This is a genomic window from Caballeronia sp. AZ1_KS37, from assembly GCF_023631165.1.
Classification (GTDB): domain Bacteria; phylum Pseudomonadota; class Gammaproteobacteria; order Burkholderiales; family Burkholderiaceae; genus Caballeronia; species Caballeronia zhejiangensis.
Window position 1 is genome coordinate 1 of sequence record NZ_JALQDP010000048.1, and the last position, 53,684, is coordinate 53,684.

The following is a 53,684-nucleotide window of genomic DNA, read 5'->3' on the forward strand; positions in this document are numbered from 1 at the left end:
GCGCACGGGCGCGATCATCGGCGGCGCGCTCGGCGGCGGTGCGGGCACGGCGGCAGGCAACGCCATGGGCGGCCGCGGCGGCGGTCTGATCGGCGCGGCGCTCGGCGGCGGCGCGGGCGCGGCATTGGGCGGCAATGTTTCGCGCTCGAATTCGTACGCGGACGACTACAGCCGCGGCTATAACGGCCATCGCGGCAAGCATCACAAGCATCATCGCCACGACTGACGTTCACGCGTCGGCATGCTGTCTGCGCGCGCCTTTCATCGCATCGAGCACGGTCCTTGAATGCGATGGATGCGCGCAATGATCACGCACGTCGCAGAGGCGCCGCTTTCGGCGTCCGCGCGCTCGCGCGCCGCTTCGCCGGCCCGAGCGCGCATCCAAACGCAAAGCGACGCGTCCTCACCCTGCGCGGGTGCGTCGACTAAGGCTTCAAAACCACCTTGATGCACCCGTCTTGCTTATCGCGGAAGGTTTCGTACATCTGCGGCCCGTCCGCCAGATTCATCCGGTGCGTGATGACGAAGGACGGATCGATCTGTCCTTCTTCGATGCGCTTGAGCAAGTCGTCGCTCCATCGATTGACGTGCGTTTGTCCCATGCGCCAGGTGAGACCTTTGTTCATCGCCGCGCCGAACGGAATCTTGTCGATCAGTCCGCCATACACGCCCGGCACCGAGAGCACGCCCGCCGGACGACACACGTAGATCATCTCGCGCAGCACATGCGGCCGGTCGGATTCGAGCATGACGGCCTGCTTGATTCGATCGTAGATGCCGTCGAACGAGCGCGTCGCGTGCGACTCCATGCCGACGGCATCGATACACTTCTCGGGGCCTTTACCTTGTGTCAGATCGCGCAAGCGGTCGAGCACGCTTTCGTCCTTGAAGTTGATCGGGATCGCGCCCGCCGCCTGCGCCATCGCAAGCCGCTCGGGAACGTGATCGATGACGATGACCTGTCGCGCCCCCAGCAATATCGCGCTGCGGATCGCCATCTGTCCGACGGGGCCCGCGCCCCAGATCGCGACGGTGTCGGTCGGTTCGATTTCGCAATTGACCGCGGCCTGCCATCCAGTCGGGAAGATGTCGCCGAGAAAGAGCACCTGTTCGTCGGAAAGGCCATCGGGAATCTTGATATGGGTCTTGTCCGCGAACGGCACGCGTACGTATTCGGCCTGTCCGCCCGCATAGCCGCCTGTCAGATGCGTGTATCCGAAGAGGCCGGCCGTCGTATGACCGAAGAGTTTGTCGGCGGCGTCCTTGTTCCGGTTCGAGCGTTCGCAAACGGAGAAATTGCCCCGCTTGCATTGATCGCATTCGCCGCAGATGATCGTGAACGGCACCACGACACGATCGCCCACTTTGAGGGCGGTGTTATCACGGCCGACTTCGACCACTTCGCCCATGAATTCGTGACCCATCACATCGCCCGATTCCATGCCGGGCATGAAGCCATCGAACAGATGGAGGTCCGAGCCGCAGATCGCGCAAGTCGATACCTTGATGATCGCATCGCGGCCGTGCTCGATCACGGGGTCCGGAACGGTGTCGTAACGGATGTCTTTCTTGCCATGCCAGATGAGTGCCTTCAAGGTCGCCTCCTGCGGATTGATCCGATCGTCGGATAGGTGCGTCGTCGCTGCCATTCGACTTGCGCAACGCGTATTCCCGCCGAGGCATGGCACATGCACATGCACGCTTGAACGATTCCTCCGACATCAAGGATAAAGCGCGATGACAAACGGTATGGCCGACCTCTTCCGGCGTCTGACGGCAGGCGTCCATGTGATCGGCGTGGCGGACGGCGCGACGAAGAACGCGTTTACGGCGAGCTCCGTCATGCAGGTCTCGTTCGACCCGCTGCTCGTTGCGATCGCAATCAATCCGGCGCATGCGTCCTATCGGATACTGCAACGCGGACGCGCGTTCTCCATCAACGTGCTGCGTTCGGATCAGCAGACGTTGGCCGCGCACTTCGGGACACAATCGGGCCGCACGATCGACAAGCTGTCGTCGACGCCTTGGAAAACCGGCCGAAGCGGCGCGCCGATACTGCCCGATGCGCTGGCGTATTTCGACTGTCAGGCTATCGGCGATATCGAAGCCGGGGATCATCGCCTCGTGACAGGCAGCGTGATCGACGGTGCGGTGCTTTCTCCCGAAGCGCAGCCGTTGATCTATGCCGCGACGGAAGATCTGGACCGGAGCGCGCAGCTCTACGCCGAGTCGTTCAACGAATCGAAGTAGAAGTTACGGTTGCGGCGGCTGTACGTTGGAGGCGCTCAGGCCGCCGTCTACCGGCGCATCGCGCCGGTGACGAAGCGCGTCGCATGCTGGGTCGAGATTCGTTCATGGATCGATCAGGGAAAGCGGGTTCTCATTTCAGATCGGCCGGCACCTTGCCGCCGTTCTCCGCGAGCTTCGTCATGACCTGCTTGTGCAGCCAGATGTTCATCGTGGCGGAGTCGTCGGTGTTGCCGGTGTAGTGCAGTTCTTGCGCCAGCGCCTTGCGCGATTCGAGACTGCTATCGAGATCGAGCAGCTTCAGCAGATCGACGATGGACGATCGCCAGTTCAGCGCCGCGCCGTTTTGCTGCTGCTTTTGCGTGAGGATCGCAATGACGTCCACTTCGGGCAATGGCGTGACCGGTGGCCGTGCAGGCTCGACGCCGGGCGTTGCGGGCGTGCCGGCGGCGCCGCTCGCCGAACCCAGAGGCGTGCTGGTCGGATTGCCCGATGACGTCGTGCTCGATGGCGGCGCCGCATTGGGTGCCGCAGGCGGCACGGTCCCGCCGGAAGCGGTCGCCGCCGGATGGTCGTGCGGAAAGATCTTGTTCAATATGTTCGAGAAGATGCTCATGTTTTCCTCTGTGCGTCAGTGATGTCGATGTTCCGCGCATCGCGCATCGAGCGTGCCGCGCGTCTCGTCATGCGACGGGCCCGTGCACGAAGTAACGAAGCAACGGCGCGAAGGTCATCGCGTCGGTCGGCTTCGCGCAAAACGCGTCGAATCCCGCTTGCTTCGCGCGTTGCAGATCGGCCTCGCTTGCTGCCGCCGAATGGGCGATAAGAATGGTCCCGGACGTGTTCGCGTCCGCGCGAAGGCGGGCGGCGACTTCGAGCCCGGACATGTCGGGCATCCAGATATCCAGCAGGACGACTTCCGGTTTGCATCGCGTGGTCGCGTCGATTGCGCCGAGGCCGCCGTAGACGGCATCGGCATCGAATCCGCACACGGCCAGAACCATGCTGATGGCGTCGGCCGTGTCCACATAGTCGTCGACGACGAGCACGCGCGGCGTGCCGGGCGCGGTTTTCGTTCTACGTGTCCAGATCGCGCATTTCGGTACCAGGTATTCGCTCACGGCACTCATGATTCGTTGGCGCATCGATAACGCTCGAACGGCGCTGCCCCGAGCCGGAGCAGCGCCGCGGGTCTTACACTTCGTTCGCCTTTCCAGCGCCCAGGTCGGCGCCGGTGGTCGGATCGGCGGACGGATCCGAAGCCGTGCGCGATGCCATCGCCTGCAGCACTTCGACATCGCGTTCGGTCACGGTCACGGTGGCCGCTCCGTCGCCGCCATCGACGGCCGGTTGCGGATCTTCGACGAACTTCCAGTCGCCGCCTTCGTTCCACGGCCCGCGCGCGTCATTGCCCTTCGACATGTTGAAGTACACGCTCGTGAACTCCGGCTCGCCCGGCAGCTTGCCTTGCGGGAAGTTCGGCTGAATCGAATGAAGCGCCTTTTCAAACGACTTCTGATGCGCGATTTCGCGCGTCATCAAAAAGCCCAGCGCTTCCTTGATGCCCGGATCGTCCGTCACGTTGATGAGACGCTCATAGACGATCTTCGCGCGTGCCTCAGCGGCGATATTCGAGCGCAGGTCGGCCGTCGGTTCGCCGATGGTGTCGATATAGGCAGCGGTCCAGGGCACGCCCGCGGAGTTGGTGAGGGCAGGGCCGCCGCCATAGAGCAGCGCGGTGGTGTGCGAATCGTTGCCGCCGCCCGTGAGCGAGCGATACAGCTCGGCTTCCGATTCCACTGCTTCCGCGAGCTGGCCCTTTGCGCCCTTGTTCAGCATCGCGACGATCGAGCCGATCACTTCGAGATGGCTCAGTTCTTCGGTGGCGATATCGAACAACAGGTCCTTGCGGCCCGGATCGTCTTCGCCGACAGCTTGCGTGAAGTACCGGCACGCGGCAGCCAGTTCGCCCTGCGGCCCGCCGAACTGCTCGAGCATCAGATTGGCGAGACCCGGATTGGGCGCGCTCACGCGGACGGTGTATTGCAGACGCTTGTTATGCACGAACATTGCATGGCTCCTTTTAGGGCGCACGAAACCCTTCACGGTCCCGGCGCGAATCATCAAGGTTGGACGGTTATGCTCGCAGCGACCAAGAGGACGTCGAAGGCGTCGGTTACGGTCATGCTGCTGCAAGCCTCAGCGCGATGCATCGCGCTGGCGTATCGCGGGGGAAAGCCGCGTCGTGGAATGGAAGGCCGGCTGTCCGGATCGAGTCCGCGGCATCGGCCTGAATGGGACTCAGCAACGCGTATGCCACGCGATTCAACTGACTTCGAAGGAGCGGGCATCGACGATGCTTGATGCCGAACGGATGAATCAACGGAGACAACCATGAACGTCAAGTCGCTTATGGGACGAACCTTCGCGTGGCCCGCACGCACGTTCAAACGTTTCAGCGCGGATCGTGCTGCGCCGATGGCCGCGAGCATCGCGTTCTATTCAGCGTTCTCGCTCGCGCCGACGCTCGTCATGGTGATCGCCGTCGCCGGCATCGTGTTCGGCGCGGAGGCCGCTCGCGGTCAGCTCTTTCATCAGATCAACGGCATGCTCGGCAAGGATGCCGCCGCGAGCGTGCAGGCGATCGTCGAGCACGCGCATCAGAGCGGCGGAAGCGGCATTGCCGCGGTGATCTCGTTCGTACTGCTGGCCGTGGGCGCATCGGCGACGTTTTCATCGTTGAACACGGCGCTATCGATCATCTGGCCGAAAAGCGGCAGAGAAAAATCGGGCGTCGCCACGCTCGTCAAGGTTCGGCTGATCTCCTTCGGTCTCGTGATGGGCGTCGCGTTCCTGCTGATCGTGTCGCTCGTGCTGGACACCGCCGTGCAGGCCGCGGGCAAATGGGTGTTCGGGGAATCGCCGCTCGTCGTCATCGGCGACATCGTGCAGTTCGTGCTCGGTCTCGCGATCCTTTCGTGCGCTTTCGCCGCGCTGTTGAAGTATCTGCCCGATGGTCACGTACCGTGGCGCGATGCGCTCGTAGGCGGCGTTATCTCCGCGGTGCTGTTCTCGGTCGGCAAGAAGCTGTTCGCGCTCTATCTCACGCATGCCGGGACCGCGAGCGCATTCGGCGCGGCCGGCTCGCTCGCCGTGCTCCTGATGTGGCTGTATTTCGCGGCAGCCGTCATGCTGCTGGGCGCGGAAGCCGCTGCAACGCGAGTCGAGGCGCGCGAAGGCAAGACCGACGAATCGAACGAGAAGCGCGAGCCTCATGCAGCGCCGGCGACGAACGTGCCCGCCACGACACGTCCGCAAACCGCGCCCGCGATGCAAACGCGCCCGAGCGTCGCGCCGAACGGTTCGCCGGTGATCGCGAAGGTAATCGGTGCGGTAAAAGCGAACCCGAGTCGATTCGCAATCGCCGCGGCAGGCGCGACGCTCTTCGTGTTCGCGAGGGGCGGACATCGACATCACACGGAAAGACGTTACTGAGCAACTTCGGCACGGCGGATGCTGCGAAACGCGTGAGCGTTCGGCAAGGAGCCACACATGCAAGGGCATTTCGACGACCTGATGAAGCGGGCCATCTATTCAGGCTCCGCTGCGGGACTGGCTTCGGCTTGCGCCGCGTCGACCGCGGCCGTTCGCGCGGGACACGAGCCATACGCGGCGATCAACGCCGTATCCCATTGCTTATGGCCGAGAGCAATCTGGCATGAAGAACCGAGCTTCAGATACAGCGCGTTCGGCGCAACCATTCACATGGGAAGCGCGGCTTTCTGGGGCGTGTTGTTCGAGTCGTTATGCGGACCGCGTTCCCGGCCGGCGACGATCGTCGCCGCCGCCGCGACGACCGCGCTCGTCGCCTATGTCGTCGATTACCACGCCGTGCCCAAACGAGTCACGCCCGGCTTCGAAGCTCATCTGTCGAAGCGCTCGCTCGCGATGACCTACGTCGCGCTCGGCGCGGGCTTCGCGATCGCGGCGCTGATTCGCGGACGCGCGGCGCGCTGAAGGCATCGGCTGTCATCGCCATTTGTCCATCACACAGGAGCACACGATGAACAAGGATCAAAGGGAAGGGATCAAGGAACAGATCAAAGGCTGGACCGATACGGCCATCGGCACCGTGACGGGCAATGAAGATCGCAAGGTGAAAGGCGATGTCGAAATCACCAACGGCGCCAATCGCAAGGACTATGGCGATCAGAAGGACAACATCGAAAAGGGCGTGGAAGACCCGGGCGATCCGACCAACGAGTAATCGATAGCGCGCAAGCGTTGAAACAAGAGTGGCCGTATGGTGCGGCCGCCGTAACCGTAAGGAGCATCGAACATGAGCACGCCATCCCAGCAAAGCGGACGGGACCAGAAGCCCTCCGACGACGAAACCTTCACCACCGATGTCTCCGAAACGGACGACGAAGGCACGACCGTGCGCGAAGCCGAAGTGCGGAAGGACGACCTTTCCGAAGTCAAGCCGAACGAGGGCGCGGGCACGCCGGAGTAACGTACGTCATTTGTGGATGGTCGCGCGAAACGATCCCACGTCGTTGGCCGTGACCGGGCGCGCGTCGTTGCCCCACGACGCGCGCACATACGTGAGCACTTGCGCGATCTGTACGTCGGTGAGGCGTCCGGCGAAGGGCGGCATCGCCTGACGTGGCGGGCCGTGGATCGTCGCGGGGCTGTTGCCGCCTTCGACGAGCAGCCGGATCAGCGAGGTCGTATCTTCGCTGATGACCGAGGGATTGCCCGCCAGCGCGGGAAACGCATTCGGCACGCCCTTGCCATCGCTTCGATGACACTGTGCGCAAAACCCCGCATAGACCGCCGCGCCCTGTTCGGGCGCAACGTCGGGCGCGCGCGTCTTGAGACGTCCCGGCGACGCAAGCGACGGATCGAACACGCCGTCCGCCGCGCCGGTCGCGGGCAGCGTCTTCAGATAGACGGCGATCGAGCGCAGATCGTCATCGGTCAGGTATTGGGTGCTGTCCTCGATCGTTTCGACCATGCTGCCGAATGCGGCCATGCCCGCGCCGTGGCCCGTCTTGAGAAACGCGGCGATATCGTCCTGCGCGATGCGCCCGAGCCCCGAGCCGGAATCTCCGCGCAAATTCGGCGCGAACCAGTTGTCGTTGACGCCGCCGGAGAGGAACGTTTTCGATGACTCGTCGTATCCGCGTTCCTGATATGCGATCCCGCGCGGCGTGTGGCACGAGCCGCAATGCCCGAGCGACTGCACGAGATAGGCGCCGCGATTCCAGCTCGCATCGCGATTGGCGTGCGGTTCAAACCGCTGCTTCGGCGCGAACGCCATGCGCCACAGAGGCAACGCCCAGCGCTGGTTGAACGGAAAGGGTACTTTCGTTTCCGGCGGCCGGTGATTCACGGGCGGCACGCCATGCATCATGTAGGCGTAGAGCGCGCGCAGATCGTCGTCGCTGATCTTCACGAACGCCGGATACGGCATCGCGGGATAAAGCCCCTTGCCGCCCGGCGCGACGCCCTCGCGCAACGCCTTCGCAAAGTCCTCGTAGCTGTATGTGCCGATGCCCGTCTCGCGATCCGGCGTGATGTTGCTGCTGACGATGGTGCCGAACGGCGACGTCATCTCGAGCCCGCCCGCATACGGCGCGCCGTTCGAGGGCGCGGTATGGCATCCGGCGCAATCGGCGGCTTTGGCGAGATACGCGCCGCGCGCAATCAGTTCGGGCGATGGCGACGCCCTGTCGTCCGCCATGACGGCGAGCGGCCACAGAAGCAGAACGGAGAGGAAGCGGGATACGTTCATCGTTATTGGTGATACAGGTATGCGGCGATGTCACGCGCATCGATTTCGCCGACGCCGAGATCGGGCATCGCGCTCTGCGGTGAAATGCGCTGCGGAAAGCGGATCCATGTCTGCAGATTCTCCGGTGTGTTCGGCAGCTTGCCCGCGACATAAGCCCGCTCGCCGATGTTTTGCAGCGTCGGTCCGACCTTGCCGTAAGCGCCCGGCACGCCGTCGATCCGGTGACACGCGCCGCAGCCGTAACGCTGGATCGCATCGAGGCCGTGTCGCGGATTGCCGCCGGTGATCGCGTCGGCCGAAGGCGGCTTGTCCTGGCAAGCGGCGAGCGTAGCGATCAGAAGGAGCGCGATTGGAGTCGTGTGCATGTGCTCATCCTTCGCTGGCCACGTCGGCGACGGCGCGCGGCGGCGGCCGCCGCATCAGCCAGCGCGCGCCGACGAGCAATCCGCCGATCAGATACGCAAGCCCGCCCGGAACCCACATCACCAGACCGCCGAGTTGCTGATCCTGTAAGGGATCGAAGCCGAGGGCGCGCGTCGTCTCGATGCACGACGGATACCAGACACCCGGCGCGAGCGTCAGCAGCGCACCGAGCGCGCCGGTGTGGACCATCGTCGTGAAGAGGGAAAGCATCGCGTGGGCATTGGATGCGCCCTGCGCTTCCGATGCGCGGCCGAACACCGTCCACCAGAACAGCAGCGCGCTCGCCAGAAAACTGGCGTGCTGAAGCGTGTGGATGCCGGGGCGCGCGAGCGCCGCCTCGAAGAAGCGCGGCGCGTGCCAGCACCACAGCGCGGCGGCGTGCAACGTCCACGCGACGACGGGCAAGGTCAGGAAGCGCCATGGCAGTTTGATCCAGCGTGAACGCGTCGCCGCGCCGATGCGCGCTCTCGCGTTCGCGGGAAACGCCCAGAGCCACACGGCGAGCGGCCGGCCGATGACGAGCAGCGGCGCGGCCACGAGCATGAAGAGCTCGTGCTGCAGCATGTGCGCGGAGAAGAGCCATTCGCTCAATGCGTGCAGCGGCGAAACCAGCGCGACGACGAGCGTCGACCATCCGGCGGCGAACGCGATCAGCTTCGCGGTCCGCTCGCGACGGCCTTGCGCGCCGCGCTTGTGCAGCTTCAGATAGCCGGCGAGATAGAGCGTCAGGCTCGCCGCCAGCACGGCGACGATCCACGGCTCGAACGTCCACGCGAGCGGCGATGCCTCCGTCGCTGCGACGTGGGCATACGCATCGGCGGACGACAGGAGCACGCAAGGCAGCGCGCATTTCAGCAGGCGGACAGTAGCCATTGCGGTATCGAAATCGCGATCACGGAAAGCACCGACAGCGCGCCCACACCGGCCGCCACCGCCGCGATGAAACCGGCGCGTGCCGGACGGTCGCCGGTATCGGGCGTCGGCAGGGCGAGCTTACGCCGCGCGTCGCGCCAGCGCTGCCATGCGAGCAGCGTCGCGGCCACGCAGACGATCGCGCTCGCGCCGCTCACGCCGTCGAGCAACGCATGGCCTCCGAGCCGGCACGCGGGCGTCACCAGCGCGTAGTTCAAGCTGAGACAGGCGAGAACGATGAACGGAGCGCCGAGCAGCGCGAGCCAGGTTTTCATAGCCGCGCCGCCCAATAGATGACGCCGTAGATCGGCAGCCAGCTCAACACGACGAAGTACCAATAGAGCGCGTTTTCGCTGACATCGACGAGCCGCTTGCCCTCGAACGGCCCCGCAAAGAGCAGCACCGTGAGCACGGCCGTATCGACGGTATCGGTGATGAGGTGAGTCGTGTGCAGACCGAGCAGCAGCCAGATGACCGAGCCATACGCGTTCGCGTACCAGCTCACGTTGAGCGATGCGAATTCGAATCCGCGTATCACGAGGAAAATCACCGATGCGACCAGGCACAGCGCGAGCCAGATCGCCGCTTTCCGGCGATCGCCACGTTCCGCCGCGTTCTTCGCGAGCTGGTTCGGCCACAGGCTGGCGAGCAGCACGACCGTGTTGAGCGTGCCCCAGAAAAGACGCGGCGGCTCGGCCGCCATCGGCCAGGCGGGGGCGCGCGTGCGCAGATAGAAGACCATCATCACCGCGATGGCGAACACCGTGCCTTCGATCAGCATCAGGCCGGCCGTGCTCCACCACATGAGGCTGCGGTGACTGAAGGCGAAGGTCGGCAACGCGCGCACGTCGAGCACGAGCTCGCCGGTGCCGTGCGCTTCGCGGCGCGTTTCGGCGTTCATGGCCGGCGCTCCCGCGCGACCGCGAGCCGGTTCTCGCCGCGACTCGGCCAGAACCAGCCGATCATCGCCACGGCGACCGGCAGCGACGCCCATACGATCGCCCACGGCGTGTAGATCGAGCCGATGAACAGAATCGTCGTGGCGACGGCGCTTGCGAACGGCCACAGAGAGGGCGTCGGAAACATCGGCCGATGATCGGGCTGCGCATCGAGCACGCTCGTCACGAGCACTTCGCGCGCATCGGCGGCGAGACCCGCGACGAAGGCCGGTTGCGCGGACGGCTCCCACAGCGGATCGCGTCCGTGCACGACCGGAATCGCATCGAAGTTATGCGGCGGCGGCGGCGACGGCACGCTCCATTCGAGCGTGCTCGCGCCCCACGGATCGGCGGCGGCGCGTTCGTCGCTGCGCATCGTCTTCACGACATTGACGATGAAAAGCAGTACGCTCAACGCGATCATGTAAGCGCCGATCGTCGCCGTGAAATTCATGCCGTCCCAGCCCATGCCGTGCGGATACGTCCACACGCGCCGCGGCATGCCTTCGAGTCCGAGCAGATGCATCGGAAAGAAGGTCACATTGAAGCCGATGAAGAACAGCCAGAATTGCCATTTGCCGAGCCGCTCGTCGAGCAAGCGTCCCGCGAATTTCGGAAACCAGTAGAAGAACGCGCCGAAGAGCGGAAACACCGCGCCGCCGAGCAGCACGTAATGCAGATGCGCGACGACGAAGTACGTATCGTGAACCTGGAGGTCGAGCGGCACCGACGCGACCATGATGCCGGTCATGCCGCCCATCACGAGAATGAAGAAGAACGCGAGGACGAACAATAGCGGCACGCGCAGATTGAGCTTGCCGGTCCATAGCGTGCCGATCCAGCAGAAGATCTGTATCGCCGATGGAATCGCGATCATCAGGCTCGCCGCCGTGAAAAAGCTCTTGCCGAGCTCGGGAATGTTCGTCGCGAACATGTGATGCACCCACAGCCCGAAGGCGAGGAACGCCGTGGCGATGAGCGAAAGCACCATCGCCGGATAGCCGAATATCGGGCGGCGCGCGAACGTCGGAATGATCGACGAGATGAAGCCGAGCGGCGGAATGAAGATCAGATACACCTCGGGATGGCCGAAGAACCAGAAGAGGTGTTGCCACAGCAAAACGTCGCCGCCCTTCGCCGGGTTATAGAAATGCGTGCCGACGAGGCGGTCGAGAATCAGCGCTGTGCTGCACAGCATGACGGCGGGCATCGCGAAGATCACCATGAACTGCGTGACGAGCGTCGCCCAAACGAAGAGCGGCATGCGGTTGAGCGACATGCCGGGCGCGCGCAGCTTGAAGATCGTCGTGATGAGAACCACCGCTTCGAGCAGGCCGGAAAGCTCGGTGAAGGTAATCATCTGCGCCCAGATGTCCGTGCCCTTGTTCGGCGAGTAGTCGGGACCGGCGAGCGGCACGTAGCTGAACCAGCCGGTGTTCGGCGCGGTGTTCACGGCGAGCGCGGCGAACAGCAGCAAGCCGCCGAACAGGAACACCCAATACGCATACGCGTTCATGCGCGGAAATGCGATGCTGCGCGCGCCGATCATCAAAGGCACGAGGTACGCGGCGACGGCCTGCATCACCGGCACGGCGAAGAGGAACATCATCGTCGTGCCGTGCATCGTGAAGAGTTCGTTGTAGAGGTTCGGGCCGATCAGCCGCTGATCCGGACGCGCGAGCTGCGTGCGCATCGCGAGTGCGAGCAAGCCTGCGAGCACGAAGAACACGAAGGTCGTCACGATGAAGCGTCGCGCAATCGTCTTGTGATTGACCGCGCTCAACATGCCGATGAAGCCCGGCGGATCGCTCCAGGTTTTCGCGAGCGCATCGCGCACTTCGGGCGATGCGTGCGGACCGTCTGTCAGCGGTGCTTCACTCATTTGAGCGTCTCCATCCAGACGAGCAGCGCTTGCAGATCGGCGGGCGGCAGGCGCGTCGGCGGCATGACGGTGCCGGGCTTGAGCGCGCGCGGATCGACGATCCATCCGGCGAGATTGCCGCGATTGTTGGAAAGCGTCCCGGCCGCGATGAACTGCCTGCTCGCGACATGCGTGAGATCGGGGCCGATCGTGCCTTGCGCTTCGGTGCCGCGCACGGTGTGACAGCGCGCGCAGTCCTGGCTCATGAACACGTCGCGGCCGCGCACGGCGATGTCGTCCGATGGCGCGATGGACGGCTGGCGCTGACGGGCCGCCCACGCTTCATACTGCGCAGGCGGATCGGCGATGACCTGAAACGCCATCAACGCGTGTTCGTAACCGCAGAACTCGGCGCATTGTCCGCGATACACGCCCGCCCTGTCCGCGCGAAACTCGATGGTCGCATCGCGGCCGGGAATCATGTCTTTCTTGCCATGAAGATTCGGCACCCAGAACGTGTGGATCACATCGGCGGCTTTCAGCGACACGACCACCGGCCGTCCGACCGGCACATGGAGTTCGTTGGCGAGCGTGAAGCCGGGCGCGTCGCCATCGTTCGCGTAGCGCACTTGCCACCACCATTGATAACCCGTCATCTCGATGCGCAACGCGTTGTCGACGGGCAGGCGCGAGAGCGCGCGGTCCGTGAGGACATCGGCGAGAACGAGACCGAAGAGCAGAAACGTGGACACGCCCGTCGCGGCGACGACCCAGAAGCGCACGCGCGGCTCGCGATGCCCGACGGCGGAGAGATCCGCAGGCGTTGCGCGATTCGCGCGAGGCGCGCGCATCATCGCGATGAGACACGCGAGCAGAATCGCCGCGAACACAACGCAGCAGACGGCCAGCGTCAGATGCCACAGGTCGAGAATGCGGCTGGCTTGAATGCCTGCGGGCGTCAATGCGCTTTGCATGGGTGCATCGTCTCTATGGACAGAAAGCGGACGTGCGACCTGATTAGCAATCGCCGTGCCGCACGCTGACGCGAGACGAGGGCATGACGGATGCTGTTTCTCTCATCGCGAGAACAGCGTGATTCAGACGGGAGAATGTCATGACCAAGGTAGCCGATGTAATGACACGAGACGTGCAGGCGATCGCGTCGGGCGACACGATTCGCCGCGCGGCCGAGCTGATGGACGAATTGAACGTGGGCGCGCTGCCGGTATGCGACGGCACGCGGCTCAAGGGCGTCGTGACGGATCGCGATATCGTGGTTCGCGCGGTATCGGCGGGCAAGGATGCTTCGTGCGCCGTGCAGGAAGTGGCGAGCGAGCCGGTGGAATGGTGCTTCGAGAGCGACGATATCGAAGACGCGATGCGCCGGATGGAACGGTTGCAGATACGCCGTATGCCCGTCGTGAACGGAGAAAAGCAACTCGTCGGGATGCTTGCGCTGGGAGATATCGCGACATGGTCGGACGGCGAAGTTGCGTCGACGCTCGGCGCGATATCGACGCCGTCCGTGCCGAGTCGCGATGAACCGAAATAGCGTCGTGTCGAAGTCCGTCCGAGCGGTACGGGATTTGCTCGCGTTGCGACAGGATGCGCGTCCCTTCAAACACCGGGAGCCGGCCGCAATCGGCCGGAATCGACAATGCTGTTTCTGTTCGTCGAAGATGATGCAAACGTCGCCGCGGCTTTCGCCGAACTGGCCGCCTCGCTCGGCCATCACGCGGACGTCGCGCGTACCGGCGGCGAGGCGCTGCGCATGACAGGCCAGACTCGCTACGACTCCGTGTTCATGGATATCGGCTTGCCGGATATCGACGGACGCAAGCTCTGCGAATTCGTGCGCTGCGCGGGCGCATCGACGGAGGCGTGCATCGTCGCGGTGACCGGTACGCGCGGATTCGACATGGATTCATCGCGTCAATTCGACGGCTATCTGCGCAAGCCCGTTACCGCATCGGAACTCACGGATGTCATCCGAAGCTGCTGAGGCGCCGTGCGTGCGACGTTGCGCGGATCGCGCGGCTACGTATCCTGCATAACATTCGCTTGAGGTGAGCGACGCTACGATCGCAGCACGACAACGCACGTGCGCCTTCATGAACCGATACTTCACCAACACGCAGGGCGCCATCCGCCGCATCATCGATCTGAAGCGCAACGGGCCCGAGGCGAGCCGCGCGAACGTCGTCGGCCAGCAGAAGGACGGCAGGGAAGTCCAAGGACTCGAGCAAGTGCTTCTTCACTTGCGCATCGGACGCATCGCCCATTTCACTTGCAGCAGTTCATATGTTCAGGAGATCGTCTTCGTCAGCTAGCGACGAAGACGGCATTCGTTAGCGTCCCCTGATCGCATAGAGCCGCGTCGGTAACGCGACGGGGCTTTGCGGATCGAACCAGTTCATGTCGGGAATGCGCGAATCCGTGACGTAGATCGTGCCGTCCGCGCCTTCCGAGAACGTGTCGGGCCAGACGAGACGCTTGTCGCGCAGCAGCGTCGTGAAGCGATCGCCGTCACGCACGCGGATCGCGTGATGTTCGACCGACGACACGTAAAGCCGTCCGCGCTCGTCGAACCAGAGACCGTCGGCGGGACCGTCGATGCCGACCGCTTCGACGCGCGACGAAACCTGCTGCGCGCTCAACTGCGCGTTCTGAAGCGCGTCGGTCGCGATGCGATACAGCGTCTTGCCCTTCACCGCCTGCCAGTACAGATAGCGCCCATCGGGCGTCAGCGCGATGCCGTCGGCGGAAAAGCTCACGCGCCGTCCGTCGGTCTGCTGCAGCGGCTTGCCGTCGACCATCACGGTCACGCTCTTGTCGGCCTGCGTGCTCGGGTCGCCGTCGAGCACGCGGCGCGCCGAGCCGGACGCCGTATCGACAACGACGATCGCGCCGCGTACGCCCGAATCGGTGATATAGACGAAGCGGCCGTCCGGGCTGATGCGGACATCGTTGAGATAGCTGCCTTGCGGCGCGATCGTTTCATCGAACGAATAGACATGCGCGACGCGGTTCGATGCCAGATCGATCTGCACGAGCTTCGGCGCGCCCGGCACGACGAGCGACTGCGCCGGCGCACCCGGATCGATGACCCACAGATTGCCGCGCTTGTCCGCGACGACGGACTGAACGCAGACCCAGTGATCCTGCGGCGTGACTTCATCGCGACGTGAATTGCGCCAGCTATTCCAATCGGCATCGGGATAGGGGCGCAGGTCGCCGGTGCTGCCGAGCTCGGCGACGGATATCGGCGCGTCTTCCGTCCAGCGCGGAAAGTTGACGAAGGTGCGGCCATCGGGCGTCACGGTAACGCCGGTCACTTGATGCTCGAAGGTCGCGACGAGCTGAAGCCTGGCATCGCCGCGTTGCCGGTCGTGTCGGCTGGCGGTTTCCTCTGCGCTGGCCATCGGCGAGAGGGCGGCGAGGCTCAGAACGAGGAGGGTTTTGACGAGCGGTCTCATGATCGGCTCCGATTCGGGGATGCGCCATTTCAGCAATCGCAATGCCGTGGCATGGGCACAGGCGATGCTCGCATCGTGCAAACCTCTCAGCGACTCAAGCCGAATTGACAATCATACGAAGACGCCCCCGACGCATCGGCCGGTTCGATGCGCTGCGCATGTGCGTGCAATCGCTCATCGCGAGCGTGCTGACGTATGCGTGCATGAATTTCATCGGTTCATCCAGTACAACGTGGGGCGTTTTTTCCAGTCTGTTCGCGCTGCAGGTGAGCTTCGACCGCAGCCTCAAGTACGGCGTAGGCCAGATGATCGGCGCGGCAATCGGCACCGTGGTGGGCCTCGCGACGCTGCATTTCTTTCCCGATGCCGCCGATGCCTTCCCGCGACTCGGTCTCGCGACGCTCGTCACATGCCTTGCGTCGACGCTCTTCCCGACGACGAACTACAGCATCGTCGTGGCGGCGGCGCTCGCGCTCGAACCATCGGCGGGCGTTGCAGGCGCGGTGTCGCGCGCCGAAGCGATCGCGCTGGGCGCGGCCATCGGCATCGGTGTGTCGTCGAGCGTGTGGCCGCAACTGTCGCGTTCGCGCGCCTTCGAGATCATGGGCGAGCTTCTCGATGACTGCCGTGCGTTGCTCGCGACGATGCCGATCCTCGGTCCGCTCGAAAACCGCGAACGCGTCGATGCGCTGCATGAGCGCTTTCTGCGCCATCTCGTCGAAGCGCGCGCGGTCTGCGGCGAGACGCGCGTGCGTGCGCGCTTCGAAACCGGATCGTCGCTCGGCGCCGCGCTCGTCGCTTTCGAAACGCTATGGCATGGACTGGTGCTGCTCGATCGCATCGGGCAATCGCAATGCGGCTGGCTGACGAACGAGGAAACGGAGCCGCTCGCGGAGCGCATCGAACTCGTGCGCGATTGCGCAAGCGGCTATCTGCAGGCACTGGCTGCATGGATGCGCGGCGGCGCACCGCTGCCGCCTGCCGAACGCTTCCTCGGGCCGCTGAACGATGCGTCCGCTGCCGTCCAATCGGATATCGCGAACGTGATTCTCGGCTACGCGAACGACTCACGGCAGTTGCAGGCGTTGTCGACGCTGTCGTTCGCACTGGAACAGATCAAGGCGAATCTGGCGAATATCGCCGGCGTGCTGGAAACACGCTTCGATCGATCCGCGTAAGCCGTTTGCAAGACGACGGCACACCATCTGCTCTGTCTTCCGACCACCTACGGCAATCGGATATGAGCAAGAACAGCAAAGCGAACAAAGGCATGCCCGCGCCCGATGACCGGCAGGCGCTTCTGACCGAACTGCGCCGTTGCAAAATGGCGCGCTCGCCGCACGCGTACGTCAGGGGCAATACCGAACGATTCTATGAGTGGGTGATGGAGGCGAACGGCGATTCGTTGCCTCGCGGCCCGGCGGTGTGGATTTGCGGCGACTGCCACACAGGCAATCTCGGACCGATTGCCAATGCCAAAGGCAAAGTGGAAATCCAGATTCGCGACCTCGATCAGACGGTGATCGGCAACCCGGTGCATGACGTCGTTCGTCTGGGCTTGTCACTTGCGACGGCTGCGCGCGGATCATCGTTGTCGGGGCTGAACGTCGTGCGAATGATCGAGGCGCTGGCCGCAGGATATGAATCGGCATTCGCGGATGAAGTCATCGACATCAAGCGTCCCGAACCCGTTCACGTGACGATGAAGGAAGCCGTGCATCGATCGTGGCAGCATCTCGCGCGCGAGCGCATCGAGGACCTGCATCCGACGATTCCCTTGGGCAAACGCTTCTGGCCGCTTGCCGGAGACGAGCGAAAGGCGATCGAAGCGCTCTTCGCCGATGAGGACATCGCAAGCCTGCCGACGAGCCTGAAGGGACGCAAGGATTCGGGCGAGATCGTCGTGCTGGACGCGGCGTACTGGGTGAAGGGTTGCAGCTCGCTCGGCCGTCTGCGTTATGCGGTCCTGCTCGATGTCGATGGTGGCGTCGTCGAAGGCGACGACCTGTGTCTGATGGACATCAAGGAAGGCGTGAAGGCCGCCGCGCCCCGTTACGACGACGTCGCGATGCCGCGCGACAACGCCTTGCGCGTCCTCGAAGGCGCGCGAAACCTGTCGCCGTTTCTCGGTGAACGCATGCGCGCGGCCCGCCTGCTCGATCGCGGCGTGGTGATCCGCGAGTTGTTGCCGCAGGACATGAAACTCGAGATCGAGCAACTCGGCAAGGATGACGCGATGCACGTCGCGCATTATCTCGCGGGTGTCGTAGGCAAGGCGCATGCGCGTCAGATGGACGACGCAACGAAGCGCGAGTGGCGAGCCGAACTCGGCCGCAATCGATCGAAGACCATCGACGCGCCGCTATGGCTTTGGAACAGCATCGTGCAGTTGGTGAGCAGCCACGAAGCGGGCTACCTCGAGCATTGCCGCCGTTACGCGACCGACGCGTGAGGGTACGCATCGCTTCAAAGCATCGGCATATGCAGATGATGCGGATCGGCCATCATGTCCGCCACGCGCCTTAGCGCTTCGCGGCAATCCTCGCGATCCTGTGGCCCGCCGAGACACAGCCGCAGCGCATTCGGCGGATTGCCATCGGTAGAGAACGCGGCGCCGGCCACCGCGCCGATGCCTTGATTGCGCAACTGCAACGCGAGTTCCGGCGCGCTCCAGTCGGACATCGAAGGCACGGGCAGCCAGAGATGAAACCCTTGCGGATCCGCGTCGAAGGCGAGACCTCGAAGCTCCGCCGACGCGATAGCCTGCCTCGCCGCCGCTTCATCGCGAATGGAATCGAGCACGTCGGCGGCGGTGCCATCGTTGATCCATTGCGTTGCGAGCAGCACGGTGAACGGGCTCGGCATGACCGACGTCGCCCGCAACGCTCCCGCGATGCGCTGAGTCTGCCGCGACGTCGGCGCCTTCAGATACGCGACACGCAACCCCGCGCCAAGCGTCTTCGATAAGCCGGTTACGTGATACGTCAGTTCGGGTGCGAGTTCGGCAAGCGTGGCGGGTGCATCGCAAGGCAACATGCCGTAAGGCTCGTCCTCGATGATCGGGACGTTATAACGCAAGGCCACATCGGCCAGCGCTTCGCGCCGCTGCCGCGTCAACGTCAACGTGCTCGGATTCTGCAAGGTCGGATTGCAATAGAAGCCGCCGGGCTTTTCCGTTCGGCACAATGCCTCGAACGCATGCGGCAGCGGCCCTTCATCGTCGCGCAACACGGCTTGCAGACGCACGCCCAGTTGCGATGCGATCGCCTTGATCCCCGGATAAGCGAGCGAATCCAGACAGATCATTTCACCCGGCCGCGCAAGCTGCGAAACGAGCGCGACGAGCGCGCCATGAATGCCGGGACAGACGAGCACGGTATCGACATCGACATCGGGAATGCGTGCCTTGAGCCACTCGCGGCCCGCAACGCGATCCGCCGTCGTGCCGCCGAAATCCTGATAGCGCAGCAACTGAAACGGATCGGCGCGTTCCATCAGACTCGCCGCCGACGCACGCAGCCGCGCCGCGAGCGCCGGCGGTTCGGGTGGCATGTTCATCGACATCTCGACACTGCTGCCGCCCGCGAGCGGCAAGGTCTGCGTCCTGCCGCGCACGAACGTGCCGCTGCCCGCGCGTGAATCCAGCAGGCCGCGTTTGCGCGCTTCGGCATACGCGCGCGCGACGGTCGTGTAGTTGAGCCCGAGCAGATCGGCGAGGTCGCGCAGACCGGGCAGCCGGTCTCTCGGACGAAGCCGGCCGCTCGCCAAGTCTTCCTCGATCAGATCGGGAATCGTCAGATAAGCGGGCTTTCTGCTGTCTTCGAGCTTCCTGACCCAGTGATGCGCAAGCTGATTCATGACCGCGATGTCTCCGGCGATGGTTCGGATGACCTTAGCATGACAAAACAATCGATCGAAAAGAGATCGCATGCGCTGATCGCACTTGATTGCATTGATCGCATCGATGCACGGCTTCGGTGTGCCGCGCACCATGCACACGCTTTTCTGCGCTGAAATCGTGCGTGGGGCAGGCGGGCATGAGCGAGGCGGCGCGTCGCGAAGGCCCGTGAATCAAGGCTTCCGCAAAAAATTTTCGCTTCGCGCATGCAAGATCGTTTTGCTTGATTGCAAAGTGATTGCATTTCGCGGGCCAATCATTGGCATATCCGTTGCGTTTTAGCGTTCGCCGTCGCGATGAATGCGATCGACCACGATCGAGAGCGACGGCTCGTTCGCGAACCCATACATCGGAGAATGCCATGCCCGCAGTCAATCAACCGCTTCACAAGAACGGCGACTTTCTGGTCGACTACGAAGAGAAAGTCTTCGAGGATGTGAAGGCCGAACCCGGCGAAAAGGCGCTCGTCACGTTTCATACGGTTGCGTTCGAAGGCTCGATCGGCTTCGTGAACATGCTGCAGGCCACGCGTCTGCAACGCAAGGGTTTCGATACGTCGGTGCTGCTCTACGGTCCCGGCGTCACGCTCGGTCTGCAACGCGGTTTTCCGACGCTCGGCGACGAAGCCTTCCCCGGCCACCTCAACTTCAACAAGCAACTGCAGAAGTTCATGGCCGAGGGCGGCAAGGTGTACGCGTGCCGCTTCGCATTGCAGGCGCTTTACGGACACGGCGAAGCCTCGCTGATCGAAGGCATTCGTCCGATCAACCCGCTCGACGTGCTCGATCTCCAGTTGCTTCATCGCAAGGAGAATGCGCTCGTCATCCATACGTGGACCGTGTGACGATCATGGCCGATGCCCTTTCGAAAAAGCGCATCGTGCGCGCCGCCGCCGTGCAGATCACGCCGGACTTCGAGCGTCCGAACGGCACGCTCGACCGCGTCTGCACGGCCATCGACGAAGCCGCGGCGCAGGGCGTGCAACTCATCGTGTTCCCCGAGACCTTCGTGCCGTATTACCCGTATTTCTCGTTCGTGCGCGCGCCGGTGGCATCGGGCGCGGATCACATGAAGCTCTACGAGGAAGCGGTCGTGGTGCCGGGGCCGGTCACGCAGGCGGTGGCCGAACACGCGCGGCTCGCGAACATGGTCGTCGTGCTCGGCGTGAACGAGCGCGATCACGGCAGCCTGTACAACACGCAGCTCATCTTCGATACCGACGGCAAGCTGCTGCTCAAGCGCCGCAAGATCACGCCGACGTTTCATGAACGCATGATCTGGGGGCAAGGCGACGCAGCCGGCCTCAAGGTCGTCGAAACGGGCGTCGGACGAGTCGGCGCGCTCGCGTGCTGGGAGCACTACAACCCGCTCGCGCGCTATGCGCTGATGACGCAGCACGAAGAGATCCATTGCAGCCAGTTCCCCGGCTCGCTGGTCGGTCCGATCTTCGCGGAGCAGATCGAAGTGACGATCCGCCATCACGCGCTCGAATCGGGCTGCTTCGTCGTCAACGCGACGGGCTGGCTCACCGATGCGCAGATCGAAGCCGTCACGCCCGATCCGAATCTGCAACGCGCGCTGCGCGGCGGCTGCAACACGGCGATCGTCTCGCCCGAAGGCCAGCATCTCGCCGAGCCTTTGCGCGAAGGCGAGGGCATGGTGATCGCCGATCTCGACATGGCGCTCATCACGAAGCGCAAACGCATGATGGATTCGGTCGGTCATTACGCACGGCCCGAACTGCTGAGCCTCGCGATCAACGATCGCCCGGCATCGCCCGTCACTTCCTTCAAGGACACCGAACACGATGAGCGCCCGAGAGAACCTGCCGGCATCGACACGGCAATTGATGACTGAGCTTCAGTCGACGGGCCTGCGGCTCGTCGATCCGCGCGCGGGCGTGTCGAGCCGGCGCGGCGGCGCGGGACCGTCGGATCACAAGGCGGTCACGGTCGATGGCGTGACCATCATGGTGCCCGTGCATACGAGCACCGCGTGGGAATCGCCGTTCGTCGCCGGGGAGCCCGATGCGAACGGCAAAAGCGCGCTGATGCGCAACACCATTCCGATCGCGAGCATCAGCTTTCCGAAGGCGCCGCGCTTCTATGCGATGCAGACGCTCGACGGCGTGCCTTACTCGCACATCGCGACGCTGCATAGCGCCGACGTGCTCGCGACGACCGTGCTGCAAACCTGCATCCGCTACGAGAGCCGGCGCAAGTCGTGCAAGTTCTGCGCGATCGGCCAGTCGCTCGCGGCGGGGCGCACGATCGCGCGCAAGACGCCGGAGCAGCTTGCCGAAGTCGCGCGCGCAGCCGTGCTTCTCGATGGCGTCAAGCATATGGTGCTCACGACCGGCACGCCGCCCACATCCGATCGCGGCGCGCAGATCCTTTGCGAAAGCGCGTTCGCGATCAAGGCCGCGGTCGATCTGCCGATCCAGGCGCAATGCGAGCCGCCCGACGACGATCGCTGGTTCGAGCGCATGAAGGCAAGCGGCATCGACACGCTCGGCATGCATCTCGAAGCGGTGACGCCTTCCGTGCGCGAACGCATCATGCCGGGCAAGGCGACGGTGCCGGTCGCGCGTTACATGGAAGCCTTCGAGGCGGCGGTCGCCGTCTTCGGACGCGGACAGGTGAGCACGTACATTCTCGCGGGGCTCGGCGACAGCGCGCAGGCCATCGTCGATACGGCGCGCGAGCTCATCGCGCTCGGTGTGTATCCGTTCGTCGTGCCCTTCGTGCCGATCAGCGGCACGCCGCTCGAAGATCATCCCGCGCCCACGCCCGAATTCATGCGCTCGGTGCTGGCGCCCATCGGCGCGATGCTCGCAAACGCCAACATGCGTTCCGCCGATATCAAAGCGGGCTGCGGCAAATGCGGCGCGTGCTCGTCGCTTTCTTCGTACGAGGTGTGACATGTTCGTCGAAGCCATCGAGGGCGATGCATTCGATCTCGCCTATACGCCGGTCGAATATCGCGTCAAGTGGGCGACGCTGCCGTGGGAAGCGGATGAAGCGTACAAGCTGCGCCGCGCGGTGTTCTGCATCGAGCAGGGCGTGTTCGTCGGCGACGATCGCGACGAGATCGACGAACGCGCGCAACTGCTCGTTGCGCTGAGTTGCGTCGCGGGCATGCCGGAGCAGGTCGTCGGCACGGTACGCATCCACGAGACGCAGCCGCGCGTGTGGCTCGGCTCGCGGCTCGCCGTGCACGCCGCTTTCCGTTCGCACGGCAAGATCGGCTCGACGCTGATCCGGCTCGCGGTGTCGAGCGCACACGCGCTCGGATGCGAGACTTTTCTCGCGCATGTGCAGGCGCAGAACGTGCCGCTTTTCCGGCGTCTGCGCTGGGACACGCAGCGGGAAGAGACGCTCTTCGGCCGCCCGCATCATCTGATGCGCGCGCAACTCGATGCGTATCCGCCGTGCGTCACGCCGCAAAGCGGATTCGTCGCGCTGGCGCGGAGGCCGTCGTGAACGCGCTGGCCGGTCTCGTCGAACGCTTGCGCGAGAGTCGCGGCTTTCGTCACAAGAGCGATATCTCGGGCGTGTTGTCGCGGCTGCCTGAAGGCGCTCAGGCCGTGCCGATAGGCGACGACTGCGCCGCGATTCCCGATGGCGACGGCTATCTGCTCTTCGCCATCGAAGGGCTGGTGAGCGACTTCGTGCGCGCGATGCCGTGGTTCGCGGGCTACAGCGGCGTGATGGTGAACGTGAGCGATATCTACGCGATGGGCGGACGTCCGCTCGCCGTCGTCGATGCCTTGTGGAGCGGCGACGCGCAAGCGGCATCCGAGGTGCTCGCGGGCATGGCGGCGGCATCGTCGGCGTATGGCGTGCCGATCGTCGGCGGCCATAGCAACGTGCGCAGCGACGGCGCGCAGCTCGCGGTGGCGATCGTCGGGCGGGCCAGGAAGCTTTTGACGAGCTTCGACGCGCGCCCCGGCGATGCGCTCGTGATGGCCGTCGATTTGCGCGGCCGTTTCGAGGAGCCTTATCCGTTCTGGAATGCATCGGTGAGCGCGCCTGCTGGCCGCGCGCGCGGCGATTACGAACTGCTGCCCGCGCTAGCCGAAGACGGCCTGTGCGACGCCGCGAAGGACATCAGCATGGCGGGCGTGCTCGGCACCGCGCTGATGTTGCTCGAATGCTCGAAGGCCGGCGCGCGCATCGATCTCGATGCGTTGCCCTGTCCCGAAGGCGTCGATTTCGAGCGTTGGCTCACGGCGTTTCCGAGCTTCGGCTTCGTGCTGTCCGTGCGTCCCGAACAGGTCGAGGAAGTGCTCGCGCGGTTTGCTTCGCGCGACCTCGCGAGCGCGGTGATCGGCGAAGTGGATGCATCGCGTGAAGTCGTGTTGACGCGCGACGGCGATGCCGCGTTGCTATGGAACCTGCACGAGGAGCCGTTCATATGCGCGCGATGAACCCCGCAACCGAGGCTACACCATGCCAGTGATGCATTTTCTGATTCGTTGGCCCGACGGCGTCGAGGCGAACTGCTATTCGCCTTCGACGGTCGTCGGCGAGTATTTCGCGGCAGGCGAAAGCTATAGCGTCGGCGATTTCGTCGCGCGTTCGCGCGAGGCGCTCCACATCGGCTCGGAGCGCGTGCGGGAGAAATACGGCTTCGCGTGCTCGGCCGCGCTCGATCAGCTTGCGCGCATCGAAGAGGATGCGAGCCGCTTCAGCGAAGCGCACGAGGCACGCGTCACCGTGCTGGCGCTCGATTGACTCACTTGTCGAATGGTAGAGGGATTGAATATGTCGAACATCGATTCAGCACAGACCGCGCCGGCGCATTACAGCGTGATCGTCATCGGCGGCGGACAGGCCGGGCTTTCGGCCAGCTACTTCCTGAAGCAGGCCAGCATCGATCATCTCGTGCTGGAGAAGCACAGCGTCACGCACACATGGCGCACGCAACGCTGGGACACGTTCTGCCTCGTGACGCCCAACTGGCAATGCGCGTTGCCGGGGCATCCGTATCAGGGCGCGGACCCGCACGGCTTCATGAAGAAGGACGAGATCATCGACTATCTCGATGCGTTCATCGCCAAGGTGAATGCGCCGGTGCTCGAGGGCGCGGCGGTCACGCGCGTCACGCGCGACGCGCAAGGACGCTTCGCCGTGACGAGCACGCGCGGCGCGTTCACGGCGGATCAGATCGTGGTCGCGTCGGGCGGCTATCACACGCCGATCGTGCCGCGCATGGCCGAGCGTCTGCCCGCTGACATCGTGCAGGTGCAGTCATCGGAATATCGCAACGCCGGTGCGCTGCCGCCCGGCGCGGTGCTCGTCGTCGGCTCGGGTCAGTCAGGCGCGCAGATCGCGGAAGATCTGCATCTGTCGGGACGCAAGGTTCATCTCGCGGTCGGCGAGGCGCCGCGTTGCGCGCGGTTTCATCGCGGTCGCGATGTCGTCGACTGGCTCGCGGACATGCGCTATTACGACATGCCCGTGACCGATCATCCGCTGCGGGAAGGCGTGCGCGACAACACCAATCATTACGTCACGGGCCGCGACGGCGGACGCGACATCGATCTGCGCCGCTTCGCGCTCGAAGGCATGGAACTGTTTGGCCGGCTCGAAGACTTCCGTGACGGCAAGCTGCGTTTCGCGACCAACCTGCGCGCGAATCTCGATGACGCCGACGATACCTATAACCGCATCAACGCGAGCATCGACGGTTTCATCGCGAAGCACGGCATCGACGCGCCTCCCGCCGCGCCTTATGTACCCATCTGGCAGCCGCAGGAAGAGCGCGCGGAGCTCGACCTGCAGGCGAGCGGGATCACATCGATCGTATGGTGCATAGGGTTCACGCCGGACTTCGCGTGGCTCGATGCGCCGGTGTTCAACGGACGCGGTTATCCATCGCATACGCGCGGCGTGACGGCGGTGAAGGGCCTTTATTTCGTCGGCTTGCCGTGGCTGCATACGTGGGGCTCGGGCCGCTTCTCCGGCGTGGCGCGCGATGCGCAATACATCGTCGATGCGGTGTGCGCCGAGCGGGCAAACGCGCCGGAGCGCGCGTCGATCGCGTGCGCGTAAAGGAAGCTCATGCCTCGTCACGACGATACGTATCGCGCCGGCATGCCGCAGCTCAATTGCGCGGGGCTCTCGGAGAACTGGCTGCTGAAAGAGTGCGGCGACCGGCATTGGGACGCGCTCGCACGCGAAACGGCGAGCGACTTCATCTCCGACGAAGGCGGCCGCGCGTATGCCGCGTTCACGTCGATCCGGCTGCGCGCCGAAGGCATGCACGATGTGCGCGAGAACGACGCGCTCTGCATACGCACCGAGCTTTCGCGTGTGGGTCCGGTGCGGCACTTCAGCGAGCATCGCGTAAGCGGCAAAGGCGGCACGATCGCCGCGTTGTCGATGATGTCCACCTTCGTGCGACGCACCGAAGCGCGCAACAATCGCTCGGTCGCGCGGGCGAGTTTTGCGAACCTCAAAGGCGAGATCGCGCCGATGAATCCGCTCATCGCCGACATGCAGGATAGGGCGCGCAAGCTGCGCCTGCGTGAAGCAGGAGCGAGCATCGACGGATTCGCTTTGCACGAGGCGGAATCCGCGCCGGTCGAGTTTTTGCCATGCCCGTACAGCGACTTCAACGGCGCCGACTTTCTGTACTTCGCGAGCTTTCAGGCGTTCGTCGATCGTGCGGAATGGCAAACGTGGCGTCTCGCGGACTTGCCCGCGCTCGTGTCGCGCGAGCTGCATTATCACGGCAACATCAACGTCGGCGAAGGGCTGCGGGCCACGTTTCGGCGCGCGTCGATCGACGATGCGCGCATCGCGCACTGGTGCGAGATCGAGCGCACGCGCGATGGCGTGAAGATCGCCGACGTGCTGACACACAAGACACGGAGACGCGCATGAACCGCGTGCCGCGCAAGCCGCTTTACACGGCGGCCGATCTGGAAGGTCTCGCGCATCTCGACTCGATGCCCGGCGCCGCGCCGTTCGTGCGCGGACCGTATCCGTCGATGTACACGACGAGACCGTGGACCCTGCGCCAGTACGCCGGTTACGCCGATGCCGCCGATTCGAACCTCGCGTTTCGCCGGGCGCTCGATCGCGGCGCGCAGGGCTTGTCCGTCGCGTTCGATCTGCCGACGCAACTCGGCTACGACTCGACCGACGATGAAGCGCGCGCCGATGTCGGTCTTGCGGGCGTGGCCATCGATACCGTCGACGACATGGCGCGTCTTTTCGAAGGCATCGCGCTCGAACACGTCTCCGTGTCGATGACGATGAACGGCGCCGTGCTGCCCGTGCTCGCGGCGTACATCGTCGCGGCGGAGGAACGCGGCATCGCGATGGCGTCGCTCTCCGGCACCGTGCAGAACGACATCCTCAAGGAGTTCATGGTGCGCAACACCTGCGTGTTCGCGCCGGAACCGTCGCTGCGAATCGTCGCGGATGTCGTGCAGTTTTTGAGCGAGCGGATGCCGCGCTTCAAGGCGCTGTCCGTTTCGGGTTATCACTTTCAGGAAGCGGGCGCGGATGCATCGCTGGAGCTGGGGCTGACGTTCGCCAACGCCCGCGCGTATGTGCGTGCGCTGCGCGCGCGCGGCCTGAACGCGGATGCCGTCTGCGAGCAACTGAGCTTTTTCTTCGGCGTCGGCGCGGACTTCTTTGCGGAGATCGCGAAGCTGCGCGCGGCGCGACTCATCTGGTCGGGCATGGCCGAAGAAGAGGGCGCGACGTCGGCGAAGAGTCGCGCGCTGCGGATGCATTGCCAGACGTCGGGCTGGTCGCTCGGCGCGACGCGCACGCAAAACAATATCGTTCGCACGACCGTCGAAGCGATGGCGGCAGTGTTCGGCGGCACGCAATCGCTGCACACGAATGCACATGACGAAGCGCTTGCGTTGCCATCGGCATCCGCTGCGCAGCTCGCACGCGACACGCAATTGATTCTTCAGCACGAGATGGGGCTGTGCGAGGTCGTCGATCCGTGGGCGGGTTCGTACATGATGGAATCGCTGACGGCGAGCGTCGCTGCGCAAGCGCGCGAGATCGTCGACGAAATCGAGGCGCGCGGCGGTGTGCTCGAAGCAATTCGCACCGGGTGGGTTCATCGGCGGATTCAGGAGCGTGCGGCGGCGACGCAGGCGCGCATCGATTCGGGAACGCAGACGATCGTCGGCGCGAACGCGTTTATTGCCGACGATGCCGGCGACGATGCGCCCGCCTGTCTCGCGATCGATGGCGAACGCGTGCGCGTGCAGCAGTCGCACAGAATCGCCGACGTGCTGCGTCGGCGTGACGAATCTCGCGTGCGTGCCGCGCTCGCCGCATTGACGCGCGCCGCACGCGACGATGCCGGCAATCTGCTCGCGCTGACGATCGATTGCATGCGCGCCCGCGCGACCGTGGGTGAATGCACGCGCGCGCTCGAAGCCGTGTGGCCGCGTCATGATCCGGCATCGGCGAATACGACACGCGTGTACGGTGAATGTCGCCATGACGACGCATGGCACGCGGCATGCGCTCGCGTTGCGCAACTCAGCGAAACGCTCGGCCGAAAGCCACGCATGTTGATCGCGAAACTGGGACTGGACGGACACGATCGCGGCGCGAATGTCGTGGCGTGCGCGCTGGAAGATGCAGGCTTCGATGTGACGGCTACCGGATTGTTTGCATCGCCGGCGCAGGCCGCGAAGCTCGCTGCGCAACGGCCGTACGATGTCATCGGCGTCTCGTCGCTTGCCGGTGCGCACGGCACGCTCGTGCCTCGATTGCTGCGCGAGCTTGCGGAGCGCGACGTGCACACGCCGCTCGTCGTCGGCGGAATCGTGCCCGACGAAGACGCCTTCTTGCTGCGAAAGAAAGGCGTCGCCGACATATTCAATCCAGGTTCGACGATGCACGAGATCGTAGAACGGCTGGTGAAGTTGATCTGCCCGGACGCGCGCTCCGAATCGCGCCTGGTCACTTCGCAGGCCGACTTCAGATGACGTCGCTCAGCGACTTGATCCATCCGGCGATGACCACGATCCCGAGCATGGCGACGACCGTTTTGCGAACCATCGACAAGCGGTCATGTCCGTCCGAAGACCTGCGCCATGTGCCGGCGAGCGCGCCGATCATCGAAGCGGGAAGGGCGGCCAGCGACGCCACGCCGAGGTACAGCAGCACCGACGTCATGCTCGACTCGAACGTCGATTGCGCGTTGAGGTCGATGGTCACGAGGCCGCCCACGCTCATCACCGCGCCCGCGATCGATCCGGCGCACAAGCCGTAGAGCGCGTTGAACGCGCCCCGACGCGACGCCGCGATCAGCGCCGCGAGCGCCGCCGTCAGCGCGATCGGCATGACCATCGCGAAGCCGCTTTCGCCCGCGCGTTGCGCGACGTGCAGCAGCGCGGAGAACGTCGCGTAGATCGTGCTTTCGGCATCGTGCGGAAGGAAGCGGCGAAACCGCAACAGTTCGATCCAGAGACAGAAGACGAGCCCGGCGATGATGCCCGTCGACAGCGCGCGGCCCGGTCTGAACTCGGGAAGACGCAAGCGGAATGCGTCGTCGAGAAAGACCCACGACGACGGCGCGAGCTCGCGGCGCGCGCGGCCGAACCATCGCGATGCCCACGGAAAAAGCCACGACCCGAACGCCGCGATGACCACCGGCGGCGCGACCATCACGAGCGACGTATAGAACGTCTGATGCGGCCCGAGCGTCACGATCGACATCGACGCGAACGTGCCCCACGCGAACATCCCCGCGACGCCCGCGATGGAAACCGCGCTCGTCAGCCTGAGCGCGAAAAGCGGCGAGCGGCTTCTCACGGCGACGCCAGTCCACGCGGCGGCCGAGCGCGCGATCCAGTCGCAGATCATCCAGCATCCGATGGCCGCGAGCACGAGCGCGACCGCGTGGACTTCGAGCACCGTCGTCAGCGTGTCGGCGGTCATGCGCGGCTGGGCCGGGCCGCCCCAAAGCAGCCCCGCGCCGAGGAGCATCTGATTGACGAAGTAGCCGAGCGCGAACACGGCGCCCGCCGCCGCCGTGCCCTTCACCGGATCGCGGCCGTTCAGCACCGCTGCATAGGCGCCGCGCCAGACGCCCGTCGTGAGCGCGCCGATCGCGAAGATCATCACGGCGAGCGGCACCACCGCCGACGCGATGATCGTCACGCGCAAGACCGCCGCTTGCGCTTCGCCGGGCACGAGGCCGAGCACGAGACCGTTCATCGTTTCGATGACGACGCCCGCGCCGAAGCCGATGCCGAGCGCATCCCACTTGCCGAGGCGAAAGAGCGGCGTGGTGTCGGCGAGCACGGCGCGACGCGCATCGCCGCGCGGATGCAGGCTCAGGAACGTGCGCGCGCGCTTGTTGCTGTCGTCGCGCATCCGCGCGAGCACACGATCGACGTGAACGGGCGAGCCGTCCCATTGCGACGCTTGCACGTCCGCGTAAAACTCCCTCACGCGCAGCACCGACGCGCCCGACAGCAGCACGAGCGCGCTCCACAGCCCGGTCTTTGCGAGCAACCAGGCGGTGTCGCGCAGCGCGTGCCCGGCAAACAGAGTGACGCCGAGCAAGGGCACGACGCTCACGATGACGAACGCGAAACACGCGGCAATCGTCATGAACGTCTTGTCGATGTCGCGGTTACGGATGTGCGCCAGTTCATGCAGGACGATCGCGCGGAAGGCGGCGCGATCCGCGTAGAAATAATTGGCGACGAACGCGCCGGAGAGCGCGACGTAATAGTCGCGGCGACGCCCGAACGTGACCGGCAGGCCGGTCGCGAGCGGATTCCAGACGAACGCGGGCGGCGGATTCAACTGCGCTTCGCCGCAAAGGGCGATGAGGGCATCGAAAAGACCGGGCGGATCGTCCTTTGCGATCGGCACGAGCCGCTGCGACTTCAGCTTCCACGCGGGAAAGCGCCAGTAGAAGACGCCGGCGAGCGCGAGCGTCGCGACGATTCCCGCGCCTTTCCACGCCATTTGCGGCCGCAGAAGCGCCATGCAATGCGCGAATTGCGGTGCGAACTGCACACGCATTTCCGAAGCGGACAGCACGTCCCGAGTCAGTAATCGCGGATCGAAAACGCCCGCGAACATATCCGACGCGCACGCGACGAGCTTTTCCGTCGCCTCGACGTGCAGGCTTTCCCAGAAATGCCCATAGAACTGGATGCTGACGCACACGATAAGCACGATCAGCAGATCGAACCTCAGCGCGATGTCGGACGGAAACGGCAACGGATTGAGCCGCGGTCTGCGCGTGTTCGTCGTGACGGATTGCAGCACGATTCGCTCACTTCTTCGGCAGGGCCAGTTGCGCGACGACGGCATCGGCGAGGTGCGCGGCTCGTGCGCGATCGAGACGCAGGCGCGAGCCGGCCGCGATCACATGGCGATGGACTTCGCCCAACTGTTCGGGGCTCAGGATCGCGACGGCTTCGGGTTCTTCGCCCCGGAACATCTTCCGCACGCGCGCGGACACTTCTTCGCCGATGGCCGTTTCCGCCGCCTTGAGCGCGATGCCGCCGAGGATCGGCATGATCTCCGACACGACCTGAAGCACGAGCGGCGTGAAGAGGATCGAGAACGATTCGGCGCCGAAGCCGAGCGCGGCATCGCGATTTTTCGATGCCTTCATCGCGGCGTCCGGATCGGCAAACCACGCCGCGCTCGCCGCCGCGAAAAGCGGCAGCTCGTTCGGCGCGAGCTGCATCAGGACATTGCGGGACAAGTCCCGGATCAGGTCGTGTTCGGCGGTCGAGTCCATGTGTTGTCTGAACGCGTGGCTGCGTCTTCGCGTGTGGAAGAAAAGTGTTCGTCGTTAAGGACGAAGCAGCGCATCCGGTTCTGAACCGTTGCGATCAACACTTCTGAACAAACTGTGCGCTACCGCACGTTTCGCCGCCTTTCAGTTTGTTTTTACGATTGAAGCCCGTTCGCTGATAACACGACTAACGCGGCTCAAAACAGGGCATGTTTTCGCTTCACTGGTGCTCGGTGAAAGCACGCGTCACTTCCCAAACGTTTGCTTCGTAAAAACTCAATCGTCAGACAAACAGGCGCGAACCTTGCATTGATCGGGATACAAAACCGACCCTACGAAGAAGCCACATGTCCAATCCGCAAGCTATCGTCGATCTGACACATGAAGTCAAACGCCTCGCCTCGGGCAAGATCAGCGACATCAACGATATCAACCGCGAGACCACCTTCCTGGCACTGAACGCGCTGATCGAAGCTGCCCGCGCCGGCGATGCGGGCAAGGGCTTCGCTGTCGTCGCCAAGCAGGTGAAGCATGTATCGACACGCATCTCCGACATCACGGCCGGCCTCAACAAAGAGCTTGCCGGATCGCTTGCGACGCTCACGGAACTCGGCGACAGCATGATCGAGCGGATGCGATCGCTCGACGGTCAGCGGTACACGGACCTTGCGTTGAACATGATCGACATCATCGACCGCAACCTGTACGAGCGCTCCTGCGACGTGCGCTGGTGGGCGACGGACTCGGCATTGGTCGGATGTCTCGCCGATGAGCGCGCGGCGGCGCGCGATCATGCCTGCAGCCGCCTCAAGGTCATCCTGGATAGCTACACGGTTTATCGGGATCTCTGGGTCGTCGATGCGAACGGCGTGGTCGTGGCGAACGGACGTCACTCGACTTACGCGGTGCGCGGGCAGAACGTGGCGGGCGCGGAGTGGTACAAGGCCGCAATGAAGACGGCGTCGGGCGCGCAATACGTGGCGTCGGATGTCGAGACAGTCGCGCCGCTCGACAACGCACAGGTCGCGACGTATTCGACGGCGATTCGCGAGGGCGGCGCGCCGGATGGTCGCGTGCTCGGAGCGCTCATCATCTTCTTCGACTGGGCGCCTCAAGCCGAGACCGTCGTCAAAGGCGTTCGCCTGAGCAACGAAGAGTGGGCGCGCTCGCGCTGTCTGATCCTGGATTCGTCGTTTCGGGTGATCGCCGCGTCGGATGGCAAGGGCATCCTCAACGAGCGCTTTCGCTTGCAGACGGGCGGCAAGGAATCGGGCTTCTACCGCGATGCCGGCGGTGCAGTCGTATCGTTTGCAGCGACGCCCGGTTACGAGACCTATCGCGGTCTGGGCTGGTACGGCGTCATCTGCCAGATGCCGGCATGAGACATCGGCGGTCGCTCAACGGCGCGGACTTCGCTTCTTGCGCTCGCGAAGTTCGCTGCCTGTATCGACCGGCGTGAAGGGCGCCTGAAACCGGCCGACCAGGAAATCGATGAACGCGCGCGCGCGAGCAGTCTGATTCTTCTGCCGCGGATAGTAGACGAAGAGATCGGCCGAGGGCAGCACGGTGTTCGGCATCACGAGATTGAGCCTTCCGCTTTGCACGTACTTCGCGAGATCCCATTCCGAGCGGATCAGAATGCCGTGTCCGTCGAGCGCCCAGCGAAGCACGATATCGCCGTCATTGCTCGACAGCGCGCCCTTGACCTTGATCGCCTCGATGTGGTCATTGACGATATAGCGCCACACGCCGTAGGCATCGTCGTTCTGTCGATGAATGATGCAGCGATGCCGAGCCAGTTCTTCGACGCGCTCCGGCGTGCCGTATTTCTCGAGATATTTCGGCGACGCGCATAAGAACCGCCGGTTGCTCATGATTCGCCGCGCACTGAGCCGGCTGTCCGGAAGATCGCCGAAGCGTATCGCCAGATCGAACGCGCCTTCGATCAGATCGACAGGACGGTCCGTTACTTCGAACTGGACTTCGACGCCCGGATAGCGCTTCGCGAATTCCGAAACGATCGGGGCGATGGTCGTCCGGCCGAATCCGAGCGTTGCATTGATGCGCAACGGGCCTTGCGGATCGCGGCTCGCGACCGATAACGCCTCTTCCATCTCACGCACCTGTCCGACGATGTGAGTCGCGTAGCGCAGATACGTTTCCCCTTCAGGCGTGAGGCTGACGCTGCGGGTCGTCCGGTTGACGAGGCGCACGCCGAGCCTTTGCTCGATGACGCCAAGCCGCTTGGTCGCGGCGGGCGGAGACAGATCGAGCGCACGCGCCGCCCCCGACAAACTCCTGAGCTTCGCAAGCAGGATAAAGAACTCGAAGTCGGTCGCGGTCTGCGTTTCGGTATTCACCGGATGTGAATAATGATGTGAACGGAAGTGCAGTTTAGCAGCGTTCGTCGCGGGTAAGCTACGTTCCACGTTGCAGCCGCCGGGTTGCAATACCTGCCAAGACCCTGGAGACATTGCCGTGAGAATCGTCGAAATCCGCGAGAAGACCGTACCGATCAGCTCACCCATCCGTAACGCCTACATCGACTTCAGCAAGATGACGTTGAGCGTGGTTGCCGTCATCACCGATGTCATGCGCGATGGCGAGCCGGTCGTCGGCTACGGCTTCAACTCGAACGGCCGCTACGGCCAGGGCACGCTGATGCGCGAGCGCTTCATTCCGCGCATCCTCGAAGCCGATCCCGCTTCGCTCGTGAACGACGCAGGCGACAATCTCGACCCGCACAAGATCTGGGCGACGATGTTCACGAACGAGAAGCCGGGCGGTCATGGCGAACGCTCGGTCGCCATCGGCACGATCGACATGGCGATCTGGGACGCGGTCGCGAAAATCGAGGGCAAGCCGCTATTCCAACTGCTCGCCGACCGCTATGGCGACGGTGAGCCGGACCGCAGGATTTTCGTGTACGCGGCGGGCGGTTACTACTATCCGGGCCAAGATCACGAAAAGCTCAAGGACGAGATGCGCAGCTACATCGATCGGGGTTATACGGTCGTGAAGAAGAAGATCGGCGGAGCATCGCTCGATGAAGACCTGCGCCGTATCGACTCCATCCTGAGCGTGCTGCAGGACGGCCAAAAGCTCGCAGTCGATGCAAACGGCCGCTTCGACCTCGACACGGCCATTCGCTATGCGAAGGCGCTCTCGCAATACGACCTCTTCTGGTACGAAGAGCCGGGCGACCCGCTCGACTTCGAACTGCAAGCCACGCTGCGCAACTACTATGCCAATCCGATGGCCACGGGCGAAGACCTGTTCTCGATGCAGGACGCTCGCAATCTCATCCGTTACGGCGGCATGCGTGCCGACCGCGACTGGCTTCAGTTCGACTGCGCGCTGAGTTACGGTCTCGTCGAATATCTGCGCACGCTCGACATGCTGCGCGAGCACGGCTGGTCTCCGAGCCGATGCATCCCGCACGGCGGCCATCAGATGTCGCTGAACATCGCGGCGGGCTTGGGTCTCGGTGGCAACGAGTCGTATCCGGACCTGTTCCAGCCATACGGCGGCTTCCCCGACGGCGTCAAGGTCGAGAACGGCTACATCACGATGCCGGACCTGCCGGGCATCGGCTTCGAAGGCAAGTCCGATCTCATCGTCGAGATGAAGAAGCTGCTTACCTGAGCGGCAATGCGCTGCGCGCGCCGTCTACCGCATCAGCCTTCTTCCTGACCGACTGCCTTCGACACTTCCGCGGGCGTCTGAAACTGCTGATCCGGCAACGCATCGAGCGCGGACATCACGTCTTCGCTTGCGCCGTTGCTGCGCGCGGTTTCGACGAGCGTCTGCTTGTCGGCGGGATAGTCGACGCCCTTCAAGGCTTTCTGCATGTCGATGAACACGCTGTTGGAACCGCCGGAGGATGAGTTGCTTGCCATGATTCGCTCCCTTGATCGATGAATCATGGGCTTCGACAGCAGCCGTTGTGCCTGTCCAGCGCAGGGCACGGCATCGCAATTGCTGACATATGCCGCGAATCGACCATTTACTCAGGAGGCTTCCATGAAGGCACATTCGGCTCTCGTTACACTCGTCGCGGCAGGTTTCATCGGCGCGGCGCCTATCACCGTGCTGGCACAGACGCAGGCAGCGAGCACCACCCAGGCCAACGACCTGCCGGCGGTGGACAAGGCTTTCGTACAGGCCGCCAGCGAATCGAGCTCGACCGAGATCGACACGGCCAAGCTGGCGACCAGCCAGTCGCAGGACAAGGACGTGAAAAGCTTCGCGCATCACATGATGATCGATCATACGAAGCTGACGATGCAGCTGAAGATGGCGGCGCCGCATGGCGTCGAAGTGCCGAAGGACAATTCGGACACGACGGTTATCGATGCGCTCAAGCCGCTCAAGGGCAAGGAATTCGACACCATGTACATTCAGAAGGTCGGCGTCGAAGGGCATCAGAAGGCCGTCGCCGCTTTCCAGAAGGAAGCGCAGGAAGGCCAGAACGCAGACCTCAAGAAGGCGGCGCAGAAAGCGCTGCCGACCATCCAGAAGCACCTGAAGATGGCGCAGGATCTCGCCGCGAAGAAGGGCGTGCAATAAGCCCCGCTGACGGTTTCGGAGCACCGAAGCCGAAGCGATGGACGAAGCCCCGCGCGGAACGACGCGGGGCTGCTTTTTCTTGCGGGCTCGCTGGCGCGTCTACGAGGCAGCGCGGGTTCGCCGGATTCATCAGACCGAACGGGTAACGCATGTCAGATACACGAACCGGATCCCTGCTCTCGCGCCGCGCGATAGCCGGCGGCGCGGCTGTCGCGTCGATCGGTCTTGCCGCATGGACGGCCATGCGAGCGCGGCGCGCGGAGCGCGACTTTCCGCCCACGGGCCAATTCATCGACGTCGATGGCGTGCGCCTCCACTATCTCGACGAAGGAGAAGGCCCGGTCGTCGTCCTGCTGCATGGCAATCTGGTCGCGTCGCAAGACTTCGTGGCGAGCGGATTGTTCGAGCGGCTCGCCCGGCGTCACCGCGTAATCGCCTTCGATCGTCCCGGCTTCGGGCACAGCGAGCGGCCGCGCGCGCGCATCTGGACGCCGCAGGCTCAGGCCACGTCGATCCAGCTTGCGCTTAAAAGGCTGGGACTGACGCAAGCGGTGGTCGTCGGTCATTCGCTCGGCAGTCTCGTCGCAGCGGCGATGGCGCTCGAACCACGTCTGGACATTCGCGGGCTCACGCTGATCTCGGGTTACTACTATCCCACTGCGCGCGCGGACGTTGCGATCAGCGCGCCCGCGGCCATGCCGATCGTCGGCGATGTGCTGCGCTACACCGTGTCGCCGATCGTCGCTCGCATGATGTACGGCCGCACGGTGCAGGCCATGTTCGCGCCGCGCGCCGTACCCGATGCCTTTCACGGCCATGTACCGCGCGAACTGGTCTTGCGCCCGTCGCAGATGCGCGCGACGGCAGAGGACGCCGCTTGCATGATTCCGGCCGCGGCATCGATGTCCGGGCGATACGGCGAGATCGACGTGCCGGTTCGCATTTTTGCCGGCAGCGACGACGCAATCGTCGATACGGACTCGCAGTCGGGCCGTCTTTACAAGGACATCGCACAAAGCGCGCTTTCGATCATGCCGGGCCTCGGGCACATGGTGCATTACGACGACGCGGGCCGCATCGGCGACGCCATCGAGACGATGGCGCTCGAATAGCCGCGACTGCGCATCCAGAACCGTTAGGCAAGCTGATCAAGATTGCACGGCACGTGAATTGCGCGGAGAGAAGCGGGCGCCGGTCGAGCCGGCGCGTCCCATCAACCCGATCCCGAACCGGAGGCATCATGGCATCGAAAACGTTGCAGGACCTTTTCATTCATGCACTTTCCGACGTGTACAGCGCCGAGAAGCAACTGACGAGAGCGCTGCCGAAGCTCGCACGGGCGACGACCAACGGGCAACTGAAGCAGGCGTTCGAGACGCATCTGGAGGAAACGAACGGGCAGATCGAGCGCATCGATCAGGTGGTCGAACTCTTCGGCGTCAAGTTGAAGCGCATCAAATGTGCGGCGATGGAAGGTCTCGTCGAGGAAGCGCAGGACGAAATCGAAACCTTCGAGCAGGGCCCGATTCGCGACGCCGCGTTGATCGCCGCCGCGCAAAAGGTCGAGCACTACGAGATCGCGACCTACGGCACGCTGGCGACGCTCGCGAAGCAACTCGGCAACGAGGACGCGATGAAACTTTTGCTCGATACCTTGCAGGAAGAGAAGGCCACGGACGAGAAACTGACCCAGCTCGCGAAGACGCAACTCGCCGAGGAAGTGCAGCAGAAGGGCTGAAATTCGTTCACTCTGGAGATGAAGATGGCAGGCGACAATTCATACAAGCCGGGCGAGATCGTGAAGGTCTCGGGTATCTACTCGGTGGTCCACGATGACGGCAAGGACACGTTCGAAGTGACCTGCGTGGAAGGCGAGCACTTTCCGCCTACCCGGAGCGGAAAAGGCGCACACTTCGAGCTGAAGTACGGCGCCACGCATGCTCACAAGCATGGAAATCTCAAAGGAACGGAAGCCCGGTCCTGATCGACGCCTTGCCGTAAGCGCGACATCGACGCACGCCGACAGGGTTCGGCGTGCGTCGTTTTCTTTGCGGCTGTCACACGACATGCCGGGCTCCCGCAGTGGCATACGAACTGCTAACAGCATCGCAACAGACCAGAACCTTTCGGAAGGCCGAATCATGGACATTCCCCGTCAGGCCGTGTCATTCCTCACCTCGCGCGGACTCATGCTCGCGACAGCCGAATCGTGTACCGGCGGATTCATCGCCTCGCTGGTGTCGTCGGTGCCCGGCAGCGGAAGCTGTCTCGACGTGGGCTTCGTCACGTACTCGCCGACTGGCAAGGCCGGCTTCCTCGGCGTGCGCGAGGACACCATGCAGCAGCATGGGCTGACGAGCGAAGCCGTCGCGCGCGAGATGTCGGAGGGCGCGCTGCGGCAGGAAGCATGTTGCGCGCAGATCGCGGTATCGAATACGGGCGTCGCCGATGCGGTGCCCGACGGACCGCCATCGGGTACGCAGTGCTTCGCGTGGTCGTATCGTGCGCGCGATGGCACCATCGTCACCTTCAGCGAGACGAAGAAATTCGAAGGCGAACGCAACGATGTCCGGCGCGAAGCGGCGCTTTATGCGCTATCGCGCATCGAACACTACTTCGATCAGCAGCACGCACAGCGAGTCAGGGAGAAACGATGAACGAGCACGCTACCGATTGGCGCAGCTGGCAGGCAGCCGTGATTCGCGAACTGGGTGTCGCGAGCGATTTCGACGTCGAAGCCGAGCGCGAGCGGCGCATCGACTTTCTTTGCGGCTATCTCTCATCGCAGGGACTTCGCACTTACGTGCTGGGGATCAGCGGCGGCGTGGATTCGTCGACGGCGGGGCGCCTCGCGCAACTGAGCGTCGAACGTCTTCGCGCGAGCGGTTATGACGCGCACTTCGTCGCGCTGAGACTGCCCTATGGCACGCAGCGCGATGAGGAAGACGCCCGGCTCGCGCTCGATTTCATACGTCCGGACGAAACGCTGACCGTCAACGTCAAGGGCCCATCCGACGCCATGCTCGCGGCGCTCAAAGAGGGTGGCGCGCAGTACACGGACGACTTCCAGGAAGACTTCGTGCTCGGCAACATCAAGGCGCGCGAGCGCATGATCGCGCAGTACGCCGTTGCGGGCGCGCGGGTGGGCGTCGTCATCGGCACCGATCACGCGGCCGAATCGCTGATGGGATTCTTCACGAAGTTCGGCGACGGCGGCGCGGACGTGCTGCCCTTGTCGGGTCTGAACAAGCGCCGCGTGCGTGCGCTTGCGCGTTCGATGGGCGCGGTGGATCGCCTCGTGATGAAAGTGCCGACAGCCGATCTCGAATCGCTTACGCCGCAACGCCCCGACGAGGATAGCTATGGCGTGAGCTATGAAGACATCGACAACTTTCTGGAGGGCAAGGAAGTCAGCGAAGAAGTGCGGCTGACCATTCGCCGCTTCTATACGGCGACGCGCCACAAGCGCGCGCTGCCGGTCGAAGTGCCGCGCGAAGACCGCTCTGCTTGAGGCATGGCGTGCGTGTTCATCACCTCAACTGCATATCGAGTTGTCCGCTCGGCGGCAAGCTCTTCGATGGCCGCACGCCCGGCCTTCTGCGCCGGGGCGAACTGACGTGCCATTGCCTGCTCGTCGAAACGGGCGAAGGTCTCGTTCTGATCGATACAGGCTTCGGATTGCGCGATGTCGCCGATCCGCGCAGCCGCCTGTCGGCGTTCTTCCTGCTGATGCTCAAGCCGGACTTTCGCGAGGAGATGACCGCGCTACGCCAGATCGAACGGCTGGGCTTTTCGGCCAGCGACGTGCGGCATATCGTGCTCAGTCATCTCGACTTCGATCATGCGGGCGGCCTCGATGATTTCCCGCACGCGAAGGTGCATATGCTGCGCATCGAGCGCGACTATGCGGTGCGTCAGCAGACGTGGCTCGATCGGCAGCGCTTCAGACCTCAACAATGGTCGACGCAGCCGAACTGGCAACTTCACGACGCCACCGCCGGCGACCGCTGGCATGGCTTCGAATGCGTGCGGCCGCTCTCGGAATCGCTGGACGATATCGCACTCGTGCCGCTCAGAGGACACACCTTCGGTCATGCGGGCATCGCGGTACGCAAGGAAAACGGTTGGCTGCTGCTGGCGGCCGACGCGTATTTCTTTCATACGGAGATGGATCTCGAACATCCGCGCTGTACACCGGGACTGGCGTTCTATCAATGGATGATGGAAAAGGACCGCGCGGCGCGGCTAAGGAATCAGGCGAGGCTGCGTGAGCTGTGCGCCAGCGTCGATTCGCGCGGCAAGCTCGACGTGTTTTGCAGCCACGACCCGGTCGAATTCGAGCGCATGGCCGGACGATCGGCGGGCATTCCGGCCGACGCTTTCATACGGCCCGCGCGCTCTTGGGCGTAACGCGGCATGTCGCATGCTCTCCCGGTTTGGTCCAACCATAACCGGCGAGATCATCATGCGAGTACAGCTCAAACCACTCAGCGAACAAGTGATCGTCATCACGGGGGCGACGAGCGGTATCGGTCTCGTCACCGCGAGAATGGCGGCGAAGCGCGGCGCGCGCCTCATGCTCGTGGCGCGCGACGAAGCGGCGCTCAAGGCGCTGTCGGACGAGTTATCGCACGGTGACACCCAGCGAGCGGCTTACGCCGTTGCGGACGTGGGCGACGCGGCGCAGTTGCAGGCCGCAGCCGATGCGGCCATCGCGCGATTCGGGCGCTTCGATACATGGATCAACAATGCGGGCGTATCGCTCTATGGCCGATGTACCGACGTCCCGCTCGAAGACCAGCGCAAGCTCTTCGATACGAATTTCTGGGGCATCGTGAACGGCTCGCTCAGTGCGTTGAAGTATCTGCGCGAGCATGGCGGCGCTTTGATCAATCTCGGCAGTGAACTGTCGGATGTCGCCATTCCGCTGCAAGGGGCATACGTCGCGTCGAAACATGCGGTGAAGGGCTATACCGATGCGTTGCGCATCGAGCTGGAAAACGATCGTGCGCCGGTGTCCGTCACGCTCATCAAGCCTGCGGGAATCGACACGCTCTTCGTCGAGCACGCGCGAAACTATCTCACGCACGAGCCGAAGCTGCCGCAACCGGTCTATGCGCCCGAGGTGGTCGCTAAAGCGATATTGCATTGCGCCGAGGTGCCCGAGCGCGATGTCCATGTCGGTGGGGCGTCGCGCGCGATGGCGTCGTTCGGCCAGCGCGCACCGCGACTGTATGACAGGCTGGTCAGTCTCGTCGGCGTGAAGGCGCAACTCACGCGGCAGCCTCATGGCGAAGGCGACGCGTTGTATGAAGGGGCAGGCAGTCTGCGCGAACGGTCGGGCCGCAACGGCAAGGTGCGCGAGCGAAGCCTTTACACCGATGCGCGCATCGATCCGCCCGGCATGCGCGGCGTGGCGATGGGCGTCGCCGCCTTGCTGCTGCTCGACGCCGGCCGCCGCTATCTTCGGGCGACGCGCAAACCGAGGTTCGAGTAAGCGCGTCGTCGAGTCATCTTCGAGATCAGCGAGAGGACGGCGATGCGCCGGCGGGCTCGCCTCCCGGCAATTCGTTGCCGCCCATGCCAGGCTCGGTCGCCAGTTGCTGCTGCGCGATGATCCAGAACTCGTCCGAGCGGCCTTCAGGGCCGCCCGCTTCTTCCCAAAGCCGATAAGCGAGTGCCCGAATCTGTTCTTCGCTAGCCGGGACGTCCATGATGCTTTCCTCCTTTTCAACGAACGAGCGATGCTCAGCGCGCGGCGAGCATGCCCACGACCACGCCGACCAGCGCGGCCATCGTGATCGCCTTCCACGGATTCTCGTGCACGAAGTCGTCGGTCGTATCGGCGGCGGCGCGGTACTTTCGGGTCATCGCGTCTTGCATGTCGGCGAACCGGGCCTTCGCATCGGAGCGCAGATTGCTCGTCGACGTTGCATCGTTGCCTGCATCCCATGACTTCGATGCTTCGCGAAAGCTGCTGTGGTCTCCATTCGAGGATGTCATGTTGTCGCTCGTCGGGAATTCATAGGCGCTGTCGGCTCTTTCGGTCTTGATAGCGTTGACGGGTTCGAGCGCGCGGTCGTTGTCAGCCATGCTTGCCTCCACTGGAAATCGTTTGAATGCGATGAAGTCGCGGTGCGCGTCGAGAGACGCGCATGTGCGTGGCGCAATCGGCGTGCCGTCCTGACGAAACGAAAGTCCCGCGTGTATGGCATACCCGTTGCTCCATGATTAGCCGACTTTCATCGCTAATGGAGCGTACAAATGTTTCCCGTTCTGATGCAGCCTTTCTTCTCCGTCGCACGCACGAATCTCGAGACGGGCTTGCGCGCCGCTTCCAGTTTTGCGGTCGGTTTCCGGCAACTCGGAGAACTGAACGAAAAGACGATGCAATCCGCGCTCGCCGATGTGCGCGTTCAGTGGGGCGCGCCGCAGGCCAGCGAAGCGCAGCCTGCATTGCCGGTCGCGTTCCTGTCGTACGCAAGCGACCTGCTGTCGATCATCGCCGCGACAGCCGCCGATGTCATCGATGCAATAGGCGCCACGTCATCGCAGCCGGACCCGGGCGCGCCGAAACTCGTGCTCGCGGAATCGATCGAGCCGCCGGCATCGGTGAGCGCATCGGGCGAGACCGCAATCGTCGACGCGACCGGCGCGGTCGTGGCCCACGTCCCCAAGTAAAGCAAACGACAGGCACGACGACTGCTGCGTTGCCGGCAACGCATCCTTCTTCCATCGAATGAACACATCCTCCTCGCCGCCGCCCGCGCGGCATCGTTCGCCTTCGTCCGTGCCGAAGTGGATCACGATCGTCTTTCTCGTTCTGTCGGGGCTTTACATGGCCGTCGGCGGCGGATGGCTGATCGCGGTGGGCGGCTCGCCATACTACGTGGTCGCCGGCGTGGCGATGCTCGTGATCGCGTGGCTCGTCTGGCGCGCCAACGGCCTCGCGCTGTGGCTCTACGCGGCGCTGTTGCTCGGCACGCTGATATGGGCGATCGTCGAGTCGGGCTTCGACTTCTGGGCGCTCGCGCCGCGTCTCGATGTGCTTGTCATCGTCGGCATATGGATGGTGCTGCCATTCGTGCTGCGCATCTTTACGTGGCCCCGGCAGTCCGGCGCACTCGCGCTCGGTGCGACCATCGTGCTGTCGGGCATCGCGCTCGCATATGCGGTGTTCAACGATCCGCAGGAGCTGGACGGCACGGTGCGCGCGGCGCCGTCGGCTGCCGCCACTGCGCCCGCGCAGCAAGATGGCGACTGGCGCGCTTACGGCAATACGCAGACCGGCACGCGCTATTCGCAACTCGCGCAGATCAACGCGGGCAACGCGCACGAACTGAAGGAAGCCTGGCGCTTTCGCACGGGCGACATGAAAGGCCCGAACGATCCGGTCGAGATCACCGATGAAGTGACGCCGCTCGCCATCGACGGCACGCTCTTCTTCTGCACGCCGCATCAGAATGCGATCGCGCTCGATGGCGCCACGGGCAAGGAGAAATGGCGCTTCGATCCGAAGCTCAAGCCCGATCCGAGTTTCCAGCACGTGACTTGCCGCGGCGTGTCGTACTACGAGACGCCCGCCGCCGAGCAGGCGCGCGCCGCCGGCAACACGACGAATCTGCCGATGTGCGCGCGCCGCATCGTGTTGCCCGTCAACGATGGGCGTCTCTTCGAACTCGACGCCGCGAGCGGGAAGCCGTGCCCCGAGTTCGCGACGAACGGCGTGCTGGATCTTCAGCATCTGCAGCCGGTCAAGACGCCCGGCCAGTACGAGCCGACGTCGCCGCCGATCGTCACGTCGAAAGTGATCGTCGTCGCGGGCGCGGTCACGGACAACTACGGCACGCGCGAGCCGTCGGGCGTGATCCGTGGTTTCGACGTGAACACCGGCAAGCTGCTGTGGGCCTTCGATCCCGGCGCGCACGACCCGAACGCGATCCCCGACGATCAGCATAGCTACACGCAGAACTCGCCGAACTCGTGGGCGCCCGCTGCCTACGATGCGAAGCTCGATCTCGTCTATCTGCCGATGGGCGTGACGACCCCCGATATCTGGGGCGGCAACCGCACGCCCGATCAGGAGCGCTATGCGAGCGGGCTGCTCGCGCTCAACGCATCGACGGGCAAGCTCGCGTGGTTCTATCAGACCGTGCATCACGATCTCTGGGACATGGACCTGCCCGCGCAGCCGACCATCGCGGATATCAGGGATCAGAGCGGCAACATCGTTCCGGCGATCTACGCACCGGCTAAGACCGGCAACATCTTCGTGCTCGACCGTCGCACCGGCAAGCCGATCGTGCCCGCGCCCGAGCAGCCGGTCCCGCAAGGCGCGGCGAAGGGCGATCGCCTCTCGCCGACGCAACCGTTCTCGCAGCTCACTTTCCGACCCGCAAAGAACCTGACCGACGCGGACATGTGGGGCGCGACGATGTACGACCAGCTCATGTGCCGCGTGATCTTTCATCGGCTGAAGTACGAAGGGCCGTTCACGCCGCCGTCCGAGCAGGGCACGCTCGTGTTCCCCGGCAATCTCGGCATGTTCGAATGGGGCGGGCTCGCCGTCGATACGGACCGACGCATCGCAATCGCCAATCCGATCGCGCTGCCGTTCGTCTCGAAGCTCGTGCCGCGCGGCCCCGGCAATCCGATCGATCCGCCGCAAGCGGGCCAGGCGGGCACCGGCACCGAAGTCGGCATTCAGCCGCAATACGGCGTGCCGTATGGCGTGGAGCTGAATCCTTTCCTGTCTCCGCTGCGTCTGCCTTGCAAGCAACCCGCGTGGGGTTATGTCGCCGCGCTCGATCTCGACACGAACAAGGTGATCTGGAAGAAACGCATCGGCACGACGCGCGATGCATCGCCGATTCCGGTTCCGTTCCGCATGGGTATGCCGATGCTGGGCGGACCGATGACGACCGCCGGGCACGTCTTCTTCATCGGCGCGACGCAGGACGATTACCTGCGCGCCTTCAGCACCGACACCGGTGAAAAGCTCTGGGAAGCGCGTTTGCCCGCCGGCGGCCAAGCCACCCCGATGACCTACGAAGCGAACGGCAAGCAGTACGTGCTGATCGCGGCGGGCGGTCACGGCTCGTTTCTGACGAAGCTCGGCGATTACGTGATCGCGTATGCGCTGCCGGACAAGCATTGACCGCGACTCGTCCCGCCTGATCGATCGATTCGGGCGGGACGCGGAGCCCGGCTAGTCGCTTTGCTCGTCGAGGTTCTTGCTCGATGAATTCGATCCTTCCGTGTCCGGTTTCGACGACTGGTCTTTTCCGGACTCGGTTCTCGATACGTCCAGTTCATCGAGCTTTTTGTCGATTTTTTCCTTGTCGCCGCGGTCCAGCGCTTCGCGAGCCGCGCGGTCTTTTTCGCGCTCGTCCTCTGCATTGGCTGCGTTGTTTTCCGGCTGGTTCATGCTTTCGTCTCGGTGGTCGATATCAGGGATGGGATCGTGCGGACGCGTCATCGCGTATTGAGCCGCACGAAAGCGTCGATCCAGTCGCGGGCCCAGATCCTTGCGTACGCGATCGCGTCTTCGCGCGTGTCGAATCCGGCAAGATCCCCGCTCATGAAGATCTGGCCCTCGCTTCCGTTTTCCGCGGGCATGGTGATTCGCGCGTGGGCCATGAACTCGCCGTCTGCCCGGCGCGGGGTGGGATCGATGTCGAAAGTAAGGGAAGTGGGGCCCATGGCGTTGCTCCGGCTGACATCTGATCGGACGCGGCGACGTCGCGCTTCCTTACATCAGCATTGATCGGGCCTGGCAGGATCGGCTCCGGTACGCTCGCGCCTCACGACGCCGATCACCAGCGCAGCAGCCTGGGCCCGAGCCAAGCGCCGATGCCCGCGGGCAGCATCATGCCGATTGCGTACCACACGCTCCAGAACGCCGGGCTCATCTCCGGGCAATGCAGGCAATAGGCGACGGTGGCGATCGCGCTCGCGAGCAGACCGGCGACCGCGCCCACGAGGCGAAGGCGTGTGGGCGCGAGACTCTTCATCGCCCAGAACACGGCGGGAAAAGTCGGGACCGACAGCAGCAGAATGTTGAACGGACACGTACGCCACGACTGGCCGAGCACGATGGGCAGACGTTCGGCCGGCGCGGCGCCCTCGAGCACCAGCCAGCCCGCGAGCCACACCGCGACGAACGGCACGCCGACGAGCGCCCACGCATAACCCGCACGAACGCCCGGACGCCCGAGCCGCGTCACGGCGATGAACGCGCCGATCGCCACCACGAACGGATACGCCATCTTGGCCCAGAACACCGGCGTGCGCGCGATGCTCGCGAGATCCGGCCGCACGCCGTAGACGATGGCCATCAGGATCACCGAGCCGAGCGCGCCCAGCAGCAGCGCCCTGGCGAAGCGCCGCGCCACCGCGCCGCGGTCGATGCGCGTCACCTGATTCGAGAGCAGCCCGATGAGGTCGTCGGTTTTCATCGCAATCCCCGAAGCCGTGCGGCGAGCGCCTTGAGCCCACGATGCACGCCGACCTTGACCGCCGATTCCGACAGCCCCGTGATGCGCGCGGTTTCCATCACCGACAAGCCTTCGAGTTTCATATGCACGATCGGCAGGCGCTGCTTGTCCGGTAAGGCCTCCAGCAATTTGCCTATGTCGCGCCGCGCTTGCGCGGGTTCGTCGTCGGAGACGGCGAGCAAGTCGGCATAGTCGTCGATGGGATCGTTCAGGGATTCGCGGCGTGCGCGCGAGCGGAAATAGTCCATCAGCTTGTAGCGCGCGATTGCGTGCAGCCACGCGGTCAGCGGTTCGTCGGTGCGATAGGTGTGACGCGCATTATGCACGGCGAGCAGAATGTCCTGGACGAGATCTTCGACATCGTCGCGATGCTGCGGAATGCGTCTGCGCAGATAGCCGCGCAAGTGCCGCGTAAGCGCCTGCAGAAAATCGCGGTATGCGTTCGGGTCGCCATCGAGTCCGGCGATGAAAAGCACTCTCAGGCGGTTTTCCGCTTCTTGCAAGATGGTTCCCGTATTGGCGAGACGGCCGGACGGCGATTCATACACGGCGCCTGACGTGCGCGTACGGGGCGCGGACGCGTCGTGTGTCAGATCGGGCGCTTCAGAATAGACGAAGCCGTGATGCGCCGCAATAGCGCTCACGAGGGTCGAAAACGCGCCGTCGCGGTCCATCTTTTTCATTGCGCAAGCGTGTTGAAAGCCGTGCGTATCCGCATGACGAACTCCTTGCATGTCTTGTGAGCTAGTTCGTCTTTGCGTGCCGATTGGTTACACGACGGGAAACAGAAAAAGAAAAACCCGTCTGTAACCGAACGCGGACTCGCGACGAATTCACCCGTATCCGACGCTTCATCACGGGGACCGACATGCAAACGACACTCACGCAGACGCGCGAAACCGCGCAACGCATTCCGCCCATTCATCCGCTCTGGCTGCGCATCACGCATTGGCTCAACGCGTTCGCCGCGCTGATCTTGATGCTTTCGGGCTGGCGCATCTACGACGCTTCGCCGGTGTTTCCAGGCATCGTCATTCCGACGTCGATCACGCTCGGCGGATGGCTCGGCGGGGCATTGCAATGGCATTTCGCCGCGATGTGGCTGCTGGTCTTCAACGGCATCGTGTATCTCGCGCTCAATCTCGCGAGCGGCCGCTTTCTTGCAAAGTTCTTTCCGCTCTCGCCGCGCGCCGTCCTGCACGATCTGATCGCGGCGCTCACCGGCAAGCTTTCGCACGCGGACCTTCGTCAATACAACGCGGTGCAGAAGCTCGCTTATCTCTTCGTCGTGATCGATCTGATCGTGCTCGTCCTGTCCGGTCTCGCGATCTGGAAGTCGGTGCAGTTTCCGTTGCTGCGCGAAATGATGGGCGGCTATGACCGCGCGCGCGTCGTGCATTTCTGCGCGATGGCGTTGATGGCTGCGTTCGTGGTCGTGCATGTCGCGATGGTCGCGCTCGTGCCGCGTTCGCTGCTCACCATGCTGCGCGGCCGCTGATCGGGAGACTCGCGATGAACACGAACGACAGAAAGATCATGAAGCTCGACCGCGCCTCGATACTCGCGGACGCGCGCCGCGAACTCGACATGCCTTCGCGGCGTCTCTTCGGCAAGCGCATGCTGACGCTCGGCGGCCTGTCGCTGTTGACCGGCTGCTCCATCACCGATGAAGACTCGGTCAACACGTTCCTGACCGCCGTCTCGCGCCTGAACGATCGCGCGCAGGCGCTGCTCTTCGACCCGAAGCGTCTCGCGCCCACTTATACCGAAGCGCAGCTCACGCGACCGTTTCCGTTCAACGCGTATTACGGCATCGACGACGTGCCGCATGTCGATGGCGGCGACTATCGGCTGAAGGTGAGCGGCCTCGTCACGGGCAAGCGTGTGTGGACCTTGCCCGAGCTGTATGCGCTGCCTCACGCGGAGCAGATCACGCGGCACATCTGCGTCGAAGGCTGGAGCGCGATAGGGCGATGGGGCGGCACGCCGTTCTCCGAGTTTCTGCGTCGCGTGGGCGCGGACACGACCGCGAAATACGTCGGCTTTCGCTGCGCGGACGACTACTACGAAAGCATCGACATGCCGACCGCGCTGCATCCGCAGACCTTGCTCACGTTCGAATACGACGGCGAGCGTCTGCCCGCGAAATACGGTTATCCGATGAAGCTGCGCATGCCGACCAAGCTCGGCTACAAGAACCCGAAGCACATCGTCGAGATGTTCGTCACCAATACGTATCCGGGCGGCTACTGGGTCGACCAGGGCTACAACTGGTTCGGCGGTTCCTGATCGCCGCACCGCATTTTTTGCTTTTCAACCCACGAAGGAGATGCACCATGAAGCGACTGATGACCGTAGTGTTTGCAACCATGATGGCGCTCGGCGCTTCGTCCGCGTTCGCGCAGGCGAGCGGCGCGATGTCCAACGACGCCATGTCTCACGATGCCATGAGCAAAAACAGCATGTCTCACGACTCGATGAGCAAGGACGCGATGTCGCACGACTCGATGAAGAAGAGCGACAAGATGAAGAAGAACAACGCGATGGGCATGGACCATCCGGCTTCGGGCGCGATGTCGCAGTAAAAGCGAAGGCCGGGTGCGCGCCCGGCCTTGCTTACCCGTGATTAATCGGCGAGGAATTCCTTGATCGCCGCCGCGATCTGCGCCGCGTGCGTTTCGAGCGCGAAGTGGCCCGTATCGAAGAAGCGCACGTCCGCGTTCGGGATGTCGCGCTTGAATGCTTCCGCGCCCGGCGGCAGGAAGAACGGATCGTTCTTGCCCCACACGGCGAGAAACTTCGGCCGATGCTCGCGGAAATACGCCTGAAACGCCGGATAAAGCGCGACGTTGTTGCGATAGTCGGCGAACAGATCGAGCTGCACTTCGTGCGCGCCGGGACGGTTCAGGTAGTAGTCGTCGAGCGAGTAACCATCGGGCGAAACCGCCGACGCATCGGGCACGCCGTGCGTGTATTGCCACTTCGTCGTGTCCTTCGTGAGCATCGCGCGCAACGCATCGCGATTCGTCTGCGTCGGCGTCTGCCAATACGCGCGGATCGGACTCCAGCCGTCGCTCAGTCCTTCCTCATAGGCATTGCCGTTTTGCGAAACGATCGCCGCGATGCGTTCCGGATGCTTCAGCGCGAGGCGGAAACCGGTCGGCGCACCGTAATCGAAGACGTAGACCGCATAGCGATCGAAGCCGACCCGTTCCGTGAAGCGGTCGATCACGCCGGCGATGTTATCGAACGTGTATGCGAAGCTGTCGCGGCTCGGCATGTCGGAGAGGCCGAAACCGGGAAGATCGGGCGCGACGATATGAAAGCGGTCGGCCAGGAGCGGAATCAGGTCGCGAAACATGTGGCTGGAACTGGGAAAGCCATGCAGCGAGAGCAGCTTCGGCGCGTCTGCCGGACCGGCTTCGCGATAGAACACGTTGAAACCGTCGACGTCGATATGGCGATGAGCAATGGTGGACATGGTTGTTTCTCCGCGAGTGAGGGCGTTCGTTCGTGTAACCGTTAAACGTCTGTGATGAAGGTTACTTATCGACTGGGTAACTTGTCAAGTGCGTTTTTAGCGGTTACGATGAAGTCATCCTAGAAACACCGCTGGACCGAAGAAATGGAATACCGCTCACTTCCCGCATTCTTCGTGGCTGACGCGCCCGGCCTCGACTTTCTCAACTCGGTTGCCACGCCGGTCGATGAACCCGTCGACTGGCTCGCCGACGGCGAAGGCTTTTTGTCATGGCTCGAACAGGCGAGCCTCGTGCCCGCCGACGTGCTTGCGCACATGCGTTCGCAAATCGCACCCGCCGAACTCGACGACGTTGCGGCGAAGGCGCGCGGCTTGCGCGAATGGTTCAGATCGTTCGTGCAGAAGAACAAGGGGCGGCCGCTTGCGGCTAAAGACCTGCGCGAACTGGAAGCGCTGAACACCGTGCTGAAGCGCGATGAACAACACGGCGCGATCGTCGCGGATGCGAGCGCTTCGAGCGGGCTTGCATTCGCGATGCAGCGCCGCTATCCGACGGCCGAGTCGCTGCTGATGCCGATTGTCGAGGCGCTCGCGAAACTCGTCTGCGAAGAGGATTTCGCCTACGTCAAAGCGTGCGAAGGTCCGACATGCACGCTGCTATTCGCCGATCACACGCGCGGTCACGCTCGCCGCTGGTGCAGCATGGCCAGTTGCGGGAACCGCGCGAAAGTCGCCGCGCATCGCGCGCGGCTCAGGGAAGGAAAGGGCGGTTGAGTTCTAATGGCGTGACGCGAGATCGAAGGTCCGGCCCCTGCTCGAGGTTACCGGACGCCGGGACAAGGTCGCGCACTCATTGTTCGCCGCAGGTCTGGAGCTCTGGTGTCGCGTGCGACGGTTCACTGGATCGGCGGCACCACGCCGAGCTTTTCGGCCAGCATTCTCTCGTAGACTCCGAAGTGCAGATCGACCTCTTCCTGCGTGACCACCGTCACGGAAATATTGATCTTCGTGGGCTGCAGGCCGAGGACCGTCGCGATCGCCACCTCCAGTTGCGGCGCACATAACCGGTCGTCGGCGAACGTGGTGCCGACGGCAATCTCGTAAGCAGATTCCTGCTGGAAGACGACTTCAACGAGCCGCGCACGCGCGCTCATGTTGCTGTCGATCGCCAGCCGGATGACCTCGACCGCCGTACGCATCGTCTCGGTCGGAAAACCCCTTGTCGAGCGCAGCCGGATTCGGTGCCGGCCCAGGGTCAGCCAATCGTATTCGAATTCCATGATGTCCTCGCATGGTCCGTCGGGAGCGTCGTGAAGATAGGGTGCGGGCATTCCAATTCAAGAGCGGAAAGTCGCAAAAATCCCCTTGAAATTTCCGCTCGGGATCCTATCTTGAATTCCGCTCAGGCAGTCGCGCCAGCAGTCCGGCGCGCTGCGTGTTTCGATTTGTTTGCCCGCAGCATGGCAGACGAACTGGAGCGCGTAGGCCGGTTCGTCTTCCTGCTGGTTTCAAGGAGGAAATGACCATGAGCGATCTCTACTTCGGGACCGACCTTTTCAGCGAGTTCGACCGTCTGCAACAGCAGATGGCGAGCCTCTTCGGCGGTTTCCCCTCCAGCATCCGTTCCGGGCGCTCGGGCGCCTTCCCGCAGGTCAACATCGGTTCGACCGACGACTCGATCGAGATCGTCGCGTTCGCGCCGGGTGTCGATCCGGCCAGCCTCGATGTATCGATCGACAAGGGGCTGCTGACCATCAGCGGCGAGCGCGGGAGCGCACAGCCGGAACCCGGCGACGACACGCGTACCTATGCGCAGGAGCGGTTCGTCGGCGCTTTCCGGCGCGTCATCGAACTGCCGCAGCACGCGGACCCGGACAAGGTCACTGCGCAGTACACCAATGGCTGCCTGACCGTGAGCATCGGCAAGCGGGAGACGTCGAAGCCGCGCGCCATCACGGTTCAATGAAACGCGTCGCAGAACGTAGGAGGACATCATGAACGACACGACCAAACTTGCCAGGAAAGACGACACGACGGTGGCTCGGCGCGACGACGAGCAGTCGCCACGCCGGATCACGCTGGCGCCGCCCGTCGACGTCTTCGAGGATAGCCAGGGCGTCACTCTGTGGGCGGATCTGCCCGGCGTGACGAAGGACCGGCTCGATGTGAAGGTCCACGACGGCAACCTGTACATCGAGGCCGAGGCGGTGGTGCCCACGCCGGCAGGACTGCGCCTGCAGCATGCGGAGATCCGCCAGCCTCATTTCGCGCGGGCGTTCTCGCTGGGGGCTGACTTCGACGCATCGAAAATCGATGCGAACCTGAAGAACGGCGTGCTGAAGCTGACGATACCGCGCCGCGACGAAGCCCGGCCGCGCCGAATCGAAGTGCGTACGAACTGAGGCCGGCGGGCGGGCAGCAACGACAGGAGAACGTGGGTGGCGGCCGTCTGCCGCCACCCTCCGACTGCGCAGACCCGGATGCGCACCGTCATCAAGGAGCGCTCGCGCGAACATACACGCGATTGCCGGCCATCGGCCAGGGCAGGCACCCAAGAAGCGCCTCTGTGGCGGGCGGAGATCGGGCGAGCCGGGCCGTTAGCTCAGTTGGTAGAGCAGCGGACTTTTAATCCGTTGGTCACTGGTTCGAATCCAGTACGGCCCATATCGGCATCACACGTCGCGGCTTTCGCCCAGGCAGGGCACGTTCTTTGCGCAGCAAGGGGCATTGCAAGGAGATCCCAGCATGACCCAGAAATCCGCCGATCCGCAAGACAACCCCAAATCGCACCCGACGTCGAACGCGGAAAAAGACCCCGCCGACTGGACCACAGGCGATGAGCCGATGACCGGCGCGCAGGCGTCTTACCTCAAAACGCTCTGCGAAGAAGCCAAGGAACCTTTCGACGAAACCCTGACGAAAGCCGACGCGTCCCGCCGCATCGACGAACTTCAGCAAAAGACGGGGCGCGGTAAATCAGGCTGACGGCACGCGTCCGAATCCGGCACGCGTGCCTAAATTTTCCGATTCTGCCGCCGTAAACGAGTCATGTCAGATCGTCTTCGGCCGGAAGAAGGCTTAACGAGCGCATGCGTGTCGACCTCATCACCCTTTACCTGTTAGCGATAGGAACGCTCCTCGCCAGCAGCGCGCTGACGCTCTGGGAGCGCCGGTCGTATCCGCGGCGCAGGCGCGAACTCGGCGTGCTCGCGGCCGGTTATGCGACGCTCGCGCTCGGCTGCGCCGCCGCGTCGATGCGGCACGGCGTGCCCGGCCTCCCCGGCGTCGTGGGGGCCGCGGTGTCGAATCTCATCATCGTCGGCGGGTATCTGCTCAATCTGCAAGGCGTCGCGCTCCTGAACGGACGCCGCTACGGCCGGTTCGCCGTCGGCATCCTGTCGATGCTCGCGCTCGCCTGGGCCATCGCGGGCAAGCGCGGCGAAGCGGTCATGTGGGCGTACATCAGCGCCATTCCCATTGCCGTGGTGTGCGGTCTGACTGCGCGCGAACTCCTCGGCACGCGGGATTCGAAATGGAAGCAGTCGCGCAACATCGCCGTGGCCGTCACGGGCGGCCACGCGCTCTTCTACGCATTCAGGGCCGCGATTCTGCCGTGGCTGGCGGCGTCGTTCGGACCGCAGTTGCTGGCGATCGCCGGTCAGGCGACGATGTATGAAGGCGTGCTCTATTCCGTCGTTCTGCCGATGACGCTCCTGCGCCTCGCGCGCGACGAAGCCCACGCCGATCTGCGACGCGAATCGCAGACCGATTACCTCACGGGTCTCGGCAACCGCCGATGGTTCTTCGAAGAAGGCGCACGCGTCATCCGCGA

General features: G+C 63.9%; 64 protein-coding genes, 1 tRNA gene and 1 pseudogene (1 of these 66 running past the window's edge). 41 read left to right on the top strand and 25 right to left on the bottom strand.

The genetic code is table 11. The annotated features are described in order from the left end of the window. Positions 1–226: pseudogene (locus tag NCS00_RS32325) on the top strand (hypothetical protein); the annotation flags it as partial. A gap of 199 nt (positions 227–425) precedes the next feature. Here the strand turns inward: NCS00_RS32325 and NCS00_RS32330 are convergent. Next, a complete protein-coding gene (locus NCS00_RS32330) occupies positions 426–1,595 on the bottom strand; it encodes a zinc-dependent alcohol dehydrogenase (protein WP_008345760.1) in 1,170 nt (389 codons plus the stop codon). Between the two features lie 142 nt (positions 1,596–1,737). Between NCS00_RS32330 and NCS00_RS32335 the strand changes: the two genes are divergently transcribed. Continuing rightward, entirely contained in the window at positions 1,738–2,250 is a 513-nt protein-coding gene (locus NCS00_RS32335; protein WP_250442196.1) for a flavin reductase family protein, read from the top strand. A 130-nt stretch (positions 2,251–2,380) separates the two neighbouring features. Here NCS00_RS32335 and NCS00_RS32340 read toward each other — a convergent pair whose 3' ends face one another. From NCS00_RS32340 to NCS00_RS32350, 3 genes are all read right to left on the bottom strand, one after another. Further along, positions 2,381–2,863 (bottom strand): DUF3597 domain-containing protein, encoded by a 483-nt coding sequence (locus tag NCS00_RS32340; protein WP_175982181.1) that lies wholly within the window; start codon positions 2,861–2,863, stop codon positions 2,381–2,383. Between the two features lie 67 nt (positions 2,864–2,930). After that, a complete protein-coding gene (locus tag NCS00_RS32345) occupies positions 2,931–3,377 on the bottom strand; it encodes a response regulator (protein ID WP_008345755.1) in 447 nt (148 codons plus the stop codon). A gap of 64 nt (positions 3,378–3,441) precedes the next feature. Further along, positions 3,442–4,317: a manganese catalase family protein gene (locus NCS00_RS32350; protein ID WP_008345754.1), complete on the bottom strand. Its 876-nt coding sequence runs from the start codon at positions 4,315–4,317 to the stop codon at positions 3,442–3,444. A 324-nt stretch (positions 4,318–4,641) separates the two neighbouring features. Here NCS00_RS32350 and NCS00_RS32355 point away from each other — a divergent pair, with 324 nt between their 5' ends. The 4 genes from NCS00_RS32355 to NCS00_RS32370 all read left to right on the top strand — a co-directional run bounded on the left by NCS00_RS32355 (position 4,642) and on the right by NCS00_RS32370 (position 6,760). After that, on the top strand, positions 4,642–5,742 hold the full coding sequence (locus NCS00_RS32355; RefSeq protein ID WP_250442197.1) for a YihY/virulence factor BrkB family protein: 1,101 nt from the start codon (positions 4,642–4,644) through the stop codon (positions 5,740–5,742). Positions 5,743–5,799: 57 nt separating this feature from the next. Beyond that, positions 5,800–6,264 carry a hypothetical protein gene (locus NCS00_RS32360; RefSeq protein ID WP_008345752.1) on the top strand — a complete coding sequence of 155 codons (465 nt, stop codon included), beginning with the start codon at positions 5,800–5,802 and terminating at the stop codon, positions 6,262–6,264. Positions 6,265–6,310: 46 nt separating this feature from the next. Continuing rightward, on the top strand, positions 6,311–6,514 hold the full coding sequence (locus tag NCS00_RS32365) for a CsbD family protein (RefSeq protein WP_008345751.1): 204 nt from the start codon (positions 6,311–6,313) through the stop codon (positions 6,512–6,514). Between the two features lie 72 nt (positions 6,515–6,586). Next, positions 6,587–6,760, top strand: a complete 174-nt coding sequence (locus tag NCS00_RS32370; protein WP_250442198.1) for a hypothetical protein — start codon at positions 6,587–6,589, stop codon at positions 6,758–6,760. A gap of 6 nt (positions 6,761–6,766) precedes the next feature. Here the strand turns inward: NCS00_RS32370 and NCS00_RS32375 are convergent, their stop codons facing one another. From NCS00_RS32375 to coxB, 7 genes are read right to left on the bottom strand one after another with little or no spacing between them, the layout of a single operon-like run. Then, the gene (locus NCS00_RS32375; protein WP_250442199.1) at positions 6,767–8,044 is read right to left on the bottom strand and encodes a c-type cytochrome; all 1,278 of its coding nucleotides are present in this window, start codon (positions 8,042–8,044) and stop codon (positions 6,767–6,769) included. Between the two features lie 2 nt (positions 8,045–8,046). Beyond that, positions 8,047–8,409, bottom strand: coding sequence for a c-type cytochrome (locus NCS00_RS32380; RefSeq protein WP_175982177.1), 363 nt, complete (start codon positions 8,407–8,409; stop codon positions 8,047–8,049). A gap of 4 nt (positions 8,410–8,413) precedes the next feature. Then, positions 8,414–9,340 carry a cytochrome c oxidase assembly protein gene (locus NCS00_RS32385; RefSeq protein WP_250442200.1) on the bottom strand — a complete coding sequence of 309 codons (927 nt, stop codon included), beginning with the start codon at positions 9,338–9,340 and terminating at the stop codon, positions 8,414–8,416. After that, a complete protein-coding gene (locus tag NCS00_RS32390; protein WP_033535647.1) occupies positions 9,319–9,654 on the bottom strand; it encodes a hypothetical protein in 336 nt (111 codons plus the stop codon). The genes NCS00_RS32385 and NCS00_RS32390 overlap by 22 nt, the downstream gene beginning before the upstream one ends. Next, the gene (locus NCS00_RS32395; protein ID WP_250442201.1) at positions 9,651–10,280 is read right to left on the bottom strand and encodes a cytochrome c oxidase subunit 3; all 630 of its coding nucleotides are present in this window, start codon (positions 10,278–10,280) and stop codon (positions 9,651–9,653) included. Before NCS00_RS32395 ends, NCS00_RS32390 begins: the two co-directional genes overlap by 4 nt. Further along, on the bottom strand, positions 10,277–12,199 hold the full coding sequence (gene ctaD / locus NCS00_RS32400; protein WP_250442202.1) for a cytochrome c oxidase subunit I: 1,923 nt from the start codon (positions 12,197–12,199) through the stop codon (positions 10,277–10,279). The genes NCS00_RS32395 and ctaD overlap by 4 nt, the downstream gene beginning before the upstream one ends. Further along, positions 12,196–13,152 (bottom strand): cytochrome c oxidase subunit II, encoded by a 957-nt coding sequence (gene coxB / locus NCS00_RS32405; protein ID WP_175982173.1) that lies wholly within the window; start codon positions 13,150–13,152, stop codon positions 12,196–12,198. Before coxB ends, ctaD begins: the two co-directional genes overlap by 4 nt. A gap of 140 nt (positions 13,153–13,292) precedes the next feature. Between coxB and NCS00_RS32410 the strand changes: the two genes are divergently transcribed. From NCS00_RS32410 to NCS00_RS32420, 3 genes are all read left to right on the top strand, one after another. After that, positions 13,293–13,730: a CBS domain-containing protein gene (locus NCS00_RS32410; RefSeq protein ID WP_033535648.1), complete on the top strand. Its 438-nt coding sequence runs from the start codon at positions 13,293–13,295 to the stop codon at positions 13,728–13,730. Positions 13,731–13,835: 105 nt separating this feature from the next. Continuing rightward, positions 13,836–14,180 carry a response regulator gene (locus NCS00_RS32415; RefSeq protein ID WP_008345740.1) on the top strand — a complete coding sequence of 115 codons (345 nt, stop codon included), beginning with the start codon at positions 13,836–13,838 and terminating at the stop codon, positions 14,178–14,180. Between the two features lie 109 nt (positions 14,181–14,289). Then, positions 14,290–14,508: a hypothetical protein gene (locus tag NCS00_RS32420; RefSeq protein WP_250437860.1), complete on the top strand. Its 219-nt coding sequence runs from the start codon at positions 14,290–14,292 to the stop codon at positions 14,506–14,508. An 18-nt stretch (positions 14,509–14,526) separates the two neighbouring features. Here the strand turns inward: NCS00_RS32420 and NCS00_RS32425 are convergent, their stop codons facing one another. Next, positions 14,527–15,654, bottom strand: coding sequence for an L-dopachrome tautomerase-related protein (locus tag NCS00_RS32425; RefSeq protein WP_051078957.1), 1,128 nt, complete (start codon positions 15,652–15,654; stop codon positions 14,527–14,529). 158 nt (positions 15,655–15,812) lie between these two features. Between NCS00_RS32425 and NCS00_RS32430 the strand changes: the two genes are divergently transcribed. Together NCS00_RS32430 and NCS00_RS32435 are read left to right on the top strand one after the other, a co-directional pair. Then, positions 15,813–16,832, top strand: coding sequence for an FUSC family protein (locus NCS00_RS32430; protein ID WP_250442203.1), 1,020 nt, complete (start codon positions 15,813–15,815; stop codon positions 16,830–16,832). 62 nt (positions 16,833–16,894) lie between these two features. After that, the gene (locus tag NCS00_RS32435) at positions 16,895–18,106 is read left to right on the top strand and encodes a DUF2252 family protein (protein WP_250437863.1); all 1,212 of its coding nucleotides are present in this window, start codon (positions 16,895–16,897) and stop codon (positions 18,104–18,106) included. A 14-nt stretch (positions 18,107–18,120) separates the two neighbouring features. Here NCS00_RS32435 and NCS00_RS32440 read toward each other — a convergent pair whose 3' ends face one another. Further along, positions 18,121–19,512, bottom strand: a complete 1,392-nt coding sequence (locus NCS00_RS32440; protein ID WP_008345729.1) for an aminotransferase-like domain-containing protein — start codon at positions 19,510–19,512, stop codon at positions 18,121–18,123. 401 nt (positions 19,513–19,913) lie between these two features. Between NCS00_RS32440 and NCS00_RS32445 the strand changes: the two genes are divergently transcribed. From NCS00_RS32445 to scpA, 9 genes are read left to right on the top strand one after another with little or no spacing between them, the layout of a single operon-like run. Then, complete coding sequence (locus NCS00_RS32445) at positions 19,914–20,396, top strand: MSMEG_0572/Sll0783 family nitrogen starvation response protein (protein ID WP_008345727.1); 483 nt, start codon at positions 19,914–19,916, stop codon at positions 20,394–20,396. 5 nt (positions 20,397–20,401) lie between these two features. Continuing rightward, the gene (locus NCS00_RS32450; RefSeq protein ID WP_033535685.1) at positions 20,402–21,409 is read left to right on the top strand and encodes a Nit6803 family nitrilase; all 1,008 of its coding nucleotides are present in this window, start codon (positions 20,402–20,404) and stop codon (positions 21,407–21,409) included. Then, the gene (locus NCS00_RS32455; protein ID WP_008345724.1) at positions 21,402–22,472 is read left to right on the top strand and encodes an MSMEG_0568 family radical SAM protein; all 1,071 of its coding nucleotides are present in this window, start codon (positions 21,402–21,404) and stop codon (positions 22,470–22,472) included. The genes NCS00_RS32450 and NCS00_RS32455 overlap by 8 nt, the downstream gene beginning before the upstream one ends. A 1-nt stretch (position 22,473) precedes the next feature. Then, positions 22,474–23,034, top strand: a complete 561-nt coding sequence (locus tag NCS00_RS32460) for an MSMEG_0567/Sll0786 family nitrogen starvation N-acetyltransferase (RefSeq protein WP_008345722.1) — start codon at positions 22,474–22,476, stop codon at positions 23,032–23,034. Next, positions 23,031–23,981, top strand: coding sequence for a sll0787 family AIR synthase-like protein (locus tag NCS00_RS32465; protein ID WP_250442204.1), 951 nt, complete (start codon positions 23,031–23,033; stop codon positions 23,979–23,981). The genes NCS00_RS32460 and NCS00_RS32465 overlap by 4 nt, the downstream gene beginning before the upstream one ends. A 22-nt stretch (positions 23,982–24,003) precedes the next feature. Next, positions 24,004–24,288 carry an MSMEG_0570 family nitrogen starvation response protein gene (locus tag NCS00_RS32470; protein ID WP_008345717.1) on the top strand — a complete coding sequence of 95 codons (285 nt, stop codon included), beginning with the start codon at positions 24,004–24,006 and terminating at the stop codon, positions 24,286–24,288. Between the two features lie 30 nt (positions 24,289–24,318). Then, the gene (locus NCS00_RS32475) at positions 24,319–25,608 is read left to right on the top strand and encodes an MSMEG_0569 family flavin-dependent oxidoreductase (protein WP_250442205.1); all 1,290 of its coding nucleotides are present in this window, start codon (positions 24,319–24,321) and stop codon (positions 25,606–25,608) included. Between the two features lie 9 nt (positions 25,609–25,617). Further along, entirely contained in the window at positions 25,618–26,442 is an 825-nt protein-coding gene (locus tag NCS00_RS32480; RefSeq protein WP_250442206.1) for a Pnap_2097 family protein, read from the top strand. Further along, entirely contained in the window at positions 26,439–28,526 is a 2,088-nt protein-coding gene (scpA, locus tag NCS00_RS32485) for a methylmalonyl-CoA mutase (RefSeq protein WP_250442207.1), read from the top strand. The genes NCS00_RS32480 and scpA overlap by 4 nt, the downstream gene beginning before the upstream one ends. Here scpA and NCS00_RS32490 read toward each other — a convergent pair. Both NCS00_RS32490 and NCS00_RS32495 read right to left on the bottom strand, forming a co-directional pair. Beyond that, complete coding sequence (locus tag NCS00_RS32490) at positions 28,519–30,828, bottom strand: M48 family metalloprotease (protein WP_250442208.1); 2,310 nt, start codon at positions 30,826–30,828, stop codon at positions 28,519–28,521. The genes scpA and NCS00_RS32490 overlap by 8 nt on opposite strands. 7 nt (positions 30,829–30,835) lie before the next feature. Then, a complete protein-coding gene (locus NCS00_RS32495) occupies positions 30,836–31,309 on the bottom strand; it encodes a hypothetical protein (RefSeq protein WP_250442209.1) in 474 nt (157 codons plus the stop codon). A 344-nt stretch (positions 31,310–31,653) separates the two neighbouring features. On the opposite strand from NCS00_RS32495, the gene NCS00_RS32500 reads away from it, so the two are divergent. Then, complete coding sequence (locus tag NCS00_RS32500) at positions 31,654–32,688, top strand: methyl-accepting chemotaxis protein (protein ID WP_008345706.1); 1,035 nt, start codon at positions 31,654–31,656, stop codon at positions 32,686–32,688. Positions 32,689–32,703: 15 nt separating this feature from the next. Here NCS00_RS32500 and NCS00_RS32505 read toward each other — a convergent pair whose 3' ends face one another. Next, positions 32,704–33,666, bottom strand: coding sequence for a LysR family transcriptional regulator (locus NCS00_RS32505; RefSeq protein WP_008345704.1), 963 nt, complete (start codon positions 33,664–33,666; stop codon positions 32,704–32,706). A 118-nt stretch (positions 33,667–33,784) separates the two neighbouring features. Between NCS00_RS32505 and NCS00_RS32510 the strand changes: the two genes are divergently transcribed. Next, complete coding sequence (locus NCS00_RS32510; protein ID WP_175982162.1) at positions 33,785–34,951, top strand: mandelate racemase/muconate lactonizing enzyme family protein; 1,167 nt, start codon at positions 33,785–33,787, stop codon at positions 34,949–34,951. Positions 34,952–34,983: 32 nt separating this feature from the next. Here the strand turns inward: NCS00_RS32510 and NCS00_RS32515 are convergent, their stop codons facing one another. Then, a complete protein-coding gene (locus NCS00_RS32515; protein WP_008345700.1) occupies positions 34,984–35,205 on the bottom strand; it encodes a DUF2795 domain-containing protein in 222 nt (73 codons plus the stop codon). Positions 35,206–35,329: 124 nt separating this feature from the next. Here NCS00_RS32515 and NCS00_RS32520 point away from each other — a divergent pair, with 124 nt between their 5' ends. From NCS00_RS32520 to NCS00_RS32555, 8 genes are all read left to right on the top strand, one after another. Further along, positions 35,330–35,875 (top strand): DUF4142 domain-containing protein, encoded by a 546-nt coding sequence (locus tag NCS00_RS32520; RefSeq protein WP_008345698.1) that lies wholly within the window; start codon positions 35,330–35,332, stop codon positions 35,873–35,875. Positions 35,876–36,024: 149 nt separating this feature from the next. Beyond that, a complete protein-coding gene (locus NCS00_RS32525; protein WP_008345696.1) occupies positions 36,025–36,987 on the top strand; it encodes an alpha/beta fold hydrolase in 963 nt (320 codons plus the stop codon). A gap of 128 nt (positions 36,988–37,115) precedes the next feature. Next, complete coding sequence (locus tag NCS00_RS32530) at positions 37,116–37,613, top strand: YciE/YciF ferroxidase family protein (protein WP_008345694.1); 498 nt, start codon at positions 37,116–37,118, stop codon at positions 37,611–37,613. Positions 37,614–37,637: 24 nt separating this feature from the next. After that, complete coding sequence (locus NCS00_RS32535; RefSeq protein ID WP_008345692.1) at positions 37,638–37,859, top strand: hypothetical protein; 222 nt, start codon at positions 37,638–37,640, stop codon at positions 37,857–37,859. Between the two features lie 157 nt (positions 37,860–38,016). Further along, positions 38,017–38,532 (top strand): CinA family protein, encoded by a 516-nt coding sequence (locus NCS00_RS32540; RefSeq protein ID WP_008345691.1) that lies wholly within the window; start codon positions 38,017–38,019, stop codon positions 38,530–38,532. Then, positions 38,529–39,386 carry an NAD(+) synthase gene (gene nadE, locus NCS00_RS32545; protein ID WP_250442210.1) on the top strand — a complete coding sequence of 286 codons (858 nt, stop codon included), beginning with the start codon at positions 38,529–38,531 and terminating at the stop codon, positions 39,384–39,386. The genes NCS00_RS32540 and nadE overlap by 4 nt, the downstream gene beginning before the upstream one ends. Positions 39,387–39,394: 8 nt before the next feature. After that, positions 39,395–40,285, top strand: a complete 891-nt coding sequence (locus NCS00_RS32550; RefSeq protein ID WP_250442211.1) for an MBL fold metallo-hydrolase — start codon at positions 39,395–39,397, stop codon at positions 40,283–40,285. Positions 40,286–40,340: 55 nt separating this feature from the next. Next, positions 40,341–41,372 (top strand): SDR family oxidoreductase, encoded by a 1,032-nt coding sequence (locus NCS00_RS32555; protein ID WP_250442212.1) that lies wholly within the window; start codon positions 40,341–40,343, stop codon positions 41,370–41,372. A gap of 25 nt (positions 41,373–41,397) precedes the next feature. Here NCS00_RS32555 and NCS00_RS32560 read toward each other — a convergent pair whose 3' ends face one another. Continuing rightward, complete coding sequence (locus tag NCS00_RS32560) at positions 41,398–41,589, bottom strand: DUF2934 domain-containing protein (RefSeq protein WP_008345682.1); 192 nt, start codon at positions 41,587–41,589, stop codon at positions 41,398–41,400. Between the two features lie 34 nt (positions 41,590–41,623). After that, positions 41,624–41,968, bottom strand: a complete 345-nt coding sequence (locus NCS00_RS32565; RefSeq protein WP_061164684.1) for an ElaB/YgaM/YqjD family protein — start codon at positions 41,966–41,968, stop codon at positions 41,624–41,626. Positions 41,969–42,139: 171 nt separating this feature from the next. Between NCS00_RS32565 and NCS00_RS32570 the strand changes: the two genes are divergently transcribed. Beyond that, a complete protein-coding gene (locus NCS00_RS32570) occupies positions 42,140–42,556 on the top strand; it encodes a hypothetical protein (RefSeq protein WP_250442213.1) in 417 nt (138 codons plus the stop codon). A gap of 58 nt (positions 42,557–42,614) precedes the next feature. After that, positions 42,615–45,032: a glucose/quinate/shikimate family membrane-bound PQQ-dependent dehydrogenase gene (locus NCS00_RS32575; protein WP_008345677.1), complete on the top strand. Its 2,418-nt coding sequence runs from the start codon at positions 42,615–42,617 to the stop codon at positions 45,030–45,032. Between the two features lie 51 nt (positions 45,033–45,083). Here NCS00_RS32575 and NCS00_RS32580 read toward each other — a convergent pair whose 3' ends face one another. The 4 genes from NCS00_RS32580 to NCS00_RS32595 form a co-directional block, all read right to left on the bottom strand. After that, on the bottom strand, positions 45,084–45,353 hold the full coding sequence (locus tag NCS00_RS32580) for a hypothetical protein (RefSeq protein WP_250442214.1): 270 nt from the start codon (positions 45,351–45,353) through the stop codon (positions 45,084–45,086). After that, positions 45,350–45,577 carry a hypothetical protein gene (locus tag NCS00_RS32585; protein ID WP_008345673.1) on the bottom strand — a complete coding sequence of 76 codons (228 nt, stop codon included), beginning with the start codon at positions 45,575–45,577 and terminating at the stop codon, positions 45,350–45,352. Before NCS00_RS32585 ends, NCS00_RS32580 begins: the two co-directional genes overlap by 4 nt. 113 nt (positions 45,578–45,690) lie before the next feature. After that, positions 45,691–46,332, bottom strand: a complete 642-nt coding sequence (locus tag NCS00_RS32590) for a DUF1109 domain-containing protein (RefSeq protein WP_008345671.1) — start codon at positions 46,330–46,332, stop codon at positions 45,691–45,693. Beyond that, the gene (locus NCS00_RS32595; RefSeq protein ID WP_250442261.1) at positions 46,329–46,874 is read right to left on the bottom strand and encodes a sigma-70 family RNA polymerase sigma factor; all 546 of its coding nucleotides are present in this window, start codon (positions 46,872–46,874) and stop codon (positions 46,329–46,331) included. Before NCS00_RS32595 ends, NCS00_RS32590 begins: the two co-directional genes overlap by 4 nt. 365 nt (positions 46,875–47,239) lie before the next feature. On the opposite strand from NCS00_RS32595, the gene NCS00_RS32600 reads away from it, so the two are divergent. The 3 genes from NCS00_RS32600 to NCS00_RS32610 are packed head-to-tail and all read left to right on the top strand — an operon-like array spanning position 47,240 to position 48,956. Next, complete coding sequence (locus NCS00_RS32600; protein ID WP_175982155.1) at positions 47,240–47,869, top strand: cytochrome b/b6 domain-containing protein; 630 nt, start codon at positions 47,240–47,242, stop codon at positions 47,867–47,869. Positions 47,870–47,883: 14 nt separating this feature from the next. Beyond that, the gene (locus tag NCS00_RS32605; protein ID WP_175982154.1) at positions 47,884–48,660 is read left to right on the top strand and encodes a molybdopterin-dependent oxidoreductase; all 777 of its coding nucleotides are present in this window, start codon (positions 47,884–47,886) and stop codon (positions 48,658–48,660) included. Positions 48,661–48,707: 47 nt separating this feature from the next. Next, positions 48,708–48,956 carry a pentapeptide MXKDX repeat protein gene (locus NCS00_RS32610; protein ID WP_250442215.1) on the top strand — a complete coding sequence of 83 codons (249 nt, stop codon included), beginning with the start codon at positions 48,708–48,710 and terminating at the stop codon, positions 48,954–48,956. Between the two features lie 41 nt (positions 48,957–48,997). Here the strand turns inward: NCS00_RS32610 and NCS00_RS32615 are convergent, their stop codons facing one another. After that, positions 48,998–49,852, bottom strand: a complete 855-nt coding sequence (locus NCS00_RS32615) for an alpha/beta fold hydrolase (RefSeq protein WP_250442216.1) — start codon at positions 49,850–49,852, stop codon at positions 48,998–49,000. 144 nt (positions 49,853–49,996) lie between these two features. Between NCS00_RS32615 and NCS00_RS32620 the strand changes: the two genes are divergently transcribed. After that, entirely contained in the window at positions 49,997–50,626 is a 630-nt protein-coding gene (locus NCS00_RS32620; RefSeq protein WP_250442217.1) for a CGNR zinc finger domain-containing protein, read from the top strand. A gap of 122 nt (positions 50,627–50,748) precedes the next feature. Here NCS00_RS32620 and NCS00_RS32625 read toward each other — a convergent pair whose 3' ends face one another. Beyond that, on the bottom strand, positions 50,749–51,132 hold the full coding sequence (locus tag NCS00_RS32625; RefSeq protein WP_033535688.1) for a hypothetical protein: 384 nt from the start codon (positions 51,130–51,132) through the stop codon (positions 50,749–50,751). Positions 51,133–51,377: 245 nt separating this feature from the next. Between NCS00_RS32625 and NCS00_RS32630 the strand changes: the two genes are divergently transcribed. The 5 genes from NCS00_RS32630 to NCS00_RS32650 all read left to right on the top strand — a co-directional run. Next, positions 51,378–51,818, top strand: a complete 441-nt coding sequence (locus tag NCS00_RS32630; RefSeq protein WP_250442218.1) for an Hsp20/alpha crystallin family protein — start codon at positions 51,378–51,380, stop codon at positions 51,816–51,818. A 28-nt stretch (positions 51,819–51,846) separates the two neighbouring features. Next, positions 51,847–52,254: an Hsp20/alpha crystallin family protein gene (locus tag NCS00_RS32635; protein WP_008345656.1), complete on the top strand. Its 408-nt coding sequence runs from the start codon at positions 51,847–51,849 to the stop codon at positions 52,252–52,254. A gap of 189 nt (positions 52,255–52,443) precedes the next feature. Then, positions 52,444–52,516, top strand: a tRNA-Lys gene (locus NCS00_RS32640). A gap of 81 nt (positions 52,517–52,597) precedes the next feature. Then, positions 52,598–52,837 carry a DUF3072 domain-containing protein gene (locus NCS00_RS32645; protein ID WP_008345654.1) on the top strand — a complete coding sequence of 80 codons (240 nt, stop codon included), beginning with the start codon at positions 52,598–52,600 and terminating at the stop codon, positions 52,835–52,837. A 104-nt stretch (positions 52,838–52,941) separates the two neighbouring features. Continuing rightward, on the top strand, positions 52,942–53,684 hold the 5' portion of the coding sequence (locus NCS00_RS32650; RefSeq protein WP_008345652.1) for a GGDEF domain-containing protein. 475 nt of this gene lie beyond the right edge of the window; the window shows 743 of its 1,218 coding nt (coding positions 1–743); its start codon is at positions 52,942–52,944; its stop codon lies off the right edge, out of view.

Bases quoted from the DNA above. Each gene is read 5' to 3' on its own strand.
- NCS00_RS32625 (WP_033535688.1), bottom strand. From the start codon at position 51,132: ATGGAATTCGAATACGATTGGCTGACCCTGGGCCGGCACCGAATCCGG.
- NCS00_RS32435 (WP_250437863.1), top strand. From the start codon at position 16,895: ATGAGCAAGAACAGCAAAGCGAACAAAGGCATGCCCGCGCCCGATGAC.
- NCS00_RS32500 (WP_008345706.1), top strand. From the start codon at position 31,654: ATGTCCAATCCGCAAGCTATCGTCGATCTGACACATGAAGTCAAACGC.
- NCS00_RS32460 (WP_008345722.1), top strand. From the start codon at position 22,474: ATGTTCGTCGAAGCCATCGAGGGCGATGCATTCGATCTCGCCTATACG.
- NCS00_RS32340 (WP_175982181.1), bottom strand. From the start codon at position 2,863: ATGAGCATCTTCTCGAACATATTGAACAAGATCTTTCCGCACGACCAT.
- NCS00_RS32555 (WP_250442212.1), top strand. From the start codon at position 40,341: ATGCGAGTACAGCTCAAACCACTCAGCGAACAAGTGATCGTCATCACG.
- NCS00_RS32425 (WP_051078957.1), bottom strand. From the start codon at position 15,654: ATGAGACCGCTCGTCAAAACCCTCCTCGTTCTGAGCCTCGCCGCCCTC.
- NCS00_RS32410 (WP_033535648.1), top strand. From the start codon at position 13,293: ATGACCAAGGTAGCCGATGTAATGACACGAGACGTGCAGGCGATCGCG.
- NCS00_RS32580 (WP_250442214.1), bottom strand. From the start codon at position 45,353: ATGACGCGTCCGCACGATCCCATCCCTGATATCGACCACCGAGACGAA.
- NCS00_RS32565 (WP_061164684.1), bottom strand. From the start codon at position 41,968: ATGGCTGACAACGACCGCGCGCTCGAACCCGTCAACGCTATCAAGACC.
- ctaD (WP_250442202.1), bottom strand. From the start codon at position 12,199: ATGAGTGAAGCACCGCTGACAGACGGTCCGCACGCATCGCCCGAAGTG.
- NCS00_RS32585 (WP_008345673.1), bottom strand. From the start codon at position 45,577: ATGGGCCCCACTTCCCTTACTTTCGACATCGATCCCACCCCGCGCCGG.
- NCS00_RS32360 (WP_008345752.1), top strand. From the start codon at position 5,800: ATGCAAGGGCATTTCGACGACCTGATGAAGCGGGCCATCTATTCAGGC.
- NCS00_RS32420 (WP_250437860.1), top strand. From the start codon at position 14,290: ATGAACCGATACTTCACCAACACGCAGGGCGCCATCCGCCGCATCATC.
- NCS00_RS32355 (WP_250442197.1), top strand. From the start codon at position 4,642: ATGAACGTCAAGTCGCTTATGGGACGAACCTTCGCGTGGCCCGCACGC.
- NCS00_RS32495 (WP_250442209.1), bottom strand. From the start codon at position 31,309: ATGGACTCGACCGCCGAACACGACCTGATCCGGGACTTGTCCCGCAAT.
- NCS00_RS32610 (WP_250442215.1), top strand. From the start codon at position 48,708: ATGAAGCGACTGATGACCGTAGTGTTTGCAACCATGATGGCGCTCGGC.
- NCS00_RS32335 (WP_250442196.1), top strand. From the start codon at position 1,738: ATGACAAACGGTATGGCCGACCTCTTCCGGCGTCTGACGGCAGGCGTC.
- NCS00_RS32520 (WP_008345698.1), top strand. From the start codon at position 35,330: ATGAAGGCACATTCGGCTCTCGTTACACTCGTCGCGGCAGGTTTCATC.
- NCS00_RS32530 (WP_008345694.1), top strand. From the start codon at position 37,116: ATGGCATCGAAAACGTTGCAGGACCTTTTCATTCATGCACTTTCCGAC.
- NCS00_RS32370 (WP_250442198.1), top strand. From the start codon at position 6,587: ATGAGCACGCCATCCCAGCAAAGCGGACGGGACCAGAAGCCCTCCGAC.
- NCS00_RS32600 (WP_175982155.1), top strand. From the start codon at position 47,240: ATGCAAACGACACTCACGCAGACGCGCGAAACCGCGCAACGCATTCCG.
- NCS00_RS32630 (WP_250442218.1), top strand. From the start codon at position 51,378: ATGAGCGATCTCTACTTCGGGACCGACCTTTTCAGCGAGTTCGACCGT.
- NCS00_RS32445 (WP_008345727.1), top strand. From the start codon at position 19,914: ATGCCCGCAGTCAATCAACCGCTTCACAAGAACGGCGACTTTCTGGTC.
- NCS00_RS32350 (WP_008345754.1), bottom strand. From the start codon at position 4,317: ATGTTCGTGCATAACAAGCGTCTGCAATACACCGTCCGCGTGAGCGCG.
- NCS00_RS32345 (WP_008345755.1), bottom strand. From the start codon at position 3,377: ATGAGTGCCGTGAGCGAATACCTGGTACCGAAATGCGCGATCTGGACA.
- NCS00_RS32395 (WP_250442201.1), bottom strand. From the start codon at position 10,280: ATGAACGCCGAAACGCGCCGCGAAGCGCACGGCACCGGCGAGCTCGTG.
- NCS00_RS32365 (WP_008345751.1), top strand. From the start codon at position 6,311: ATGAACAAGGATCAAAGGGAAGGGATCAAGGAACAGATCAAAGGCTGG.
- scpA (WP_250442207.1), top strand. From the start codon at position 26,439: ATGAACCGCGTGCCGCGCAAGCCGCTTTACACGGCGGCCGATCTGGAA.
- NCS00_RS32440 (WP_008345729.1), bottom strand. From the start codon at position 19,512: ATGAATCAGCTTGCGCATCACTGGGTCAGGAAGCTCGAAGACAGCAGA.
- NCS00_RS32645 (WP_008345654.1), top strand. From the start codon at position 52,598: ATGACCCAGAAATCCGCCGATCCGCAAGACAACCCCAAATCGCACCCG.
- NCS00_RS32515 (WP_008345700.1), bottom strand. From the start codon at position 35,205: ATGGCAAGCAACTCATCCTCCGGCGGTTCCAACAGCGTGTTCATCGAC.
- NCS00_RS32525 (WP_008345696.1), top strand. From the start codon at position 36,025: ATGTCAGATACACGAACCGGATCCCTGCTCTCGCGCCGCGCGATAGCC.
- NCS00_RS32455 (WP_008345724.1), top strand. From the start codon at position 21,402: ATGACTGAGCTTCAGTCGACGGGCCTGCGGCTCGTCGATCCGCGCGCG.
- NCS00_RS32615 (WP_250442216.1), bottom strand. From the start codon at position 49,852: ATGTCCACCATTGCTCATCGCCATATCGACGTCGACGGTTTCAACGTG.
- NCS00_RS32450 (WP_033535685.1), top strand. From the start codon at position 20,402: ATGGCCGATGCCCTTTCGAAAAAGCGCATCGTGCGCGCCGCCGCCGTG.
- NCS00_RS32415 (WP_008345740.1), top strand. From the start codon at position 13,836: ATGCTGTTTCTGTTCGTCGAAGATGATGCAAACGTCGCCGCGGCTTTC.
- NCS00_RS32560 (WP_008345682.1), bottom strand. From the start codon at position 41,589: ATGGACGTCCCGGCTAGCGAAGAACAGATTCGGGCACTCGCTTATCGG.
- coxB (WP_175982173.1), bottom strand. From the start codon at position 13,152: ATGCAAAGCGCATTGACGCCCGCAGGCATTCAAGCCAGCCGCATTCTC.
- NCS00_RS32590 (WP_008345671.1), bottom strand. From the start codon at position 46,332: ATGAAAACCGACGACCTCATCGGGCTGCTCTCGAATCAGGTGACGCGC.
- NCS00_RS32380 (WP_175982177.1), bottom strand. From the start codon at position 8,409: ATGCACACGACTCCAATCGCGCTCCTTCTGATCGCTACGCTCGCCGCT.
- NCS00_RS32430 (WP_250442203.1), top strand. From the start codon at position 15,813: ATGTGCGTGCAATCGCTCATCGCGAGCGTGCTGACGTATGCGTGCATG.
- NCS00_RS32570 (WP_250442213.1), top strand. From the start codon at position 42,140: ATGTTTCCCGTTCTGATGCAGCCTTTCTTCTCCGTCGCACGCACGAAT.
- NCS00_RS32470 (WP_008345717.1), top strand. From the start codon at position 24,004: ATGCCAGTGATGCATTTTCTGATTCGTTGGCCCGACGGCGTCGAGGCG.
- NCS00_RS32480 (WP_250442206.1), top strand. From the start codon at position 25,618: ATGCCTCGTCACGACGATACGTATCGCGCCGGCATGCCGCAGCTCAAT.
- NCS00_RS32605 (WP_175982154.1), top strand. From the start codon at position 47,884: ATGAACACGAACGACAGAAAGATCATGAAGCTCGACCGCGCCTCGATA.
- NCS00_RS32375 (WP_250442199.1), bottom strand. From the start codon at position 8,044: ATGAACGTATCCCGCTTCCTCTCCGTTCTGCTTCTGTGGCCGCTCGCC.
- NCS00_RS32385 (WP_250442200.1), bottom strand. From the start codon at position 9,340: ATGGCTACTGTCCGCCTGCTGAAATGCGCGCTGCCTTGCGTGCTCCTG.
- NCS00_RS32475 (WP_250442205.1), top strand. From the start codon at position 24,319: ATGTCGAACATCGATTCAGCACAGACCGCGCCGGCGCATTACAGCGTG.
- NCS00_RS32390 (WP_033535647.1), bottom strand. From the start codon at position 9,654: ATGAAAACCTGGCTCGCGCTGCTCGGCGCTCCGTTCATCGTTCTCGCC.
- NCS00_RS32575 (WP_008345677.1), top strand. From the start codon at position 42,615: ATGAACACATCCTCCTCGCCGCCGCCCGCGCGGCATCGTTCGCCTTCG.
- NCS00_RS32535 (WP_008345692.1), top strand. From the start codon at position 37,638: ATGGCAGGCGACAATTCATACAAGCCGGGCGAGATCGTGAAGGTCTCG.
- NCS00_RS32540 (WP_008345691.1), top strand. From the start codon at position 38,017: ATGGACATTCCCCGTCAGGCCGTGTCATTCCTCACCTCGCGCGGACTC.
- NCS00_RS32635 (WP_008345656.1), top strand. From the start codon at position 51,847: ATGAACGACACGACCAAACTTGCCAGGAAAGACGACACGACGGTGGCT.
- nadE (WP_250442210.1), top strand. From the start codon at position 38,529: ATGAACGAGCACGCTACCGATTGGCGCAGCTGGCAGGCAGCCGTGATT.
- NCS00_RS32620 (WP_250442217.1), top strand. From the start codon at position 49,997: ATGGAATACCGCTCACTTCCCGCATTCTTCGTGGCTGACGCGCCCGGC.